General features: G+C 69.8%; 54 protein-coding genes and 2 riboswitches (2 of these 56 only partly in view). Of the genes, 35 read left to right on the top strand and 19 right to left on the bottom strand.

The window, feature by feature from the left end; genetic code table 11:
* Window positions 1-330: the 3' portion of a DUF3180 domain-containing protein gene (locus Pph01_RS20755; protein WP_204074778.1), read on the top strand. It extends 120 nt beyond the left edge of the window; only the last 330 of its 450 coding nucleotides appear in the window; its start codon lies beyond the left edge, outside the window; the stop codon is at window positions 328-330.
* Between the two features lie 7 nt (window positions 331-337).
* Here Pph01_RS20755 and Pph01_RS20750 read toward each other — a convergent pair whose 3' ends face one another.
* Complete coding sequence (locus tag Pph01_RS20750) at window positions 338-1,522, bottom strand: NADH-quinone oxidoreductase subunit D (RefSeq protein ID WP_204074777.1); 1,185 nt, start codon at window positions 1,520-1,522, stop codon at window positions 338-340.
* Between the two features lie 75 nt (window positions 1,523-1,597).
* Complete coding sequence (locus Pph01_RS20745; protein ID WP_373315679.1) at window positions 1,598-2,866, bottom strand: aminotransferase class V-fold PLP-dependent enzyme; 1,269 nt, start codon at window positions 2,864-2,866, stop codon at window positions 1,598-1,600.
* Between the two features lie 68 nt (window positions 2,867-2,934).
* Window positions 2,935-3,050: riboswitch (SAM riboswitch) on the bottom strand.
* 121 nt (window positions 3,051-3,171) lie between these two features.
* Between Pph01_RS20745 and Pph01_RS20740 the strand changes: the two genes are divergently transcribed.
* Window positions 3,172-4,371, top strand: a complete 1,200-nt coding sequence (locus Pph01_RS20740) for a cytochrome P450 (protein ID WP_204074775.1) — start codon at window positions 3,172-3,174, stop codon at window positions 4,369-4,371.
* Between the two features lie 60 nt (window positions 4,372-4,431).
* On the opposite strand, the gene Pph01_RS20735 is transcribed toward Pph01_RS20740, so the two are convergent.
* Complete coding sequence (locus Pph01_RS20735; RefSeq protein WP_204074774.1) at window positions 4,432-5,415, bottom strand: SAM-dependent methyltransferase; 984 nt, start codon at window positions 5,413-5,415, stop codon at window positions 4,432-4,434.
* 147 nt (window positions 5,416-5,562) lie between these two features.
* Here Pph01_RS20735 and Pph01_RS20730 point away from each other — a divergent pair, with 147 nt between their 5' ends.
* From Pph01_RS20730 to Pph01_RS20700, 7 genes are all read left to right on the top strand, one after another.
* Entirely contained in the window at window positions 5,563-6,453 is an 891-nt protein-coding gene (locus Pph01_RS20730; RefSeq protein WP_204074773.1) for a Rossmann-like and DUF2520 domain-containing protein, read from the top strand.
* Window positions 6,444-7,292: a pantoate--beta-alanine ligase gene (gene panC, locus Pph01_RS20725; RefSeq protein WP_204074772.1), complete on the top strand. Its 849-nt coding sequence runs from the start codon at window positions 6,444-6,446 to the stop codon at window positions 7,290-7,292. The genes Pph01_RS20730 and panC overlap by 10 nt, the downstream gene beginning before the upstream one ends.
* 193 nt (window positions 7,293-7,485) lie before the next feature.
* Window positions 7,486-9,984 (top strand): L-aspartate oxidase, encoded by a 2,499-nt coding sequence (locus Pph01_RS20720; protein WP_204074771.1) that lies wholly within the window; start codon window positions 7,486-7,488, stop codon window positions 9,982-9,984.
* Window positions 9,985-9,991: 7 nt separating this feature from the next.
* Window positions 9,992-10,774 carry a type III pantothenate kinase gene (locus Pph01_RS20715; RefSeq protein ID WP_204074770.1) on the top strand — a complete coding sequence of 261 codons (783 nt, stop codon included), beginning with the start codon at window positions 9,992-9,994 and terminating at the stop codon, window positions 10,772-10,774.
* A 59-nt stretch (window positions 10,775-10,833) separates the two neighbouring features.
* Window positions 10,834-12,510, top strand: a complete 1,677-nt coding sequence (lysS, locus tag Pph01_RS20710) for a lysine--tRNA ligase (protein ID WP_239116877.1) — start codon at window positions 10,834-10,836, stop codon at window positions 12,508-12,510.
* Between the two features lie 21 nt (window positions 12,511-12,531).
* On the top strand, window positions 12,532-14,010 hold the full coding sequence (gene lysX, locus Pph01_RS20705) for a bifunctional lysylphosphatidylglycerol synthetase/lysine--tRNA ligase LysX (RefSeq protein WP_275412854.1): 1,479 nt from the start codon (window positions 12,532-12,534) through the stop codon (window positions 14,008-14,010).
* Window positions 14,011-14,353: 343 nt separating this feature from the next.
* The gene (locus Pph01_RS20700; RefSeq protein ID WP_204074769.1) at window positions 14,354-14,614 is read left to right on the top strand and encodes a helix-turn-helix domain-containing protein; all 261 of its coding nucleotides are present in this window, start codon (window positions 14,354-14,356) and stop codon (window positions 14,612-14,614) included.
* A gap of 187 nt (window positions 14,615-14,801) precedes the next feature.
* On the opposite strand, the gene Pph01_RS20695 is transcribed toward Pph01_RS20700, so the two are convergent.
* On the bottom strand, window positions 14,802-15,734 hold the full coding sequence (locus Pph01_RS20695) for a C40 family peptidase (protein ID WP_204074768.1): 933 nt from the start codon (window positions 15,732-15,734) through the stop codon (window positions 14,802-14,804).
* A 189-nt stretch (window positions 15,735-15,923) separates the two neighbouring features.
* A riboswitch (cyclic di-AMP (ydaO/yuaA leader) is annotated at window positions 15,924-16,086 on the bottom strand.
* 382 nt (window positions 16,087-16,468) lie between these two features.
* Between Pph01_RS20695 and Pph01_RS20690 the strand changes: the two genes are divergently transcribed.
* The 6 genes from Pph01_RS20690 (at window position 16,469) to Pph01_RS20665 (ending at window position 24,169) form a co-directional block, all read left to right on the top strand.
* Window positions 16,469-17,017: an amino-acid N-acetyltransferase gene (locus Pph01_RS20690; RefSeq protein ID WP_204074767.1), complete on the top strand. Its 549-nt coding sequence runs from the start codon at window positions 16,469-16,471 to the stop codon at window positions 17,015-17,017.
* A gap of 121 nt (window positions 17,018-17,138) precedes the next feature.
* Window positions 17,139-18,362, top strand: a complete 1,224-nt coding sequence (locus tag Pph01_RS20685; protein ID WP_204074766.1) for an RDD family protein — start codon at window positions 17,139-17,141, stop codon at window positions 18,360-18,362.
* A gap of 163 nt (window positions 18,363-18,525) precedes the next feature.
* The gene (locus Pph01_RS20680) at window positions 18,526-19,146 is read left to right on the top strand and encodes an RDD family protein (RefSeq protein ID WP_275412853.1); all 621 of its coding nucleotides are present in this window, start codon (window positions 18,526-18,528) and stop codon (window positions 19,144-19,146) included.
* Between the two features lie 555 nt (window positions 19,147-19,701).
* A complete protein-coding gene (locus tag Pph01_RS20675) occupies window positions 19,702-20,046 on the top strand; it encodes a histone-like nucleoid-structuring protein Lsr2 (RefSeq protein ID WP_204074764.1) in 345 nt (114 codons plus the stop codon).
* 268 nt (window positions 20,047-20,314) lie between these two features.
* Window positions 20,315-22,816, top strand: coding sequence for an ATP-dependent Clp protease ATP-binding subunit (locus Pph01_RS20670; RefSeq protein WP_204074763.1), 2,502 nt, complete (start codon window positions 20,315-20,317; stop codon window positions 22,814-22,816).
* 417 nt (window positions 22,817-23,233) lie between these two features.
* The gene (locus Pph01_RS20665) at window positions 23,234-24,169 is read left to right on the top strand and encodes a TIM barrel protein (protein ID WP_204074762.1); all 936 of its coding nucleotides are present in this window, start codon (window positions 23,234-23,236) and stop codon (window positions 24,167-24,169) included.
* A gap of 146 nt (window positions 24,170-24,315) precedes the next feature.
* On the opposite strand, the gene Pph01_RS20660 is transcribed toward Pph01_RS20665, so the two are convergent.
* The gene (locus tag Pph01_RS20660) at window positions 24,316-25,182 is read right to left on the bottom strand and encodes an iron-sulfur binding domain-containing protein (RefSeq protein ID WP_275412852.1); all 867 of its coding nucleotides are present in this window, start codon (window positions 25,180-25,182) and stop codon (window positions 24,316-24,318) included.
* 126 nt (window positions 25,183-25,308) lie between these two features.
* Here Pph01_RS20660 and Pph01_RS20655 point away from each other — a divergent pair, with 126 nt between their 5' ends.
* Window positions 25,309-26,025: an RAD23 family protein gene (locus Pph01_RS20655; protein ID WP_204074761.1), complete on the top strand. Its 717-nt coding sequence runs from the start codon at window positions 25,309-25,311 to the stop codon at window positions 26,023-26,025.
* Between the two features lie 138 nt (window positions 26,026-26,163).
* On the opposite strand, the gene disA is transcribed toward Pph01_RS20655, so the two are convergent.
* From disA to Pph01_RS20630, 5 genes are all read right to left on the bottom strand, one after another.
* The gene (disA, locus tag Pph01_RS20650; RefSeq protein WP_204074760.1) at window positions 26,164-27,303 is read right to left on the bottom strand and encodes a DNA integrity scanning diadenylate cyclase DisA; all 1,140 of its coding nucleotides are present in this window, start codon (window positions 27,301-27,303) and stop codon (window positions 26,164-26,166) included.
* A gap of 33 nt (window positions 27,304-27,336) precedes the next feature.
* On the bottom strand, window positions 27,337-28,764 hold the full coding sequence (gene radA / locus Pph01_RS20645) for a DNA repair protein RadA (RefSeq protein ID WP_204074759.1): 1,428 nt from the start codon (window positions 28,762-28,764) through the stop codon (window positions 27,337-27,339).
* 35 nt (window positions 28,765-28,799) lie between these two features.
* Window positions 28,800-29,114 (bottom strand): thioredoxin, encoded by a 315-nt coding sequence (gene trxA, locus Pph01_RS20640; RefSeq protein ID WP_204074758.1) that lies wholly within the window; start codon window positions 29,112-29,114, stop codon window positions 28,800-28,802.
* Complete coding sequence (locus Pph01_RS20635) at window positions 29,111-29,488, bottom strand: MerR family transcriptional regulator (RefSeq protein WP_204074757.1); 378 nt, start codon at window positions 29,486-29,488, stop codon at window positions 29,111-29,113. Before Pph01_RS20635 ends, trxA begins: the two co-directional genes overlap by 4 nt.
* Before the next feature lie 73 nt (window positions 29,489-29,561).
* Window positions 29,562-30,260, bottom strand: a complete 699-nt coding sequence (locus Pph01_RS20630; RefSeq protein ID WP_239116876.1) for a class I SAM-dependent methyltransferase — start codon at window positions 30,258-30,260, stop codon at window positions 29,562-29,564.
* A 162-nt stretch (window positions 30,261-30,422) separates the two neighbouring features.
* Here Pph01_RS20630 and Pph01_RS20625 point away from each other — a divergent pair, with 162 nt between their 5' ends.
* From Pph01_RS20625 to Pph01_RS20595, 7 genes are all read left to right on the top strand, one after another.
* A complete protein-coding gene (locus Pph01_RS20625) occupies window positions 30,423-31,238 on the top strand; it encodes a sugar phosphate isomerase/epimerase family protein (RefSeq protein ID WP_204074756.1) in 816 nt (271 codons plus the stop codon).
* On the top strand, window positions 31,235-32,017 hold the full coding sequence (locus Pph01_RS20620; protein ID WP_204074755.1) for a class I SAM-dependent methyltransferase: 783 nt from the start codon (window positions 31,235-31,237) through the stop codon (window positions 32,015-32,017). Before Pph01_RS20625 ends, Pph01_RS20620 begins: the two co-directional genes overlap by 4 nt.
* The gene (locus Pph01_RS20615; protein ID WP_204074754.1) at window positions 32,014-32,646 is read left to right on the top strand and encodes a TetR/AcrR family transcriptional regulator; all 633 of its coding nucleotides are present in this window, start codon (window positions 32,014-32,016) and stop codon (window positions 32,644-32,646) included. Before Pph01_RS20620 ends, Pph01_RS20615 begins: the two co-directional genes overlap by 4 nt.
* Before the next feature lie 181 nt (window positions 32,647-32,827).
* Window positions 32,828-34,930: a (Fe-S)-binding protein gene (locus Pph01_RS20610; protein ID WP_239116875.1), complete on the top strand. Its 2,103-nt coding sequence runs from the start codon at window positions 32,828-32,830 to the stop codon at window positions 34,928-34,930.
* Between the two features lie 158 nt (window positions 34,931-35,088).
* Window positions 35,089-35,883 carry a hypothetical protein gene (locus Pph01_RS20605; protein ID WP_204074753.1) on the top strand — a complete coding sequence of 265 codons (795 nt, stop codon included), beginning with the start codon at window positions 35,089-35,091 and terminating at the stop codon, window positions 35,881-35,883.
* Window positions 35,880-36,956 carry a glycosyltransferase gene (locus Pph01_RS20600; RefSeq protein WP_204074752.1) on the top strand — a complete coding sequence of 359 codons (1,077 nt, stop codon included), beginning with the start codon at window positions 35,880-35,882 and terminating at the stop codon, window positions 36,954-36,956. The genes Pph01_RS20605 and Pph01_RS20600 overlap by 4 nt, the downstream gene beginning before the upstream one ends.
* Before the next feature lie 45 nt (window positions 36,957-37,001).
* Window positions 37,002-37,283: a metal-sensitive transcriptional regulator gene (locus Pph01_RS20595; protein WP_204074751.1), complete on the top strand. Its 282-nt coding sequence runs from the start codon at window positions 37,002-37,004 to the stop codon at window positions 37,281-37,283.
* Window positions 37,284-37,376: 93 nt separating this feature from the next.
* Here the strand turns inward: Pph01_RS20595 and Pph01_RS20590 are convergent, their stop codons facing one another.
* Window positions 37,377-37,538 (bottom strand): hypothetical protein, encoded by a 162-nt coding sequence (locus tag Pph01_RS20590; protein ID WP_169806330.1) that lies wholly within the window; start codon window positions 37,536-37,538, stop codon window positions 37,377-37,379.
* 271 nt (window positions 37,539-37,809) lie between these two features.
* Complete coding sequence (locus Pph01_RS20585) at window positions 37,810-39,201, bottom strand: hypothetical protein (RefSeq protein WP_204074750.1); 1,392 nt, start codon at window positions 39,199-39,201, stop codon at window positions 37,810-37,812.
* 183 nt (window positions 39,202-39,384) lie between these two features.
* Here Pph01_RS20585 and Pph01_RS20580 point away from each other — a divergent pair, with 183 nt between their 5' ends.
* On the top strand, window positions 39,385-40,623 hold the full coding sequence (locus Pph01_RS20580) for a mannosyltransferase family protein (RefSeq protein WP_204074749.1): 1,239 nt from the start codon (window positions 39,385-39,387) through the stop codon (window positions 40,621-40,623).
* 99 nt (window positions 40,624-40,722) lie between these two features.
* Entirely contained in the window at window positions 40,723-41,694 is a 972-nt protein-coding gene (locus tag Pph01_RS20575; protein WP_204074748.1) for an endonuclease/exonuclease/phosphatase family protein, read from the top strand.
* Here the strand turns inward: Pph01_RS20575 and Pph01_RS20570 are convergent.
* A complete protein-coding gene (locus Pph01_RS20570) occupies window positions 41,639-42,169 on the bottom strand; it encodes a gamma carbonic anhydrase family protein (RefSeq protein WP_239116874.1) in 531 nt (176 codons plus the stop codon). The two genes, Pph01_RS20575 and Pph01_RS20570, sit on opposite strands and share 56 nt — an antisense overlap.
* 160 nt (window positions 42,170-42,329) lie before the next feature.
* On the opposite strand from Pph01_RS20570, the gene Pph01_RS20565 reads away from it, so the two are divergent.
* Window positions 42,330-43,574 carry a coiled-coil domain-containing protein gene (locus tag Pph01_RS20565; RefSeq protein WP_204074746.1) on the top strand — a complete coding sequence of 415 codons (1,245 nt, stop codon included), beginning with the start codon at window positions 42,330-42,332 and terminating at the stop codon, window positions 43,572-43,574.
* Between the two features lie 105 nt (window positions 43,575-43,679).
* On the opposite strand, the gene Pph01_RS20560 is transcribed toward Pph01_RS20565, so the two are convergent.
* Together Pph01_RS20560 and Pph01_RS20555 are read right to left on the bottom strand one after the other, a co-directional pair.
* On the bottom strand, window positions 43,680-43,898 hold the full coding sequence (locus tag Pph01_RS20560; protein ID WP_204074745.1) for a hypothetical protein: 219 nt from the start codon (window positions 43,896-43,898) through the stop codon (window positions 43,680-43,682).
* A gap of 114 nt (window positions 43,899-44,012) precedes the next feature.
* Entirely contained in the window at window positions 44,013-44,765 is a 753-nt protein-coding gene (locus Pph01_RS20555) for a GntR family transcriptional regulator (RefSeq protein ID WP_204074744.1), read from the bottom strand.
* A gap of 389 nt (window positions 44,766-45,154) precedes the next feature.
* Here Pph01_RS20555 and kynU point away from each other — a divergent pair, with 389 nt between their 5' ends.
* Window positions 45,155-46,390 (top strand): kynureninase, encoded by a 1,236-nt coding sequence (gene kynU, locus Pph01_RS20550; RefSeq protein WP_204074743.1) that lies wholly within the window; start codon window positions 45,155-45,157, stop codon window positions 46,388-46,390.
* A 35-nt stretch (window positions 46,391-46,425) separates the two neighbouring features.
* On the opposite strand, the gene Pph01_RS20545 is transcribed toward kynU, so the two are convergent.
* Complete coding sequence (locus Pph01_RS20545) at window positions 46,426-46,830, bottom strand: ClpX C4-type zinc finger protein (protein ID WP_204074742.1); 405 nt, start codon at window positions 46,828-46,830, stop codon at window positions 46,426-46,428.
* A 97-nt stretch (window positions 46,831-46,927) separates the two neighbouring features.
* Here Pph01_RS20545 and Pph01_RS20540 point away from each other — a divergent pair, with 97 nt between their 5' ends.
* Together Pph01_RS20540 and Pph01_RS20535 are read left to right on the top strand one after the other, a co-directional pair.
* Window positions 46,928-47,359, top strand: a complete 432-nt coding sequence (locus tag Pph01_RS20540) for a TIGR03668 family PPOX class F420-dependent oxidoreductase (protein ID WP_204074863.1) — start codon at window positions 46,928-46,930, stop codon at window positions 47,357-47,359.
* A gap of 249 nt (window positions 47,360-47,608) precedes the next feature.
* Complete coding sequence (locus Pph01_RS20535) at window positions 47,609-48,871, top strand: HAMP domain-containing sensor histidine kinase (RefSeq protein WP_204074741.1); 1,263 nt, start codon at window positions 47,609-47,611, stop codon at window positions 48,869-48,871.
* Here the strand turns inward: Pph01_RS20535 and Pph01_RS20530 are convergent, their stop codons facing one another.
* Complete coding sequence (locus Pph01_RS20530) at window positions 48,872-49,558, bottom strand: response regulator transcription factor (RefSeq protein ID WP_204074740.1); 687 nt, start codon at window positions 49,556-49,558, stop codon at window positions 48,872-48,874.
* A 26-nt stretch (window positions 49,559-49,584) separates the two neighbouring features.
* Window positions 49,585-50,370 carry an isocitrate lyase/PEP mutase family protein gene (locus tag Pph01_RS20525; protein ID WP_239116873.1) on the bottom strand — a complete coding sequence of 262 codons (786 nt, stop codon included), beginning with the start codon at window positions 50,368-50,370 and terminating at the stop codon, window positions 49,585-49,587.
* 255 nt (window positions 50,371-50,625) lie between these two features.
* On the opposite strand from Pph01_RS20525, the gene Pph01_RS20520 reads away from it, so the two are divergent.
* The 3 genes from Pph01_RS20520 to Pph01_RS20510 all read left to right on the top strand — a co-directional run bounded on the left by Pph01_RS20520 (window position 50,626) and on the right by Pph01_RS20510 (window position 53,843).
* Window positions 50,626-51,267, top strand: coding sequence for a mycothiol-dependent nitroreductase Rv2466c family protein (locus Pph01_RS20520; RefSeq protein WP_204074739.1), 642 nt, complete (start codon window positions 50,626-50,628; stop codon window positions 51,265-51,267).
* Between the two features lie 84 nt (window positions 51,268-51,351).
* Window positions 51,352-52,770 (top strand): nitrosuccinate lyase, encoded by a 1,419-nt coding sequence (locus Pph01_RS20515; RefSeq protein WP_204074738.1) that lies wholly within the window; start codon window positions 51,352-51,354, stop codon window positions 52,768-52,770.
* 8 nt (window positions 52,771-52,778) lie between these two features.
* Window positions 52,779-53,843 (top strand): NAD(P)H-dependent flavin oxidoreductase, encoded by a 1,065-nt coding sequence (locus Pph01_RS20510; protein ID WP_239116872.1) that lies wholly within the window; start codon window positions 52,779-52,781, stop codon window positions 53,841-53,843.
* A 105-nt stretch (window positions 53,844-53,948) separates the two neighbouring features.
* Here the strand turns inward: Pph01_RS20510 and Pph01_RS20505 are convergent, their stop codons facing one another.
* Window positions 53,949-54,479, bottom strand: a complete 531-nt coding sequence (locus Pph01_RS20505; RefSeq protein ID WP_204074737.1) for a GNAT family N-acetyltransferase — start codon at window positions 54,477-54,479, stop codon at window positions 53,949-53,951.
* A 133-nt stretch (window positions 54,480-54,612) separates the two neighbouring features.
* On the opposite strand from Pph01_RS20505, the gene Pph01_RS20500 reads away from it, so the two are divergent.
* The 3 genes from Pph01_RS20500 to fdh form a co-directional block, all read left to right on the top strand.
* Complete coding sequence (locus Pph01_RS20500; RefSeq protein WP_204074736.1) at window positions 54,613-55,011, top strand: MarR family winged helix-turn-helix transcriptional regulator; 399 nt, start codon at window positions 54,613-54,615, stop codon at window positions 55,009-55,011.
* Window positions 55,011-55,427, top strand: coding sequence for a hypothetical protein (locus Pph01_RS20495; RefSeq protein WP_204074735.1), 417 nt, complete (start codon window positions 55,011-55,013; stop codon window positions 55,425-55,427). The genes Pph01_RS20500 and Pph01_RS20495 overlap by 1 nt, the downstream gene beginning before the upstream one ends.
* Window positions 55,428-55,528: 101 nt before the next feature.
* Window positions 55,529-55,601 carry the 5' end (the start) of a formate dehydrogenase gene (fdh, locus tag Pph01_RS20490; protein ID WP_204074734.1) on the top strand. It continues 3,101 nt past the right edge of the window, so only the first 73 of its 3,174 coding nucleotides appear in the window; the start codon lies at window positions 55,529-55,531; its stop codon lies beyond the right edge, outside the window.

Below are 55,601 nucleotides of genomic sequence, written 5' to 3'. Positions count from 1 at the left end.
ACGCTGCTGCTCCTCGCGATCGGCGAGGCGTACACGGGCTGGCTGACGCGCGCCAGGATCCTCCGCAAGCCGGACACCAAGCCGGTCGAACCGCTGGCGGTCGCTCGGCTGGCGGCGCTCGCGAAGGCGACGGCCTACGCGGGAGCGGTCTTCGGCGGGATCTTCGCCGGGTTCGTCCTGCGCGTGCTGAACCTGCTCGATCTGCCGAAGCCGCGTCAGGACGTGATCGTGGCCGGCGGCTCGTTCCTCGCCTGCGTGGCCCTGATCTGCGCCGCGCTCTTCCTCGAGTACTGCTGCCGGGTCCCCGGCAAGCCCGAGGACGAGGAGTGACGGCGGCCTACTTGTCGATGTCGCCGACGACGAAGAACATCGAGCCCAGGATCGCCACCATGTCGGCGACCAGGTTGCCGGGCAGCAGCTCGCGCAGGACCTGAATGTTGTTGAAGGACGCGCTGCGGAGCTTGAGCCGCCAGGGCGTCTTCTCTCCCCGGGACACGAGGTAGTAGCCGTTGAGGCCGAGGGGACTCTCCGTCCAGGCGTAGGTATGACCCTCAGGGGCCTTCAGGATCTTGGGCAGCCGCTGGTTGATCGGCCCCGGGGGCAGGTGCCGCAGCCTCTCGACGCACGCGTCGGCGAGGTCCAGGGAGACCTTGACCTGCTCGAGGAGCACCTGGAAGCGGGCGTTGCAGTCGCCGGCAGAGCGGGTCACGACCTTGACCGGCAGCTCGCCGTACGCCAGATAGGGCTCGTCGCGCCGCAGGTCGAAGTCGACTCCGGACGCTCGGGCGATCGGGCCGCTCACGCCGTACTGCATGATCGTTTCTCGGTCGAGCACGCCGACGCCCCTGGTCCTGGCCAGGAAGATCTCGTTGCCGGCGATCAGCTTCTCGATGTCGGGCAGGCGGCGGCGGACGTCGGCGACGGCCCCGGACGCCCGGTCGAGCCAGCCGTACGGAAGGTCCTCCTTGAGGCCGCCCACGCGGTTGAACATGTAGTGCATGCGGCCGCCGGAGATCTCCTCCATGACGTGCTGCAGGGTCTCCCGCTCACGGAAGGCGTAGAAGAGCGGAGTGATCGCGCCCAGCTCCAGGGGATAGGAGCCGAGGAACATGAGGTGGTTGAGCACCCGGTTGAGCTCGGCGAGCAGCGTGCGCGCCCAGACCGCCCGCTGCGGCACCTCCATGCCGAGCATGCGCTCCACCGCGATCACGACGCCGAGCTCGTTCGCGAACGCCGACAGCCAGTCGTGCCGGTTGGCCAGCACGATGATCTGCCGGTAGTCGCGCACCTCGAAGAGCTTCTCCGCGCCCCGGTGCATGTAGCCGATGATGGGCTCGGCCGTCACGATCCGTTCGCCGTCCAGCGTGAGCCGCAGCCGTAGCACGCCGTGGGTGGACGGGTGCTGCGGGCCGATGTTGAGGACCATGTCCTCGGTGGCCAGCTCCCTCCCCTGGACGGCTCCCGCTCCCGCGCCGATCCCGACGACGCGTTCCCGGAGGCTGCTCTCGGGCTCTTCCGTCATACGGCCCATGCTCCCACGCCTGTACGGCCTCGCGAAGAGCGTGAACCCCTGCGAAGCCGTACGGACGTGAACAAGTCAGGCCTTGACCAGGCTCCGCAGCGCTTCGACCAGGCGATCGACGTGCTCCTCGGTCGAGCCGATGCCGATCGACGCGCGCACCGCGCTCGCCGTGTCGTCGTCGCAACCGCCGTCCGCGGTGCCGAGAAGGTGCCGGACGAACGGGTGGGCGCAGAACTTGCCGTCCCGGACCCCGATGCCGTGCTCCGACGACAGGAACTCGGCCACGTCCCGCGCGGAGTGGCCCTCGACCACGAAGGACACGATGCCCACCCGCGGATGGTCCGGACTCCACAGCGAGAGCTCCCGGACGCCCGCGATCCCGGCGATCCCCTCGCGCAGGCGGGCCACGAGGCGCTCCTCCTCACGCACGAGATCCGCCCATCCGGTGGCGCTCAGGGCGTCGCAGGCGGCGGCGAGGGCGATCGCGCCGAGAACGTTGGGGGTGCCCGCCTCGTGCCTGGCCTCGGGGTCGTCGCTCCACTCCACGACGTCCGTGACCGACTTCACCGCGCCGCCGCCCCGCAGGTACGGCAGGGCCTGCCCGAGCCAGTCCGCCCGGCCGATCAGGGCGCCCGCGCCGAAGGGGGCGTAGAGCTTGTGCCCGGAGAAGGCGACGTAGTCGAGGTCGAGCGCCGTCAGGTTGAGCCGCCGGTGGGGGACGAGCTGCGCGGCGTCCACCGCGATCCTGGCGCCGTGGCGGTGGGCGATGTGGGCCAGACCCGCGATCGGCCACAGTTCGCCGGTCACGTTCGAGGCCGCCGTGACGACGAGCAGCGCGGGGCCGTCGATCTGGGACAGCGCCTCGTCGGCCGCCCGGATCGCCTCGCCGGGGAAGGCGGGCGGCGCCAGCCGTACGACCTGGGGCCAGGGGAGAAGCGAGGCGTGGTGCTCGGAGTCGAAGACCACGACTGTGGCGCCCTCCGGCAGGGCGCGGGCGAGCAGGTTCATCGCGTCCGTCGTGTTGCGGGTGAAGACGAGCGCGTCGTCGGGGCGGGCACCGGCGAAGGCCTTCACGGTGTGCCTGGCCTGCTCGTACCGGGCGGTGGTGAGCTGGGAGGCGTAGCCGGCGCCGCGGTGGACGCTGGAGTAGGCCGGGAGCGCGGCGGCGACCGCGGCGTTCACGGCCTCCAGACAGGGCGCGCTCGCGGCGTAGTCGAGGTTCGCGTACGACACGAGCCGACCGCCCTTGACGGGCACCTGGAGGTCGGAGCCGAGCACGACGGGGATGTGGGCGTCCCGGGAGAGCGTGGCGGCGGGGGAATCGACGGAAGCGGAACGGCTCAGAACGGACAAGGTCGACAACGCCGGACTCCTTGAGGTCATGGGACCCCGACCATGGCGTCGTACGACGGAGCCCGCGCTTGCCCGGCACACCTCGTGCCGGACCTGGTCTTCACCCGGGGCACCCCGCCGCGGACGCGAGGGTTGCCGGCCAGCGAGCCGGGGCTTGACGCTGGCGCTCATGACCTGACGTGGACTATAACCGACCGCCCCCGGCTCTCCGCAAATCCCCAGGTGAAACAGGGTGAAGGTGGCAAATCGTGCGGCGACCGGGTGCGTCGCGCGACGGGGATCCGTATGGTGGCTTTGTGAAGTTTGATCCTTGGAATCCCCAGTTCGTGGCTCATCCGTACGACGCCTATCGCGATCTGCGGGACAACGAGCCGGTCAGCTTCTTCGAGCCGACGGGGCAGTGGCTGATCGCCCGGCACGCCGACGTCAACGCGCTGCTGCGCGACCGGCGCCTGGGCCGGTCGTACCTGCACGTCGGCTCGCACGAGGCCTTCGGGCGAGAGCCGGAGCCCGCCTTCCAGGAGCCGTTCTGGCGGGTGACCCGTACCGGGATGCTCGACGTGGAGCCCCCCGTCCACACCCGGCTGCGCCGCCTGGTGTCCAAGGCGTTCACCCCGCGGATGGTCGAGGCCCTTCGCCCCCGTGTGCGCCGCATCGCCACCGAACTGGTCGAGGGTTTCGTGGAGCGCGGCGGCGGAGACCTCATCGCGGAGGTGGCCGAGCCCCTACCCGTCACCGTGATCGCCGAGATGCTCGGCGTGCCCGAGGCCGACCGGCACCTGCTGCGGCCCTGGTCGGCCGACATCTGCAAGATGTACGAGCTGAACCCGCCGATGGAGTCTCAGCTGGCGGCGGTGCGGGCCTCGGTGGAGTTCGGCGACTACCTGCGCGAGCTGGCCAGGAAGCGACGGCAGGAGCCCGGCGACGACCTCATCTCGGCGCTCGCCCAGGTCGTCGACGAGGGGGACAGGCTCACGGAGGACGAGCTGGTCGGGACCTGCGTGCTCCTGCTCAACGCCGGCCACGAGGCGACGGTCAACGTCACCGGCAACGGATGGTGGTCGCTGTTCCGCAACCCCGCCGAGCTGGACCGGCTGCGGGCCGACCCCGGACTGCTGCCCACCGCGGTCGAGGAGCTCATGCGCTACGACACCCCGCTGCAACTGTTCGAGCGGTGGGTGCTCGAGGACATCGAGGTCGGCGGCGTGGAGATCCCGAAGGGAGTCGAGGTCGCGCTGCTGTTCGGCTCGTCCAACCGGGATCCCGCCGTGTTCGACGACCCGGACCGGCTGGACGTCGGGCGGGCCGAGAACCCGCACATCTCCTTCGGCGCGGGCATCCACTTCTGCCTGGGCGCGCCGCTGGCCCGCGTGGAGCTCATCGAGTCGTTCGGCGCGCTCCTGAGGGCCGCCCCCGGCCTGGCGCTCGTGGAGGAGCCGGTCTGGAAGCCCGGCTACGTGATCCGGGGCCTGGAGGCGCTGAAGGTCACCGTCTAGTTCGCTGACCGGCTCAGCCGGTTCCGTGGACTGGTCCGGCGGCCTGGGTCGTGGACCGGCTTAGCTGACTGGTTCGGCCTGATTCGTGGACTGGCTCAGCCAGCCGAACCCGCCGAGTCCGGCGGGGTCGATGAGCTCGGCCTCCTCGGACGCCCGGCTCAGCGCCCTGAGATAGCCGGTCGGGTCGTGCCCGGCCAGCTCCAGCGACGGCCGCTCGCCGCGTATCCCCAGCTCGCGCAGGGCGTCCCGCTGCGTGGTCAGCGTCGTGGACGCGGCCCCCGCCGCCTCACCCGCTGCGGCGCACGCGTCCAGGGCCACGTGCGCGGTGATGTCACAGGTCCCGTCAGGTACGGCCGGCACGATCGAACCGCCCCGGTAGCCCGTCAGCGTGCCGAGGGGCGGCCGCCGGTCCCTCTGGTGCGCGTAGTCGACGGCGACCGCCATGCCGCGCGAGAGCCGTACGAGCACCGAGGCCCAGGCCTCGTCGCGCGGCCGGCCGATCTCGGCGCGGCAGCCCGGTGAGCACATCGGCCACCAGCGCTTCAGCCAGGCGAGGTCGGCGGCGTCAGGCGTGGGCCCGAGACGTTCGTCACCCGTCGCGGGATCCACCAGCACCAGCCGCGGACCCGAGGGCGTCTGCTCGACGACGTCGAGAGGGATGTTGTCCAGCCATTCGTTGGCGACGACCAGGCCCTCCACCGCGGCGGGCGGAGTGGCGGCCCAGGCGATCCTCTCGTCGAGGCCCGTGGGGCGGGAGGACAGGTCGACGGCGGTCACGCGCAGCCGTACGGCCAGGTCCGGCGGGGCGGCGGCCAGGATCCGGGCGGCGAGCAGGCCGTCACCACTGCCGACGTCGACGAAGTCGATCACCGGTGGCCGTCCGAGCGCCGCGTCGACCCGGCAGGCCAGTTCCAGCAGGGCCCGGGCGAAGGACGGCGACGCGTGCACCGATGTCCGGAAGTGCTGGTCAGGCCGCTCACGCCGGTAGAAGCCGTCGTCGCCGTAGAGCGCCTCCTGAATGGCGTCGCGCCACGTGACCCACACGACACACCACGTTATCGGTCCCCGGCCTATGACGAAATGCGTACTCGCCGCCCGACATAGTCACATCACAAAAGGGACAAAATTCGACCGTTGGGTCCAGGCCAGGCAGGCGGGCGGTCGCCGCTACCCTGGGCGAGGGGAGGCGTCATGGACACTAGTGACCGCCCGGGGCGGCTCGCCGTAGGAGTGCTCGGCGCGGGACGGGTCGGCTCCGTTCTGGGGGCCGCGCTCGCGCTCGCGGGCCACCGCGTGGTGGCCGCCAGCGGGGTATCCGACGCGTCACATCGGCGTGCCATGGAGCGGCTGTCCGTGGAGCTGACCAGGCCGGACGATGTGATCACCCGATCCGATCTGGTGCTGCTCACCGTGCCGGACGACGTGCTTCCCGGACTGGTCGCCGGTCTGGCGGCCACCGGAGCCGACCTGCGGGGCAAGCTCCTCGTGCACGCCAGCGGCGCCTACGGCCTGGACGTCCTCGGCCCGGCGACCGATCTCGGCGCGCTTCCCCTGGCCCTGCATCCCGTGATGACGTTCACGGGCAGGGACGACGACCTCGTCAGGCTCAACGGGTGCTCGTTCGGCGTCACGGCGCCCGCCATGTTGCGGCCCGTGGCCGAGGCGCTGGTGATTGAGATGGGCGGCGAGCCGGTGTGGATCGCCGACCAGGACCGCGCCCTCTATCACGCGGCGATCGCCGGGGCGGCCAACCACATGGTCACCCTGATCGCGGAGTCGCAGGAACTGCTCGGCCGGATCGGGGTCGAGCATCCCGGGCGGTTGCTCGGCCCGCTGCTCGGTGCCGCGCTCGACAACGTGCTGCGGCTCGGCATCGCCGGGCTGACCGGTCCCGTGGTGCGCGGCGACGCGGGTACCGTGCGCAAGCATGTGGACGCGCTCATTCTGGCCGCCCCCGAGGCGGCCGACGCCTACGTGGCCCTCGCCAGGCTCACGGCGGACCGAGCGCTGGCCGCCGGGCTGCTGAAGCCCGAGGCCGCCGAACGCCTGTTGGACGCGCTGGGAGGGAACATATGGACGTGATCGTCGCAGGCGATCGCGCGGATCTGGTCAAGGCGAAGGACACGCTCGGTGCGGGCACGCTGGCGCTCGTGCCGACCATGGGGGCGCTCCACGAGGGTCATCGGTCGCTGATCCGGCTCGCTCGGGAGCATGCCAAGCACATCGCGGTCAGTGTCTTCGTCAATCCCCTCCAGTTCGGGCCAAGCGAGGATTTTTCCCGTTATCCACGGACATTTGAGGCTGATCTGGAGGTGTGCGCGGAGGAGGGCGTCGGTGTGGTCTTCGCACCCTCCGCCGACGAGATGTACCTCCCGGACCGCCAGGTCGGCGTCTCCTCCGGGGCGATGGGCACGATCGTCGAGGGCGCGTCCCGGCCGGGCCATTTCGACGGCGTCCTGACCGTGGTCCTGAAGTTGCTGAACCTGGTTCAGCCCGACGTCGCGGTCTTCGGCCAGAAAGACGCCCAGCAACTCGCGATGATCCGCCGCATGGTGGCCGACCTGGACGTCCCCGTCTCGATCGTCGGGGCACCCACCGTGCGGGAGCCCGACGGCCTGGCCCTGTCGAGCCGCAACCGGTATCTGTCGACGCGGGAGCGGACGACCGCGCTGTCCCTTTCCCAGGCCCTCGCGGCCGGGGCCGCGGAGACCGTGCCGTCCCGGGTTCTGGCGGCCGCGAAAGCCGTACTGAAGGGCGCCACGCGCCTGGACCCGCCCCTGCTGCTGGACTACGTGGAACTGGTCGATCCCCTGACGTTCCAGCCCGTGGACGACGCCCACCAGGGTGAGGCACTCCTCGTCGTCGCCGCCAAAGTAGGCAACACCCGCCTGATCGACAACACCCCCATCCTCCCCATGTGACCCCTCCCTCTGGGTTTCAGGGACGTGATCCCCTCCCTCTGGGCGTGATCATGCGTAAGTTCGCGGAGTCCCCCGCCCACCTGCCGGGCACTTCGCGAGCCTGTGCATGATCACCTCAAGTGAGGGGGTGGGGTGGGGAGGAAACGGGGAAAGGGGGGCGTTATCGTCATAGTGACGAAAGGGGAACCCCCTCATGGTGGCGATACCGAGAAAGCTCACTGCACCCGCTCCCGGATGGAGTGTGGACGCCGACGTCGTCGTGGTCGGGTCGGGCATCGCCGGCCTGACGGCGGCCCTGACCTACACCGAGCTCGCCCCTGAGGCGCGGGTCCTCGTCGTCACCAAGGACGTGCTGTCCGCCGGGTCCACGCGCTGGGCGCAGGGCGGGATCGCGGCGGTGCTCGACCCGGAGGACACCCCCGACGAGCACCTCAACGACACCCTCATCGCGGGTGTCGGCCTGTGCGACGAGGAGGCCGTGCGGATCCTGGTCACCGAGGGCCCCGACGCGCTGAAGCGGCTCATCGCTCACGGAGCCCGCTTCGACCGGGACCACGACGGCGAGCTCCAGCTGACCCGTGAGGGCGGCCATCGCCGCAATCGGATCGTCCATGCGGGCGGTGACGCCACGGGAGCGGAGGTGCAGCGCGCCCTCACCCAGGCCGTCCTCGCCGAGCCGCGCATCGAGGTCATCGAGCACGCTCTCGTCCTCGACCTGATCCAGGACGGAAGCGGCCGCGCCCGCGGGGTGACCCTGCACGTCATGGGTGAAGGCGCCCGGGACGGCGTGGGGGCCGCGAACGCCCGGGCCGTCGTGCTGGCCAGCGGCGGCATGGGCCAGATCTACGCCGCCACGACCAACCCGGTCGTCTCAACGGGCGACGGGGTGGCGCTGGCCCTGCGCGCGGGCGCGGTCGTCCGGGACATCGAATTCGTCCAGTTCCACCCCACGGTCCTCTGGCTCGGCGAAGGCTCGACCGGCCAGCAGCCCCTGGTGTCCGAGGCGGTACGCGGAGAGGGCGCGGTCCTGGTCGACGCGGACGGCGACAGGTTCATGCGGGACGTCCACGAGCTGGCCGACCTCGCGCCCCGCGACGTCGTGGCCAAAGCGATCACCCGGAAGATGAACGAGACCGGCGCCGACCACGTCTACCTGGACGCGCGGGACTTCGGTGAGGAGAAGTGGCGCACGAGGTTCCCGACGATCCTCGCGGTCTGCCGCGAGCACGGCATCGACCCGGTCACGCAGCCGATTCCGGTCGCCCCGGCGGCCCATTACGCCAGCGGCGGCGTCCGCACCGACCTGTACGGCAGGACCAGCGTTCCCGGCCTCTACGCGTGCGGTGAGGTGGCCTGCACGGGCGTGCACGGCGCCAACCGGCTCGCCTCCAACTCCCTGCTCGAGGGTCTCGTCTTCGCCGAACGCATCGCCTCCGACCTGGTCTCTCACACCGAGGCCCCCGAGGCGCCGGGCGTACTGGACAGGCCGGAGGGCCTGGTCGACCCCCGCGTGCGCACCAGGATCCAGAGCCACATGAGCCGGGGCGCCGGCGTGCTCCGCAGTGACGAGAGCCTCACCGAGGTCGCCCGCGCGCTCGAGAACGCCCGCTGGACCCCGATCGCCGTCGAGCCCTGCACCGAGTCGTGGGAGGCCACGAACCTGCTCACGGTGGCGTCCGCCCTCGTCGCGGCGGCCGCGGAGCGGGAGGAGACCCGCGGCGCCCACTGGCGTGAGGATCACCCGGAACGCGACGACGACCGCTGGCGGCTGCACATCGACATCTCCCTTGGAACGGAAGGACTGCACATGCGACACCAGGCCCACGACATCGACGCCGAGCTGGCCGGCCTGGGCATCGAGCCCGCCCGGCTCGCCCACCTGGTGTCCACGGCGCTCGACGAGGATCTCGCCGGCGGGCTGGACGTGACGTCGGCCGCCACCATCCCCGCGGACCAGACCGCGGTGGCCGACCTGGTCGCCCGCAAGGAGGGCGTGGTCGCCGGGCTCGCGGTCGCCGAGGCGGTCTTCCGCCAGGCGGGCTCGGAGATCGTCGTCGAACGCCGGGTCAAGGACGGCGACCGCGTCGGCCCCGGGGACGTCCTCATGACCGTCCACGGCCGCACCAGGGATCTGCTCACCCTGGAGCGGACCGCCCTGAACTTCGTCACCCATCTGTCGGGCGTCGCCACCGTCACCAGCCGGTGGGTGGACGCGGTCGCCGGGACCAAGGCCCGCGTACGGGACACCCGCAAGACGCTGCCGGGCCTGCGGGCACTGGAGAAGTACGCGGTGCACTGCGGCGGCGGCGTCAACCACCGGATGGGCCTCCACGACGCCGCCCTGATCAAGGACAACCACGTGGTCGCCGCGGGAGGAGTCGCCGAGGCGTTCCGCGCCGTACGGCAGGCCTTCCCCGGCATCCCGATCGAGGTCGAGGTGGACCGGATCGACCAGATCGAGCCGGTCCTGGCGGAGGGCGCCGAGGAGATCCTGCTCGACAACTTCACGGTGGAGCAGCTCGCCGAGGCCGTACGGCTGGTCGGAGGGCGGGCGCGCCTCGAGTCCAGCGGCGGCCTGACCCTCGACACCGCCCGCGCCGTGGCCGAGACCGGAGTCGACTATCTGGCGGTCGGAGCCCTCACTCACTCGGTCTCCGCGCTGGACATTGGTCTGGATCTTCGTGGTGCATAATCGGGGAATGCTGCTCACCATCGACGTCAGCAACACCCACACGGTGCTTGGCCTGTTCGAGGGTGAAGAGGTCATCGAGCACTGGCGGATCGCCACCGACTCCCGCCGCACCGCCGACGAGATCGCCGTCGTGCTGCAGGGACTGCTCGGCCAGTCCCCGATCCTCAAGGACGCGGACATCAGCGGCATCGCCATCTGCTCGACCGTCCCCTCGGTCCTGAACGAGATGCGCGAGATGTCCCGCCGCTACTACGGCGACGTGACGGCGGTTGTGGTCGAGCCGGGCGTCCGCACGGGCGTGCCCGTCCGGATGGACAACCCCAAGGAGGTCGGCAGCGACCGCATCGTCAACGCCCTCGCCGCCGCCACCCTGTACGGCGGGCCGTGCGTGATCGTCGACTTCGGCACGGCGACGTCGTTCGACGCGGTCTCCGCCCGGGGGGAGTACATCGGGGCGGTCACGGCCCCCGGTCTGGAGATCTCGGTGGACGCCCTGGCCACGGCCGGGGCGCAGTTGCACAAGGTGGAGCTGATCCGCCCGCGCTCGGTGATCGCGAAGAACACCGTTGAGGCCCTTCAGTCGGGCATCGTGTACGGCTTCGCGGGCCTGGTCGACGGCATCGTCGAGCGCATGACGGCGGAGCTGTCCGACGATCCCGACGACGTCACGGTGGTGGCCACCGGCTCGGGCGCTCCCCTCGTCGTCAGCGAGGCCCGGACCATCGACGTGCACGAGCCCTGGCTGACGTTGATCGGCCTGCGCCTGGTCTACACGCGGAACACCGCCTGAAGCACTCTCCGGCGTGCGGGACCATAGAAGGCAGGAACCCCTGAGAGAGGACTGCCGTGATGGACGCCGACTGGGTGGCGCGTTTCGCCGATGAGGTCATCGCCGAGGCCGAACGGCGCGCGCCGGGCAAACCCATCGTCTGCGCGTCCGGCCTCAGCCCCTCAGGCCCTATCCACCTGGGCAACCTGCGCGAGGTCATGACCCCGCACCTGGTCGCCGACGAGATCAGGCGGCGCGGGCACGAGTGCGTCCACATCCTGTCGTGGGACGACTTCGACCGGTTCCGCAAGGTCCCGGCGGGCGTCGACCCTTCGTGGTACGAGCACATCGGCAAGCCGCTGACCTCGGTGCCCGCCCCTCCCGGCAGCCCGTACGCCAACTGGGCCGAGCACTTCAAGGCCCCGATGGCCGCCGCCCTCGCCGAGATGGGCGTGGAGTTCCGCGGCATCAGCCAGACCGAGATGTACACCTCCGGGGCCTACCGGGAGCAGGTCCTGCTCGCCATGCGCGAGCGTAGGAAGATCGACGCCATCCTCGGCCAGTACCGGACCAAGGCGAAGGCCAAGGCCAAGGACGACGACGAGGCGGCCGCTCTCGAGGGTTCGGGGGCGGCGGGGGAGGACGACGGCTCCGGCGCCGGCGGTTACTACCCCTACAAGCCCTACTGCTCGGTCTGCGACCGCGATCTGACCACGGTCACGTCCTACGACGACGAGACGACCGCCCTCGCGTACACCTGCGCGTGCGGCCACTCCGAGACCGTGATGCTCACCGAGCACACCCGGGGCAAGCTGGTGTGGAAGGTCGACTGGCCGATGCGCTGGGCCTATGAGGGCGTGGTGTTCGAGCCCTCCGGAGTCGACCACACCTCGCCCGGGTCCTCCTTCGTCGTTGGCGGCCAGATCGTCAGGGAGGTCTTCGGCGCCGACCAGCCGATCGGCCCGATGTACGCGTTCGTCGGCATCAGCGGCATGGCCAAGATGAGCAGTTCCAAGGGCGGCGTGCCGACCCCGGCCGACGCCCTTTCGATCATGGAACCCGCTCTGCTGCGCTGGCTGTACGCGAGGCGCAGGCCCAACCAGTCGTTCAAGGTCTCCTTCGACCAGGAGATCCAGCGGATGTACGACGAGTGGGACACGTTGTCGCGGAAGATCGCGGACGGCACCGCGCTCCCGGCCGACCAGGCCGCCTACCGCCGCGCGGCGACCACCGCGTCGGTGACCCTCCCCGAGACCCCCCGGCGGTTGCCGTACCGGACGCTCGCCTCGGTGGCGGACATCACGGGGGGCGAGGAGGAGCAGACGCTGCGGATCCTCCGCGAGTTCGACCACGAGATCGCCGGGCTGGACGAGTTGCGGCCGCGGCTCGACCGGGCCCAGCACTGGGTGACGACCTATGTCCCCGCCGAGGACCGCACCCAGGTCCGTGAGGAGCCCGACACCGCGCTGCTCGCCTCCCTGGGCGCCACCGAGCGCGAGTCGCTCAAGCTGCTGTCCGACGGTCTCGACGAGCACTGGTCGCTCGACGGCCTGACCACGCTCGTGTACGGCGTGCCGAAGATCCAGGCCGGGCTCGACATCGGCGACAAGGCGGCGACACCCGAGCTGAAGGCCGCGCAGCGGGCGTTCTTCTCCCTGCTCTACCGGCTGCTGGTGGGACGCGAGACCGGGCCCCGGCTGCCCACGCTGCTGCTCACCGTGGGCCGTGATCGTGTACGTGGGTTGATCGACTCGTAGGCACCCGTACGCTGTGTGCCTGTGCATGAGCTTCCCGAGCAGATGCGTGTGCGCCGCGAGAAGTTGGACCGGCTGCGCGCCGACGGCATCGATCCCTACCCGGTGACCTTCCCCCGGACCGCGACCCTCGCCGAGGTCCGGGAGAAACACGCGGGCCTGGAGCAGGGAGTCGCGACGGGCGACCGGGTCGGCGTCACCGGGCGCGTCATGTTGTCGCGCGTCGGCGGGAAACTCTGCTTCGCCACGATCCGGGACGGCTCGGGCGAGCTTCAGGTCATGTTGTCACTCGACCGGGTGGGCGAGGAGTCGCTCGCCGCGTGGAAGCGCGACGTCGATCTCGGCGACCACGTCGGCATCGAGGGCGAGGTGGTCACCTCCCGGCGGGGTGAGCTCTCCGTGATGGCGGACGGCTGGCGGATCACGTCCAAGTGCCTGAGGCCGCTGCCGGACAAGCACGCGGGCCTCAGCGACCCGGAGGCCCGCGTACGGCACCGCTACCTTGACCTGATCGTCAACGACGAGGCCAGGCGGATGGCCCGCCTGCGCAGCGCCACGGTCAGGGCGGTGCGGGACTTCTGGCACGAGGAGGGCTATCTCGAGGTCGAGACCCCGATGTTGCAGCCGATCCACGGCGGCGCGGCGGCCCGGCCCTTCACGACCCACATCAACGCCTACGACATGGAGCTCTACCTTCGCATCGCGATCGAGCTCTACCTCAAGCGGCTGGTCGTCGGTGGCATCGAGAAGGTCTTCGAGATCAACCGCAACTTCCGCAACGAGGGCGCGGACTCCACGCACAACCCCGAGTTCACCATGCTCGAGGCGTACGGGACCTATCTCGACTACAACGACATGGCCGACCTGACCCAGCGCATGTACCAGCAGGCCGTGGTGGCGGCGCTCGGCACGTCCGTCGTGGTGCACGAGGGCCGGGAGATCGATCTCGGCGTGCGGGAATGGCCCCGCGTCACGCTGTACGGCTCGGTCTCCGAGGCGATCGGCGAGGACGTCACGCCTGAGGTTCCGCTCCACCAAGTCCGGAAATACGCGGAAAAGGCGGGAGTGGACTGGGAGCCCGCGTGGGGGCAGGGCAAGGTCGTTCAGGAGATCTTCGAGGCGCTGGTCGAGCACACCCTGATCCAGCCGACGTTCGTCATGGACTATCCGCTGGAGACCTCGCCTCTCACCCGTCAGCATCGGGACAATCCGCTGCTGACCGAGAAGTGGGACCTCATCGGCTTCGGCACCGAACTCGGCACCGCTTATTCGGAGCTGGTCGACCCGATCGAGCAGCGTCGCCGGCTGGAGGAGCAGTCCCTCCTGGCCGCCGGGGGCGACCCGGAGGCCATGCAACTCGACGAGGACTTCCTTGAGGCCCTGGAGTACGCCATGCCGCCCACCGGCGGCCTGGGCGTGGGGATCGACCGGATGATCATGGCTTTCACCGGCAAGAACATCCGCGAGACGATCCTCTTCCCGCTTGTCAGACCGACCGGCTGAGCCCTCGACGGAATTCGACGGGCCGGAGCGGCACGACGAATCTTCGGAAACCGAGCGGTGAATTCCGGAAGCCGAGCGGATGAATGGAAACCGGGCGATCGGGGCTGACCCGATCGCCCGGATCCGATTTGCGGGCCGACGAAATCACTGCACTGTGTGAAGTGTCCGTAAAGCCGGAAAGCAACCGGAATTTCATACTCCTGGGAACATTGATACTGCCGTGACGATATGTCTGGCCGGGCGCCGTTCTGCACAAGGCCGTACCTTGACGACCTTGTCTGACGGCGTTTACCTTCCCTGAGGGTGGGCCGACCCAATCATCGTCGTGGGGGAGGGCGGGACGATGGGGCTTCCTGACGTCGTCACGAGAGGCGAGGGCCTCGCAGTGGATCTCGCTACGGATGTCGAGCGCGCCGGTCTCACCGATGAGGACCTGGTGCTCCTCGCGGAACTGGCCAAGGGGGTCACCGCGGATCGCGTGGGCCGCAGCCTGGATGTGAGCGGGCGCACGGTGCGGCGGCGGTTGCGCAACATCTGCGATCAGATCGGAGTGGCGACCGCGATCGAGGCGGTCGCCTGGGCCGCGCGGCGCAGGCTCATCTAGGCCCCGTTCAGCGCGACTCCACCTTCTCGCAGGCGCGTGTGGTGCGGCTCATCTGAACGGGGTCTCGTCGCGGGATCGCGCGGCTCGTCTCGGGGACCGGTCTTGAAAGGCCGTCTCATCTCAGCACGACGCCGCGGGCCCCGGGCTTGGGACCTGCGGCGTCATGATGAGGACCGCCTCGTGGGGCTCAGTCCGCGATCCGTACGACTCCTGCGATGGGCCGGCCCGCGATCGGCGCGACGCGCACCACGTCGCCCGTGTGGGGCGCGTGGATCATGAAGCCGCCGCCGAGGAACATGCCGACGTGGTGCAGGTCCGAGTAGAAGAAGATGAGGTCGCCGGGGCGCATGTCCTTGGTGGAGACATGCGTGCCCGAGGTCCACTGGCTGCCGGTGTAGTGGGGCAGGCTGATCCCGACCGTGTGGTAGGCCGCCATCATCAGGCCGGAGCAGTCGAAGGAGCTCGGTCCCGCCGCTCCCCAGACGTACGGCTTCTGCTGCTGCGTCAGCGCCCACCGCGCCGCCTGGGCGGCCTTGCCGTCCCCGACGACGGGGAACGACACGCGCCTCGCGGCACCGCCGCTGACGCTCGCGGCGACCGTGCTGTAGAGCTTGCTCTCGGACTTCGCGACCAGCTTGGTGATCTTCTTGCGCTGGGACTCGAGGCTGGAGAGCAGCTTCTTCACCTCGGCCGCGCGCGCGGAGGCGCCGTCCTTCGCCCGCTCGGCCGCCTTCATCGCGTTGGCGACCTCGGTGACCTCCTGGCCCTGCTGCATCTCCAGGGCGTAGGTGGTGGAGGCCTGGTCGAGGTAGGTCTCGGGATCGATGCCGCCCATCAGAGCGAACGGCGCGGATCCGAAGCCGCCGTTCATGTACGAGTTCTGCGCGAGGTACGCGGCCTTCTGGCGGCGCTCGGCGAGTTCGTCCTCGCTCTTGGCGAGGGTCTTCTTGGCGACATCGGCCGAGCGCTGGGCGGCGGAGAGGCGGACGCGCTCGCCGTTGTACTGCTCGGTGAGGGCCTCGATGTCGCTGTAGAGCTTCTCGACCTCGGCGGCGAGTTGCTTGGTGGTGGGCTTGGGCTCAGCGGTGGCGGCCATCATGGGGGCGCCGACCGTGATCATGGTTATCGCTACGCCAACTAAGGCGAATCTCCGGATGGAGCCGGACAGAGCTCCGCCGGCCACAGGCTGCCGGTCTTGAGCATGTCTTCCGGCTGCCCGTCCTCGACGCACGCGCAACAAGACTCCTCTCCAGTGTCGTGCCGTACGGACGGGGTCGCCGTGTGGTGCGCAGATGGCCACACGGTTCCGTTCGGCACTCCTTGCCGCCTACCGGGTTAGCTGACGGGTTCGGGCCGGAGTAGCCCTACCTTTCGGATTCACCCCTTGTTGATCTAGAACGTCCAGATCCGCACAGTTGGGTCCCCGGCTCCGCTTCGCATGTGAGTGCTCGGAAGACTCGGCGGCCCGGTCGCCCGTGTGGGGCCACGGTGACCGGTTATTGTCGCTGGACACTAGTGCATCCGTGGTTCTAGCTCAACCAGAACTCCAGATTCCGTTGAGGTTTCGCAACCAAACGATCACAGCAAGGTCACGGACTTTCGGGGCCCGCACCCCCATCTAGCTGCGGTTTAGCACTTTTGGAGCGTTTTGTCGGCGGCTCGGCGCAGGTCCGACCCTGGACATAACCTGAAAGTATGGGGACAGAGTGACCAGTGGGACCGAGCGAGCCGGTCGGTGCGCCTTCCCTGGCACGAATCCGGTGTCCCCTTTTGGGGCTGACCGTTAATGACGTGCGTGCCCTCGGTGGTGCCGTGAAACAGGTTCGCAGGTGGCGCCGACTACGCTGACGGACCATGGAGCAGGTCGCGGAGCACACGTCTGCCGAACCCGGGCCCCCGGCGATCGTCGTGCGCAGGGCCACGACGGCGGATGTGCGCGTCATCCGCCGCCTCGTCGACGAATACTCCGGCGTGGGTCCGCGGCTCCTGGAGAAGAGCACGGTCACCCTCTATGAGGACGTGCAGGAGTTCTGGGTCGGCGAGGTGGGGGGAACCGTCGTCGGGTGCGGTGCCCTCCATGTTCTCTGGGAGGACCTGGCCGAGATCCGCACCGTCGCCGTCGATCCTGCGGCTCGGGGCAGGGGCGTCGGCCACCGGATCGTCGGAGCTCTCATCGAGACCGCGCGCGATCTCGGAGTGGGCCGGGTCTTCTGCCTGACCTTCGAAGTCGACTTCTTCGGCCGCCACGGTTTCGTTCCCATCCAGGGCACACCGGTGGCCCCCGAGGTATATGCGGAGTTGCTGGCGTCCTACGACGAGGGCGTCGCGGAATTCCTGGATCTCGAGCATGTGAAGCCCAACACGCTGGGCAATACCCGGATGTTGCTCCATCTGGACCGGTGATCGCGACTGCGCGGCTGACATCACGTGAAGGTGACTGTTGATATACCTCTCGATACGTTAGGCGATATCAGCATGCGAGCCTGACGATGTGCCGCACGCGCACTCGAAACGAGGTGACACGGTGAGCACTGGACAGCCGCCGTACCCGCAGGGAAATCCGGAAGGTTCGTCTTCCGGCCGCGGACGCGACCGCCAGGACACCGAGCAGTCCCAGCAGGGCTACGACCCGGACGTCACGATCGTCGGTCCGCCGGGTCAGCCGCAGGGCTACGGATACGGCCAACAGGACCCTGGCCGGCAGGGCTACGGACAGCAGCAGTACGGCCAGCAGGGCTACGGGCAACAGGGCTACGGCCAGCAGGCGCAGCAGGGTGGCAACCCCCAGCAGCCCGGCAACCCCCAGCAGCCCGGCAACCCCCAGCAGCCCGGCAACCCGTACGGCCAGCAGCCGGCGCAGTCCCCCGATCAGGGAGGCTACGGGCAGCAACCCGCCAACCCCTATGGTCAGCAGCCGGCCCAGCCGTACGGCCAGGGTCAGCAGGGTTACGGCCAGCAGGGCTACGGGCAACAGGGTTACGGTCAGCAGGGCTATCCCCAGCAGGGTTACGGCCAGCCTGACTACGGCCAGCCCGACTACGGCCAGACGCAGCAGTACGGCCAGGGTCAGCCGGGTTACGGCCAGCAGCAGCCCTATGGCCAGGGCTACGGGCAGCCTGGATACGGTCAGCAGCCCTACGGGCAGCCCGGGTACGGTCAGCCGGCGTATGGACAGCCTGGGTACGGTCAGCCGGGATACGGCCAGCCGTACGGCGCTCAGGGTGCGGTCCCGCCGGGAGCGCCCGCGCCGCTCGCCGAGTGGTGGCAGCGACTGGTCGCAAGGATCGTCGACGGCGTCATCGTCGGCGTCCCGTTCTTCATCATCACGGCGATCATCACCGCCATCGTGGTCACGCGAGCCGGTTACGACCCCGACTCGGGGGCGGTGACCCTCGAAAGCGGCGTGTTCCTCGCCGGCCTGCTCATCGCTTTGGTCAGCGGCGCCGTGATGATCGCGTACGAATTCCTCATGTTGCGCCAGCGGGGGCAGACCGTCGGAAAGATCGTCATGGGGATCAAGGTCGTCCCCGTCGGCGGAACGCTCGGCCCGGAGGGCCTTCAGCAGGATGTGGCGGCCAAGCGGGCCGGTGTGCTCTACGGGCCGCAACTGATCCGATGGATTCCCTTGGTGGGCTGGCTCGCCGGCATCTTCGCCTTGGTGAATGTCCTCTGGCTCCTTTGGGATAAGCCGCTGAGCCAGGCGTTGCACGACAAGGTCGCCAACACGATCGTGGTCAAGGTCAAGTAGTGCTACATAACGGGGTCGATGGAACGGACCATCGGCCCCGTTTTCGTATCTTCGATACAAGTGGCGCGCAGTGTGGAGGTACGCACTAAAAGCCGTAACGGGCGGGGTATCCCGTGCGATGCTTGACCGACGCATGTCCCCACGCCGTCACGAGAGGTGACCAATGACTGCGGAACCACCCCCCGGCCAGAATCCATATGAGTCCGCCCCGACGCCGCCCCCCGGTGGATATCCGCCACCTCCCGGCTACGGCCCTTATGGAGCGGCTCCCCAAGGCGCGCCCCTTCCTCCGGGCGCCCCGGCCCCGCTCGCCGAATGGTGGGAGCGATTGGTCGCGCGAATCATCGACGGGCTCATCTTCGGCGTCGTGTACTGGATTATCCTCGGCATCCTCAACTCGATCTTCCAGCCGAGCCTGGCCGACCTGCTGACGAACCCCACGGGCAACCTGTTTTTGCCGGGATTCCTCGCCGCGGTGATCGCTTGGGGCGCATATGCGGCCTACGACTACGTGCTGCACTCCAAGGACGGTCAGACCTTCGGCAAGAAGGCCATGAAGATCCAGCTCGTCGGAGTGGGGGGCGCGAAGCCGGATTCCTCCGCCCTGATGAAGCGCTCGGGCATCTTCCCCGGCATCCTGGTGCTCTACGGGATTCCGGTCATCGGGTTCCTCGCAGGGCTCTTCGTCCTCGTGCTCGGCATCATGCTCATCGTGGACAAGCCCCTTCAGCAGGGACTTCACGACAAGGTCGCCGGGACTCTCGTGGTGAAGGCGCCGCGCTGACACAGCGGTGAAATCAGCGTGACATGGCCCCGACACAGTGCGATCTATGCCACTGAACTCAGGGCGAAAGGTGGGGCGGCCGCTTCGGCGGACCGTCCCACTTGGCATTCCTGGGTATGATTTCTCCGCATCCGGTAAGGCGGCTGGAGAGACACGGATTACCTTCCGGTCGGCAGGCGCCCCCCGGAAGGAGGAGCAGGTCCCGGCGGCGCTATCGTCGAGATGACGCCCTCCAGAGCAGAACGCCACGGTGGCCGGACGTCATCCCGAAATTCACGCGGGTGCCGCGAAAGACACCCCCGGCGCAAGCGAGTCAGAATGACAGATGTATTGTCCGCCTTGATACCTTCCGTGGTCGCCGCGGGAGCGGTCGTGTACGGCATCGTAAAGTTGGTACGTTCCGATGCCGCCGGCTTGCGCTCGACACCGGAGTCGCGGGAGAACTCAGCAAGCTCACAGGTTCCTGAGAATCCACAAACTTGAATTGTCAGCCACGGGAAACCGGGTATATGTTTGGCTGACGAATCAAACTATGCTCCGCGAAAGGATTGCCGGATGGCCAAGCACACACAGGTGATTCTCATCGATGATCTCGATGGCGGCGAGGCCAATGAGACGGTGGCGTTCGCGATTGACGGTACCTCTTATGAGATTGACCTGAGCGATGGCAACGCCAAGCGGCTTCGCGATGCTCTGTCACCTTTCGTCGGCGGTGCGCGGCGAGCCGAATCCGGTTCGGTCCGAGGCCGTCGTCGTGGTCCGAGTGGTAGCGCACAGCGTGCGATGAGCCGGGAGAAGAGCGCGGAGATCCGCGCTTGGGCCAAGTCGCACGGTCACCCTGTGAGCGAGCGCGGACGTATTGCCGCGTCGATCGTCGAAGCCTACGACGCAGCTCACTAACTGCGCCCTTGATCGCGCGGTTATGCCAGTCGTCGGATGTTCTGACGATCGGGATAACCGCGCGATTCTGTTTGTAGTCTGCTAAAACCTCGTTCGCTTGCGGCGTATCCGGAACATCTGGCGCCCATCACGGGGTTGGATAGAGGGTGAACGCCTCGCTCTCGGGGAACCCTTCTGCTATGGGAGCGGTCGCTGGGTCGGGGCTACCATGCGGAACGACGGGCCGGATCTCCCTGGTCCGCCTGACCGCTCTGTGAGGAGCGACGAGATGTTCGAAAGGTTCACCGACCGTGCGCGGCGGGTTGTCGTCCTGGCTCAGGAAGAGGCCCGGATGCTCAACCACAACTACATCGGTACTGAGCACATTCTTCTTGGCTTGATCCATGAGGGTGAGGGCGTTGCGGCCAAGGCTCTGGAGAGCCTGGGCATCAGCCTTGAGGGTGTGCGCCAGCAGGTCGAGGAGATCATCGGCCAGGGCCAGTCTGCGCCGTCGGGGCACATTCCCTTCACCCCGCGCGCGAAGAAGGTCCTTGAGCTGTCGCTCCGCGAGGCCCTGCAGCTCGGCCACAACTACATTGGCACCGAGCACATCCTGCTCGGTCTCATCCGCGAGGGTGAAGGTGTGGCGGCCCAGGTGCTGGTGAAGCTGGGGGCCGATCTCAACAGAGTGCGGCAGCAGGTCATCCAGTTGCTCCATGGCTACCAGAAGGAGCCCGCTGCGGCCGGTGGGCCGCAGGAGGCCGCTCCTTCGACCTCGCTTGTGCTGGACCAGTTTGGCCGCAACCTGACGCAGGCCGCCCGGGAGGGCAAGCTCGACCCGGTCATCGGCCGGGAGAAGGAGATCGAGCGGGTCATGCAGGTCCTCTCCCGGAGGACCAAGAACAACCCGGTTCTGGTGGGAGAGCCCGGCGTCGGCAAGACCGCCGTCGTGGAGGGCCTGTCGCAGAAGATCGTCAAGGGCGAGGTGCCCGAGACGCTCAAGGACAAGCAGCTCTACACCCTCGACCTGGGTGCCCTGGTGGCCGGCTCCCGCTACCGCGGTGACTTCGAGGAGCGCCTCAAGAAGGTGCTGAAGGAGATCCGCACCCGCGGCGACATCATCCTGTTCATCGACGAGCTGCACACGCTGGTCGGAGCGGGCGCCGCCGAAGGCGCGATCGACGCGGCGAGCATCCTCAAGCCGATGCTGGCCCGCGGCGAGCTCCAGACCATCGGTGCGACGACGCTGGACGAGTATCGCAAGCACCTGGAGAAGGACGCCGCGCTCGAGCGGCGCTTCCAGCCGATCCAGGTGGCCGAGCCGAGCCTCAGCCACACGATCGAGATCCTCAAGGGCCTGCGCGACCGCTACGAGGCGCACCACCGGGTCTCCATCACCGACGGCGCCCTCGTGGCCGCCGCCCAGCTGGCCGACCGGTACATCAGCGACCGGTTCCTGCCGGACAAGGCGATCGACCTCATCGACGAGGCCGGGTCCCGGATGCGCATCCGCCGGATGACCGCTCCGCCGGACCTGCGCGAGTACGACGAGAAGATCGCCAACGTGCGGCGTGAGAAGGAGTCCGCGATAGACGCGCAGGACTTCGAGAAGGCCGCCGCCCTGCGTGACCAGGAGAAGCAGCTCCAGCTCAAGCGCGAGCGCCGTGAGAAGGAGTGGAAGGCCGGCGACATGGACGTCGTCGCCGAGGTCACCGAGGAGCTCATCGCCGAGGTGCTCGCGACGGCCACCGGCATCCCGGTCTTCAAGCTGACCGAGGAGGAGTCGCAGCGGCTGCTCCGCATGGAGGACGAGCTCCACAAGCGGATCATCGGCCAGGACGACGCGATCAAGGGCCTGTCCCGGTCCATCCGCCGGACGCGTGCCGGCCTGAAGGACCCGAGAAGGCCTGGAGGGTCGTTCATCTTCGCCGGTCCCTCCGGCGTCGGCAAGACCGAGCTGTCCAAGGCGCTCGCCGAGTTCCTCTTCGGGGACGAGGACGCGCTGATCATGCTGGACATGTCGGAGTTCATGGAGAAGCACACGGTCTCGCGGCTGTTCGGCTCCCCGCCCGGCTACGTCGGGTACGAGGAGGGTGGTCAGCTGACCGAGAAGGTGCGGCGCAAGCCGTTCTCGGTGGTCCTCTTCGACGAGATCGAGAAGGCCCACCCGGACATCTTCAACTCGCTGCTCCAGATCCTCGAGGACGGTCGCCTGACCGACGCACAGGGTCGCGTGGTCGACTTCAAGAACACCGTCATCATCATGACGACCAACCTCGGCACCCGGGACATCTCCAAGGGCATCGGGGTGGGCTTCGCGAAGACGAACGACGCGGAGAGCAACTACGACCGGATGAAGTCGAAGGTCCAGGAGGAGCTCAAGCAGCACTTCCGGCCCGAGTTCCTCAACCGCGTCGACGACATCGTGGTCTTCCACCAGCTCACGCCGAAGGAGATCATCCAGATCGTGGACCTGATGCTCGCCCAGGTGGACGAGCGCCTGAAGGACCGCGACATGTCGCTGGCGCTGACCCCGGCCGCGAAGCAGCTGCTCGCCGACCGCGGATACGACCCGGTCATGGGTGCCCGTCCGCTCCGCCGGACGATCCAGCGCGAGCTGGAGGACTCCCTGTCCGAGAAGATCCTGTACGGCGACCTGCGTCCGGGTCAGATCGTCAAGATCGACATCGAGGGAGAGGGCGAGGCGGCGAAGTTCACCTTCGTCGGCGAGTCCAAGACTCCCGCGGTTCCGGACTCGGCGGCTTCGATCGTCGAGCCGATCCAGAACTGAGCTAGACCGCACGACCGAAAAAGGGGTGCCCCCACCGGGGGCGCCCCTTTTCGCATGTGCCGGGCGTTCGGTGGCCGAGCTCCGCGCCCTCGCGCCGGACGCGTGCACGACTTCACCTCGGCTCCGGGTTTTGCGTGAGATCGGGGTATCCCACCACCGAACGTAGTACTACACTCTGTAGAGTCTGGCCTGGTTCGGTGCGGATCATGACGTTGGCGAACGTGGCGAGACCGCTCTCGAGATCATCCCGATGGAGTAGTCGTATCCGCCGAGGGATGGACGCGGGAACCCGGGCATCCGCGGGAGGCTCGGTCGAGGCCGGGAAGATCCCGGTGCCAGTAGGACCTCGGCCCCATGCGATCGGGACAGATCGTGTGGATCATGGTCGGAGAGTGCACAACGTCTGGGAGGCATCTGATGCGCCTGTTGCACGACGACGGGACGCTCGTTCACCTGGCCTACAACGCTGGGGTACATCCGGCCGAGGACCTGGAGAACCTGATCGCCCACCTCACCCGCTACGCGGTGCCGGTGCGGCGGAAGCTGGGCGTCGATCGGCTCGGAATCGGTCTGTGGCTGGCGCCCGCCGTCGCCGACCATCTCATCGCCGATCGCATCGAGCTAGTACGGCTGCGCCGTTCGCTGGAGGAGCGTGGCCTGGAGGTGGTCAGCCTCAACGGGGCCGGCGGTCACAACCAGGAGGTTCCGGGGCCGGACTGGGCCAAGCCCGAGCGGTACCGCTACACGATGGCGCTGGCGAAGATCCTCGCGTTCCTGCTCCCCGAGGACGTGCGGTTCGGCAGCATCTCGACGATCCCGATCGGCTGGCGTCGCGACTGGCCCGCCGACCTCCACTCGATCGCCTCGCGCCGCCTCGAACGGCTCTCGCGTGAGCTGCGCGGTCTCTACAGCGTGACCGGCAAGACCATCCGCGTCGGATTCGAGCCCTGGCCGGGCTGCGTCCTCGAAACGACGGAGCAGGCGCTGGCGCGGGTCGGCGGGATCGACTCCGAGCACCTCGGCGTCTGCCTGGACGCCTGCCACCTGTCCTGTGGCACGGAGGAGCGGGGCGCCGCCCTGCGGGGGCTCGCTCTCGCGGGTGCTCCGGTGGTGAAGCTGGGACACGTCCACAACCACAGCCAGGAGATTCCGAGCACGCAGCCGGTGCTGCAGGACACGCTCAACGCGATCCTGTCCGGCGCGGTCAACGGCACGGCCCATGTCGAGGTCGAGGCGCACGAGTGGACGGCCCCCAAGTCGAAGGGCCCGGCGGCCCTGGTGGCCAGGCTCGCCGACGAGCTCGACTGGACCCGCCGCAACCTGACCGATCTCGGCCTCAAGCTCGCCGCCTGACTCCGTCGCTGCATGATCACGCACCTGGTTTTCGCAGGTGAGGCGGGGTTCCACCGAACCTGCCCATGATCACGATCAGGGTTTTCGCAGGTCGGGCGGGATCTCGCCGAACCTGCGCATGATCACGCCCGGGGGTGGGGGTGTGGTCAGGTGGGGAGGCGGTAGGTGCCGTCGTCGAGGACTTCGGCCAGACCGTCGTCGAGCAGGCCGTCGAGCGCCCTCTCCCGCTGGGCGTGGTCGTCCCAGACCACGTCGAGCGCCTCCTTCGGCACGGGGCCGTACGCCTCGCGCAGGACGGCCAGCAGGCGCCCTCTGCACTGGCGGTCGGTGCCCGCGTAGGTCTGCCCCACCCGCGCCGGACCCGCATGGGCCGGTCGGCCCGCCAGCCTCCAGGCGCACCGGGAGGCCACGGGGCAGTCGTCGCACCGGGGAGCACGAGCCGTGCAGACCAGGGCGCCCAGCTCCATGACGGCGACCGCCCAGCGCGGGGCGCCGACGGGCGGCACCAGCGACTCGGCCAGCCTCCGCTCCGCCGCCGTGGGGGCCTTCGGCGGGTACTCCTCACCCTGTACGGCTCTGGCGAGAACCCGGCGGACGTTGGTGTCCAGGACGGCGTGGCTGCCCCCGTAGGCGAAGCTGGCGACGGCGGCCGCCGTGTAGTCGCCGATGCCGGGCAGGGCGCGCAGCTCGTCATAGGCGGACGGCACCCGGCCGCCGTGCTCCACGGTGATGGCCTTGGCGCACGCGTGCAGGTTGAGGGCCCGGCGGGGATAGCCGAGGCGCCCCCAATGGCGTACGGCCTCGCCTGGCGGCTCCTGGGCGAGCGACTCGGGGGTGGGCCAGCGGTCCATCCAGTCGGCCCAGATCGGCAACACTCGGACGACGGGGGTCTGCTGGAGCATGATCTCGCTGACGAGGATCCCCCAGGGGGTCGCGTCGGGTCGCCGCCAGGGCAGGTCGCGGTTGTGCTCGGCGTACCAGTCGAGGATCGGTTCACGCAATGAGGCGGCCACCGTCCGACCTTATCGCCGGTCATTCCGGAGCAGGTCCGGACGGAAGCCACGCGCGCGGCGCCTCCGTCGGGGGCCGGCGCGGCGAGCCGTTTCCCCTGGCGGCCCATGACTCACCATACTGTGCGTATGGATCCGGACACGTTCCGTGGTGATGTCGGTGTAGAGGGCGGGGACGTCTACTGGCGGCGCCGGGTGTCGGTGCTCACCGGCATGCTCGTCGTCGTCGCAGTCGTGGCCTGGGCGTGTTCGAGCGCGTCCAGCAAGCCGGAGAGTCCGACCGGGGTCAAGGCCTCGCCGGGGGCCGGGGAATCGATGGTCGTGTCGTTGCCCTCGCCGCTCGCTTCGAAGTCTCCCGGCCCATCGAGCGCGGCCCTGCTGCCGGGCAGCCGGCTGCCCTCCGCGTCGGCCACGCCGTCCTCGCGCGCGTCGGCCGGCTCGCGGACCAGGGGGGCGGGTGACCCGTGCGACGCCAAGGACCTCGTAGTCGCCCTGCAGGCCGGTCAGGACTACTACAACAGAGGCGTGACGCCGAACTTCCTGCTGACGATCGTGAGCACCGCCCGCGTCGCGTGCACGGTCGACGTGGGGCCGCGGGCGCTGGAGATGCGCGTCACCTCGGGCTCGGACCGGGTCTGGTCGACGGCCGACTGCGTCAGCGGACCGGGCGTCGACACGCAGACGCTGCAGCGAGGCGTCCCCTACGTCCGCACGATCCAGTGGGACCGCCGGCTCTCGGGGAGCGACTGCTCGAGCAGGCGATCGTCCGCCGCGGCGGGCACCTATGTCGCGTCGGCTTACGCGGGTCCCCTCAGGAGCCCGAAGGTCGTCTTCCACCTGCGCTGAGCGGCGCGACCTCAGGCCTCCGCGATACCTCCGCGGTTCATCCGCGGCGCCTCGGCGGGGATGTGAAGGCTCGACGCCGGGCCTCCGGCGATGTCCCTGCGGCGCCTCGCCGGGGACGTGAAGGCTCGGCCGTGGCCGCTAGAGGTAACGTTCCAGGATCGACGACTCGGCCAGGCGGGAGAGCCCTTCGCGGACGCTGCGGGCCCGCGTCTCCCCGACTCCTCCGACCGCCTGGAGGTCGGTCGTGCTCGCCGCCAGGAGCTTCTGCAGGCCGCCGAAGTGGCTGACCAGCCGGTCCACGATCGTGTCGGAGAGCCGGGGCACCTTGGCCAGCAGCCGGAAGCCGTGCGGGCTGACCGCGGTCTCCAGGCCGTCGGTGCCGGAGTGGCCCAGCACGTGGGCGACTCTGGACAGATCGAGCAGGTCGGTCGAGGACAGGTCGTCGAGCTCCCGCATCGCCTCGGTGAAGGTTCGCGGCCCGCCCTCGAGCGCGGACGGCAGGTAGTCGCGGACGATCAGTTCACGGTCGGCGTCGACGCCGGCGACCAGCTCGTCGAGCTGAAGGGTGAGCAGCCGGCCGTCCGTGCCGAGCTCGACCACATAGCCCTCGATCTCCCCGGCGATCCTGCGCACCATCTCGAGGCGCTGCAACACCACCGTCACGTCGCGCACGGTGACCAGGTCCTCGATCTCCAGAGCCGAGAGCGTGCCGGCCACCTCGTCGAGCCGCAGCTTGTAGCGCTCGAGCGTGGCGAGCGCCTGGTTGGCCTTGGATAAGATCGCCGCCGACTCCTCCAGGACGTACCGCGTGCCGTCCAGGTAGAGCGCGATGATCCGCATCGACTTGCTGATCGCGATCACGGGCAGCGAGGTCTGCCTGGCCACCCGCTGCGCGGTCCGGTGCCGGGTGCCCGACTCCTCCGTCGGGATGGCGGGATCGGGCACGAGGTGGACGGCGGCGCGGACGATGCGCAGGTCGTCGCTGTCGAGCACGATCGCGCCGTCCATCTTCGCCAGCTCGCGCAGCCGGGTGGCGGCGAACTCGACGTCGAGCTCGAATCCGCCGGTGCAGATCTCCTTGACGACGTCGCTGTAGCCGAGGACGATCAGGCCCCCGGTGTGGCCGCGGAGGATGCGCTCCAGTCCGTCACGCAGGGCGGTGCCCGGAGCGACCGCGGCGAGCACGGTTCTCCTCCGGTCGTCCAGTCCCTTGTCGTGTTGCACGTGACCCCCGTGCTCGGCGGCTCCCTGGCCCCTGCGACGCCCCTGCGGGCTCATGACACCGTCCAGTTTACCGGCGTAACGGCTTCTTCACCGGACGTGTGCGAGTGCATCCCAGACGTTCTCGACTTCGGTGACGTCGAAGCCCGGCGCGAAGTTCGTTGTGCGGGACGCGGGCTCGCGCACCGCGACCAATCCGCCCCGGGACTTCGGCGGCTCCAGCCGGGGGGTGTCGTTCGCGAGCGAGCCCGCGGGCACCAGCGCCCGGGTGAACCCCAGCCGGGACGCCTCGGCCAGCCTCCGCCGCACGTCCCTGACCGCGCGCAGCTCGCCGGCCAGGCCGACCTCGCCGAGCACGACCATGCCGGCGGGCAGGGCCTTGTCCCCGGCCGCGCTGACCACCGACAACATCAGCGCCAGGTCGACGGCGGGGTCGGTCAGCCGGATCCCGCCGACCGTGGCGGTGAACACGTCACACTTGCCGATCTTGGCGTTGAGCCGTCGTTCCATGACGGCGAGCACCATCGCGACCCGGTAGGAGTCGAGCCCGGAGGACGTGCGCCGGGGCTGCGGCGCCTCCGTCGGCCCGACCAGGGCCTGCAGCTCGGCGGGGATCGGCCGGGTGCCCTCGATGGTGACCGTGACGCAGGTGCCGGGCACCGGTTCCGGGTGGCGCGAGACGAACAGCCCGCTCGGGTCGGAGATCCCGGTGATCCCGCGCTCGTGCAGGTCGAAGCAGCCGACCTCCTCGATCGGGCCGAACCGGTTCTTGGCCGCGCGGACCATGCGCAGCCGCGAGTTGCGGTCGCCTTCGAACTGCAGGACCACGTCGACCAGGTGCTCCAGCACGCGCGGGCCCGCGATCGTGCCGTCCTTGGTCACGTGGCCGACGAGCACGGTCGAGATGCCGCGCTCCTTGGCCAGCCGGACCAGGTTTCCGGCGACCTCCCGGACCTGGGTGACCCCGCCGGGCACGCCCGTGGCGTCGGCCGAGCCGATCGTCTGGACCGAGTCGACGATCAGCAGCCGGGGCTGGACCTTCTCGACATGGGCCACGAGGGCGGCCAGGTCGGTCTCCGCCGCGAGGTAGAGCCCGTCCTCGATCGCGCCGATCCGGTCGGCCCGCATCCGGACCTGGGAGGCCGACTCCTCACCCGTCACATAGAGCACGGTCTCGTGCTGTGCCGTACGGGCGGCGGCCTCGAGCAGCAGGGTCGACTTGCCGATGCCGGGCTCGCCCGCCAGCAGGACGACCGCGCCCGGCACCAGCCCGCCGCCGAGGACGCGGTCGAGCTCGGCGACCCCTGTGGGCCTGGCGTGCGCCGTCTCGGCCTTGACCTGGCCGATGGGGACCGCGGGAGCCGTCACCGCCCCCGGCTTGACCACGTGGACGCCCTGCCGGGCACCCGCCTCCTCGACCGTGCCCCACGCCTGGCACTCCCCGCACCGGCCGACCCACTTGGCGGTGGTCCACCCGCACTCGCCGCACCGGTACGCCGGCCTCGCTGCCTTGCTCACGTGCCGGAGGCTACCGGTCGCCGCCGACAATCGCGTCAGATGTGGCGCTCGAGGTCGGCGAGGAGCAGGCGCTTGGGCTTGGCCCCCCTGATCTGCTGCACCACCTCGCCGTCGCGGTAGAGGTTGAGCGTGGGCAGGCCGAGGATGCCGTACCTCGCGGCGATCTCGGGATGCTCGTCGAAATTGATCGAGGCGACGGTCACCCGGTCGCCGTACTCCTCGGCGATCTCCTCCAGCACGGGCGCGACCATCTTGCAGGACGGGCACCACTCGGCCCAGAAGTCCACGAGAACGGGCTTGCCGCTGCGCAGCACCTGCTCCTCGAAGTTCTCCGCCGTCAACGTGATCATGGTTCTCCTCGCGTGAACAGGCAGCCCGGGCACGCCTGGGCGAGCTGGGCCGCCACCTCGGATCGGCGGGCCAGCAGAGAGCGGATCTCGGCGTCGATGTCGGCCAGCTTGCGCCGGTAGACGACGACGGACTCCGGGCAGGAGCCCCCCGACTCGTGCCCGGACCGCAGGCACTCGACGAAGGGACGGGCGTCCTCCAGGGTGAAGCCCACGGCGATCAGTGAACGGATCTCCGCGACGAGCCGCACGTCGGCCTCGTCGTACTCGCGGTAGCCGTTCGTGGACCGCCGGGCCCTGATCAGCCCGTGCTGCTCGTAGTAGCGCAGCGCCCGGGGACTCGCCCCTGACCGCTGGGCCAGTTCTCCGATCCGCATCGGCCCTCCTCGGCACGACCGTAAGCGTTGACGCCGGTGTCAGGGTCAAGCGCCGGGAGGCGGCGGATATGCCTCAGAAACGCCGCCATCTGAGAACGTTGGGGTAGAAGATCTCCAGCCCGGGGGTCTCCTGGGCGGCTCTGGCCGCCACCGAGGGCGTGAACTCGATGGCCAGCACGGCCTCGAGGTCGGCTCGGGACGAGAACTCCATCGTCAGGTCGAGTTCCCTGCGCTGCCACCCCTGGCGGGACCAGAACTCCTCGACGGTCTCGGGGGAGTACGAGGGGACCGTCTGCCGGAACCACCGGCCGAAGTCGCCGCGAGAGCCGTCCAGGTCGACCACGAAGGCCACGCCGCCCCGGCAGACCACCCGGGTCAGCTCGCGCAGGCCGGGCTCGCAGCCGGGGCCGAAGAAATAGGCCCATCGCGCGACCGCCACGTCGACCGACGAGGGAGGCAGGGGCAACTCCTGGGCGGTGGCCGTGCGGACGGCGACGTTCGGCAGGGACGCGCATCGGGCGGCGGCACGCGCCGCGAGGCCCGCGTGCGGCTCGATCCCCACGACACGCGCGGCCGTGGCGGCGTATGAGGGGAGATGGAAGCCCGTTCCGCAGCCGATGTCGAGGACGGCGGCGCCGTCCCACGACCGGATCTCGCGGATGGCGGCGTCGACGAGCCCGCCGGGATCCACGGCCCGGTTCTCCACCTCGTAGATCTGCGGGGAATTCCAGATGTTCGGGCTGGGTACGGCCCCGTTCACGATCCGCGCCATGGGTTCACGATAGTTCGTGATCTTGCGTGCCATCATTGTGGCGAAGCGGCAGACGGTGCCGGTCCGGCTTAGGCTGGATCCGTGAACGGGCGCCGGCAGCGTACAGACGACGGAACTGCCACAGCGACGTGCCCGTCGAGCCGCCAGGGGAGGCGGGCGTAGATGAGTGTGATCCGCGTGCCCAGCGCGAAGGTGGCGCTGTCGACGGCCTCGGTGTACCCGGAGCGTACGCCGGACGCCTTCGAGCTTGCGGCGCGCCTCGGGTACGACGGCGTCGAGATCATGGTGGGGCAGGACCCGGTAAGTCAGGATGTCGAGGTGCTCCAGCGGCTGAGCGACCACTACTCGATGCCCGTCCTCGCGGTGCATGCCCCGTGCCTGCTGGTCACCCAGCGTGTGTGGGGCCGTGACCCGTGGGTCAAACTGCAGCGGGCGCGTGACGCGGCCGAACGGCTCGGCGCGCAGACCGTGGTCGTCCATCCGCCGTTCCGGTGGCAGCGCGACTACGCCAGAGACTTCGAGGTCGGGCTCGCCCGGATGCGGGAGGAGACCGACGTCGTGTTCGCGGTGGAGAACATGTTCCCCCTGCGGGCGCGCGGCAACGAGGTCGTGCCGTACGCACCGGACTGGAACCCGGTCGACTACGACTTCCCCCATGTGACGCTGGACCTGTCCCACACCGCCGTGTCCGGCTCCGACGCGATGGAGATGGCGGGCAAGCTCGGCGACCGGCTCGCCCACCTGCATCTCGCCGACGGGGTCGGCACCACGAACAAGGACGAGCACCTGGTGCCCGGCCGGGGCGTGCAGCCCTGCGCGCAACTCCTCGAACGGCTTGCCGGGAACGGATACCGCGGGCTGATCGTGCTGGAGATCAACACCCGCAAGGCCATCAGCCGCAGCGAGCGGATCGACGATCTGAGCGAGGCGCTCGCCTTCGCCAGGCTGAACTTCGCCGCGTCCACGACGGCCACATGACCAGGGCGCGGGAAGACAGCCATCAGGTCTTCGACCGGGTGGCCGAGGCCTACGACGCGGCGAGGCCCGAATATCCGGAAGCGCTCTATGTCGCGCTGGAGGAGTTGTCCGGCGTCCGGCTCGAGGGCTCCCGGATCGTCGACGTCGGCGCGGGCACCGGCATCTCCAGCCGCGGACTCATGGACCGCGGAGCGCGGGTCGTCGCGCTTGATCGCGGGAACCGCATGCTCGCGCGTCTACGCGCCCGTACGGCGTGCGAGGCGCTGCTGGCCGACGGGAACACGCTGCCCTTCCGCGACGGCGTGAGCGATCTCGTCACGTACGCGCAGGCCTGGCACTGGCTGGATCCGGTCCTGTCGATCGCCGAGGCCGTACGGGTGGTCACGCCCGAGGGGGCGGTGGCCGGCTGGTGGAACTCCGTGGACGCGGGCAAGGCCGACTGGCTGGCGGCCTGTCAGGTTCGGCTGGCGGAGTCGTGTGAGGGGTACACCGGCCCTGCGCTTCCCGGATGGAGCATGCCTCCCATCGCGGAGGCGATGGCGGACGTGGGCCTGCGGGTCGAGGAGACATGGGTCCACTGGACCCGTGGGGTGCTCCTCGACGACTTCCTGACCGACCTGCGTTCGCACTCCTATGTCGCCACGCTCGACCAGGAGGCGATGGAGGACCTCATGATCCGCGAGCGCGCCGAGCTCACCAAGGTCTTCGGCGAAGGCAGGATGACCGTCCCGATGCGGGTCTACCTGGCGGTCGGCCGCAAGGCGGGCGATCGGTCGTGACGAGGGGCCCGGCAGGCGGGCGCGCGGCCTCGTCGGAGGACCGCGCACCGGAGAAGAGGCGCAGACCCGGACGCCGGCCCGGAGCCGCGGACACCCGTGGGGAGATCCTCACCGCGGCGCGCAAGGTCTTCGCGGAGAAGGGCTTCGACAAGGCCACGATCCGCGGCATCGCCCGGGAGGCGAGCGTCGATCCCGCGCTGGTGCACCACTACTTCGACACGAAGGACGGCATCTTCGTCGAGGCCATGCAGTTGCCCATGGACCCGGCGACGGTGATCCCCACGATCCTGTCCGGGCCGCGCGAGGAGGTCGGCGAGCGGCTGGTGCGCTTCATCCTCACGCTGACCGCCGACGCCCAGGCGCGCGAGCCCGTCGTGGCGCTGCTGCGCGCGGCCATGGCGAACGAGCAGGCCGTGGCCATGCTCCGCGAGTTCCTCACCCAGGCGGTGCTGGGGCGGGTGGCGGAGGGGCTCGGCATCCCGCCGATCCGGCTGCAGGTGGCCTTCTCGCAGATGTTCGGCGTGATCATGATGAGGTACATCCTCAAGCTGGAGCCGCTCGCGTCGGCGGACCTCGAGGAACTGGTGGAGATCCTCTCGCCCACCATCCAGCGATATCTCGGCGGCTGAGGCCTCGCGCGAATCCGGTCCAGAGCCTTGTTCTAGTATCGGAGCGTACTGGTCGTCACACGGTGAAAGGGCATAAGTTACCGGCGGGTACCATTCGTAGTGGTCCGGGCGGACTTGCCTGACCACCGTGGACGGGCGGCGGTCATACGCTTGGCAGCCAATGCTGGATATGGGAGGGCCCGTGCTCTGGGTAGCGATCATCGGGCTGGTCATGACCGCGGTCGCGGTCACCGTGGCCGGTCGTCGCGTGCTGTTCCTCTACAGGCTCGCCACCAGCGGCCAGCCCGCCCCTGAGCGCATCGCGTACGCCAGGGAGAACGTGGGCGCGGAGATCAGGGCCCAACTCGTCGAGGTCTTCGGGCAGAAGAAGCTGCTCAAGTGGACGCCCTCGGGCACCGCGCACTTCTTCGTCATGTGGGCGTTCTTCATTCTCGCCACCGTCTATCTCGAGGCGTACGGCGCGCTGATCCAGGGTGCCGTCACCGGTAAGCCCGATTTCCACATCCCGCTCGTCGGGACGTGGGCGGTCCTGGGCTTCCTGCAGGACTTCATCGCCGTCGCCGCGCTCATCGGCCTGATCGCGTTCGCCGCCATCCGCATCGCCAGGTCGCCGAAGAAGCTGGGCCGCGAGTCCCGGTTCTCCGGTTCGCACCTCGGCGGCGCGTGGCTCGTCCTCTTCATGATCTTCAACGTGATCTGGACGATGTTCCTGTTCCGCGGGGCGGCGGTCAACACGGGCAACTTCCCGTACAAGTCCGGCGCCTTCGCCTCGGACCTGGTCGCCAAGATCCTCCCGACGAGCGAGGCGCTGGAGAACGTCGGCCTGCTGCTGCACATCGGCGTGATGCTGGTGTTCCTCGTGATCGTCGTGAACTCCAAGCACCTGCACATCTTCACCGCCCCGATGAATGTGCTGTTCTCGCGCCGTCCCGACGGGCTGGGCGCCGCGCAGGAGATGCGCAGCAACGGCAAGGTCCTCGACTTCGAGGAGGCCGACCCCGACGTCGACGTGTTCGGCCGCGGCAAGATCGAGGACACGACGTGGAAGGGCTTCCTCGACTTCTACACGTGCACGGAATGCGGCCGCTGCCAGTCGCAGTGCCCGGCGTGGAACACCGACAAGCCGCTGTCGCCCAAGATGCTGATCCTCGACCAGCGCGACCACGCCTTCAAGGTCGCTCCCTATCTCATGATGAGCGAGGAGCAGCGCGCCCACCAGGGCGAAGACGTCCTGGCCTTGCTCGAGAAGCCCTTGGTGGGCGAGGACGGCGTCATCCACCCCGACGTGCTCTGGTCGTGCACCAACTGCGGCGCCTGCGTCGAGCAGTGCCCGGTCGACATCGAGCACATCGACCACATCCTCGACATGCGCCGCTACCAGGTGATGATCGAGTCCTCGTTCCCCTCCGAGGCCGGCGTGATGCTGAAGAACCTCGAGAACAAGGGCAACCCGTGGGGCATGTCCGAGATGAAGCGGGCGGAGTGGATCGAGGAGCTCGACTTCGAGGTCCCGCTCATCGACGAGAAGATGCCCGAGGACGTCGAGTACCTCTTCTGGGTGGGCTGCGCCGGCGCCCTTGAGGACCGGGCGAAGAAGACCACCAAGGCCGTGGCGGAGCTGCTCCACATCGCCGGGGTGAAGTTCGGCGTGCTCGGCCCGATGGAGGCGTGCACAGGCGACCCGGCCCGCCGTCTGGGCATGGAGTTCCTGTTCAACATGCTCGCGCAGCAGAACATCGAGACGCTGAACGAGGCCGGGGTCAAGAAGATCGTGGCCACGTGTCCCCACTGCTTCAACACGTTGGCCAACGAGTATCCGCAGCTCGGCGGGCACTACGAGGTCGTGCACCACACGCAGTTGCTGTCGCACCTGGTGGAGGAGGGCAGGCTCACCCCGATCACCCCGATCGAGGAGAAGATCACCTACCACGACCCGTGCTTCCTCGGCCGTCACAACAAGGTGTACAGCCAGCCGCGCGACATCATGGCGAAGGTGCCCGGCGTGCAGACGCAGGAGATGCACCGGTGCAAGGACCGCGGGTTCTGCTGCGGCGCCGGCGGCGCGCGCATGTGGATGGAGGAGCGGATCGGCAAGCGCATCAACACCGAGCGCGTCGAGGAGGCGCTGACCACCGATCCCGACACCGTCTCCACGGCCTGCCCGTTCTGCCTCGTCATGCTCGGCGACGCGATCAATGAGAAGAAGAACTCGGGCCTGGCCAAGGAGTCCGTCGAAGTGGTCGACGTGGCCCAGTTGCTGATCAAATCCGTGAAAGGCGTATAGCAGCGACTTTTCATGATCGGCGAACTATTTGTGGAATCTTTCAGTAAAGAAGGAAGAAGCGCTACTTCGCTAGGAAGGGCATGAAACCCTTTCTCCACATAACGGGAAAATCACGGTAACCTCAACGTTGGCTCGATCGACGGGGAGGGAGCTGCAGGGTGGGCGTGGTCGTCACCGGCGCTGAGGTCACACTGGCCGACGTCCTCTCTCTTCGCATTGCGATCGACGAGCCGCTCGCCGAGGGCACCCAGCTCGTGCTGCGACATCGCGGCACCGGCGTGGAACGGGAGGTGCCGCTCGGCACACCGGGTGGCACGTCCGGCGACGCCAGCGTCGCCGTCTCGCTCGCCCCCCTGTCGCTCACCACGGGCCGCTGGGACGCCTATCTCCAGGCCGACGCGACGCGCACGCGGATCCAGAGCGTCGACCCCGGCTTCTCGCTCGACCGTCTCGACGCGTACGCGCTGGACCGCCGGACGATGGCCTACCGGGCGTACCGGACCAGGAACGGGTTCCTCGCCATCAAGATCGAGGAGGCGGAGCCGGTCGCCGACGTCCGTGCGGTCTGGTTCCGCGAGGGCAGGTTCGAGGTCACCGGGCTGCTCGCCTACACCGGGCTCGACGACGACGACCGGCACCACGAGGCCAGGCTCGCGTTGCGGCACGACGACCCGGCCGCGACCGTGACGGTCGCCGCCACCGTGCAGGGGGTCCGTTTCCACGCGGCCCTCTCGCTGTGCGACGTGCTGGACGCGATCCCCGAGTCGGAGGGCGTCTGGGAGCCCTCGCTCGAAGTGGACGGCGTCGACGGAGTGCTTCCTCTCGGCGCCAGACTCGACGACATCGAGGGGAAACGGCGCCGCGTCCACTACCCGCAGGCGCTCGTGGACGGCGTGCCGATCGTGCCGAGCTTCACCTCCGACGACGAGTTACGGCTCGAGGTGGGCGCGTGAGGATCACCTTCCTGGTTCCCTCCGCGTACAGCATGCGTGGTGACGTCCGGGCGATCCTCAACCTTGCGACCGAGCTGGCCCGCAACCACGAGGTCGAGGTCGTGAGCGTCAAGCGGACCAGGGAGAAGCCGTTCTTCCCTGTCAGCCCGCGCATCGCCATGCGCTGGCTCGTGGACGCGCGGCCCGGTGTGCCCCATCTGCTGCCGCGCGGCCAGATGCGGACCGAGGTCGCGCTGTGGCGCCTGCTCCGCAACCTGCGGGCCGACGTCCTGGTCACGGCGCGGCCGGGGCTGAGCGTGCAGTCGGCCAGGTACGCGCCACGAGAGATCGTCCGCATCGCCCGGGAGTGGAACCGGCCCGCGGTGCCGGGACCGATCCGGCGGTTCTACCCCCGCCTCGACGCCGTCGTGGCCAGCGGCCCGGGCGGCCGGGACGAATGGGTCCGGCTGCTCGACGACGAGCTCTCCGTCCACGCGATACCCGATCCACTGCCGGCGGGGCCGTGGCCGCGCTCACGCATGGACAACCGGATCGTCTGCGCCGGCGGCCGTCTCGTGCAGCAGAAGGCGTACGACAGGCTCATCCGCGCATTCGCGATCGTCGCGGACAAACGGCCGGACTGGAGGTTGCGCCTGTACGGGAGCGGGCCGGAGGACAAACGCCTCCGCACGCTCGTCGCCGACCTCGATCTGCACAACCACGTCTACTTCATGGGCGCCACGTCGGACCTGGCCGGAGAGTTCGCCAAGGCGTCGATCGTCGCGGCGCCGTCCCGGCAGGAGCCCCTGGGCATGACCGTGGTGGAGGCGCTGAGCTGCGGGGTCCCCATCGTCGCGTTCGACTCGCCGCGCGGACCGGCGCAGTTCCTGCGGCCGGGCGAGGACAGCGTCCTGGTCGCGGAGGGCGAGGGGGAGATCGAGTCGTACGCGGCGGCGCTGCTGGCGCTCGTGGACGACGAGCGACGCCGCGCCGCGCTCGCGGCGGGAGCGCTTGAATCGGCGTCAGCGCGCGCGGCCAAAGTGATCGCCGCCCGCTGGCAGGAGCTCATGTACGGCCTGCGCTCCCGGGCCTAGCTCGCGGGAAGGCGTCTCGATACCCGTAGCGGGTACCGTTGAGGCATGCACGGCTACAGCGGCGACAAGCAGGCATACCTCGCGCGCCTTCGCCGGATCGAGGGGCAGATCCGCGGGTTGCAGCGGATGGTCGACGAGGACGCGTACTGCATCGACGTCCTCACCCAGGTGTCCGCGGCCACGCGTGCGCTTCAGGCGGTCGCGCTCGGATTGCTGGAGGACCACATCGGGCACTGCGTCGCCGACGCCGTCAGCGCGGGCGGCCCGGAGGCGGAGGCCAAGGTCAAGGAAGCCTCTGCGGCCATCGCCCGACTTGTACGGTCTTGAGGGTTATGCACCTATTGGGTGTTTTGAACTAGGTCCGGACAAAAACCAGCCCGGACCCCTGAGGAGTCCGGACCGGTTCTGCTGAGAATCCCTTCAGCGGCTCGCCGAAGTCCGCAATCCGAGCGCGTTGTCGAGCTCCTCCAAGGTCAGTCGGTCATCGGTGAAGTTGACGGCCTCCAGCACCTCGGCGTACAGCGCGATCTCGTCCAACGCGACACGATCGTGGACCCGAGAGTCCAGGTCATCGTGCCCCACCGCGTCGTCCTTCCTTCCGCAGCCCACACCCACCACGAGGTTACGTCGGGGCTCCTTTCCGCGACATGGCCCATCGGGACCATTCCGCGACCCGATCGTGTCCCCCTCTGACCATTTCCCAGATAGCGAGATCACGATTCGGTGAAAAAGGCGGTGAGGATGGGAAGAGATTGCTAAAGGAGTAGTAAGGATGACATATCCGAATTTGACGTTTGACGTGACGCATTGCGACCACGGAGGCCGGTGGGATCGCCCCGATATGCCGGTGATCTTATTGCCAGGCCCCGTCGGGCAGCCGTCCGTGATCATGTGGTGAGCCGACGCTATCAGGTCCGCCGGCGGGAAATGGATCATCACGCTGGTGGATCAGAAACGGGACCACGGCCGAAGAGGCCGCGAAGCCGTTCGCGGGCGGCGCCGTCCCGGTGAGCCGGCACCACGCCAGCCCCGTGGCGTACGCGGCCCCGAGGAGGGCGGAGGCGGCCCGGCGGTCGGGCGGCACGAGCGCCGGGGGGAGCGCGCCGCGGGAAGGCCAGAAGCCGCGGAGCGGATGGGACGGATCCGAGAGCGCCACGTAGAGCTGGTGGCGTGACTCCTCGTCCAGCCACGCATAGAGCAGGTTCACGGCGTCCGCTGCCGCGGGCGACCCCGAAAAACGACCGTCGAGGTCCGCGGCGAGCAGGGCGGCGGCCGCCGCCCGCGGGTCCACCCCCCGGACGGCGGTGAACGACAACGACTCGACCAGGTCGTACAGGCTGTGCCGGAAGTGCTCGCCAGGCGACGTCTCGGTGAGCGTGGCGCCGATCAGGTGGGGCGGGCACCGGGACAACCACGCCTGCCGTACGGCGCCGGCCGCGAGGGCGTGGTGGTCCAGCCACGGCTGGGCCAGGATCGGCCCGGCCATCGCGAGCAGGGCCTCGGCCCGCGGCCGGAACCGGGTGTCGGCGCGGAGAACGGCGGCGGTGTCCGTCATCAGCCGCACGAGGCGGAGCCCGGCCTGTGCGGCTCCCGCGCCCATCCGATCGGAGTACAGCGCGATGAGCGCGTCGAGCGAAGTGGGCGGCAGCCAGCGCACCCAGTCGTCTCCGGGGAGCGGCCGGGCCAGGAACTCCCCGAACATCGACAGCAGCACCTCGTTGCCGTCGAAGGCGGGCGCGTAGGCGCACCACATGACCGTGCACCAGACGGCCGCGACCGGACTGGTCACGTCGCGGGCGAACGTCTCGTGGAAGCCGCCCGGCGGCAGGGGGAATTCGTCGCGGCGAAGGCCCCGGTGGGCCTGCAGCAGCGCCCGGACCCCCTCGGTGATCCCCTCGGGCACGTCCGGCCCGACGAAGCCCTGGGTGGATCCCCGCTCGTACGCGAAGTCGGGCCCGGCGGGAAGCGGGAGCGGCGTGATCGCCGGCGGCGGCGGGACGAGCCGGGCGGCCGACCGGACGCCGGCGTGCGACGGCGGCGCCGACAGGTGCCAGCGGCCGTCCGCCGGGCCGAACCGGTGCCACCGCGCGTGGGCGCCGAACAGCCAGCGGGACCCGTCAGGGGTCTCGAGTATCCGCTGGGCCATCACCTGGGCGCGCGTGACGGGGGGCAGTGTGATCCACCGAGGGTCGCCGACGAGAGCGCGGACATCCCGCTCCATCGCCGTGAACCCGTCCCATCGCACGCGGCAATGCTAGTTCCGGTCACCGACACCGGAGGCGGAAGCGCGATCCCGCGGACGGACGTGGAAGTTTCCGCGTCCGGAAAGGCGATGAGCTGCGTGAACGCTGATGAATGCCGCGTAAGCTCACAAACACGTGCCGCTGACCCTTGGCATGGACACTCCGGACGTATTCGATAGGTGGTCGTGACAGAGATCCACCAGCCCGTGGCCGCCGCGGACCCCGTGCAGGCGGAGGCGACGCCGGGTGCCCCGGCCTCTGCCGCTCCGGCTCCGGCGAGCCGGCCCGCGACCGGCGGCGCCTCCGACACGAGTCCGGATCGCCCGTGGTGGCTGGGCTCGCCGAGCGACCGCACGGCACTGCTGATCTGGCTCTTCTGGCACGTGGCCACGTACATTTACATGGTCCTCGCGGCTCCGAGACGGACCGACGCCCCGCTGCTCGACCGGCTCACGCCCTGGGACTCCGACAACTTCATCGCCATCGCGCAGTACGGCTACGACGGGTCGCCGGGGATGACGGACGCGCCCAAGCTTGCCGCGTTCTTCCCCGGGCTTCCGCTGCTCCTGCGCTACCTGCACGTGTTCGTCTCCGACTGGAGCCTCGCCATCGTGCTGGTGTCGCTCGTCGCGAGCGCGGTGGTGGCGGTCGCGCTGTCCCGGCTGAGCGAGTCGTTCAAAGAGGGCACGGGAACGTGGACGGTCCTGGCCTTCTTCCTCAGCCCGTTCGCCGTCTTCATGCTGGCGGGCTATTCGGAGGCGCCGTTCCTGGCGCTGGCGATCCCCGCGTGGCTGCTCGCGAGGCGGGGCCGCTGGGAGGCGGCGGCGGTGTGCGCGGCCTTCGCCTCCTCGATCCGCGTCTCGGGCCTGTTCCTCCTCGCGGGACTGGTCGTGCAGTTCCTCGTCGCGGACAACGGCCTGCGGGGGAAGGGATGGCGCACGGCGCCGTGGCTGGCGTTGCCGGCCGTGCCCGTGCTGGCCTACATGGGCTACCTCTGGACGCGTACGGGCGACCTGCTGGCGTGGAAGCACGCCGAGGCCGACTACTGGGGGCGCTTCGCCGAGTGGCCCTGGCAGGTCTTCGTCAACACCTGGAACCGGTCGCTCGAGGAGAGCGTCCTGCGCACGTCCTACCGTGAGGAGATCCTCGCGGCCCTGGTGCTGGCGGCGCTCGTCGTCTGGCAGGCCGTCGGGCGGCGGTGGGGGAACCTCGCCTATCTCGCGCCCCAGGCGGTCGCGCTGCTCGCGATGTCGTCGTTCTACATGTCGGTCGGCCGGGCGTCGTTGTTGTGGTGGCCGCTGTACCTGTCGATCGGCATCACCGGTGCGCGCAGGCGGTGGGTCTTCATGGCGTACCTGGCCGTCGCCGCGCCCGTTATGGCAATCAATGTAGGAAATTTCACCACAGGCGCATGGGTTGGATGATCCAGATTCGGCTACTGTCACCGCCTATGGGGGGATTTGTCGCAAATGACCTCCTGAACGGATGCCCGCGAGGGCTCCCGGAATCGGGGGGTGTGGTGCGTGCGGAAGGCGGGATGGCGTCGGCGCGGCGCGGTGCCGGCGGCGGCGATGGTCGTACTGGCGGGGGGATTCACCGGCGCGTCGGCCGCGGACCGGCCGGGTCCGTACCGCGTCAACGTGCTCACCTACAACGTCTGCGCGGCGAACAACCGGGACGACACCTGCACGGAGAGCCTGAAGCCCGACCGCAGGCGCGCGTGGGCGGGGGAGGTCGCCGCACTCGTCCACCGGCGTGACATCGACGTCGCCTCGTTCACGGAGATGTGCTTCGCGCAGGTCGACCTGCTCCAGCGCGAGCTGCCCGGCTACCGGATCGTGTGGTTCGGGATCGACCGGGCGCACGCGCGGGACGGCAAGGGCGACAAGTGCCGCCGGTTCTGGGGCGACCTCACGCCTCGGACGACGCCCCCGGACAAGAAGACGTTCGGCCTGGCCCTGGCGCTCAAGGGGCCGGTCACCGGGCGGCCGCTCCGGCGGATGCTCGCCGTGGACGCGGCGCCCGGCGCCGGCTCGAGAGTCCATCCCCGCGGCCTGCTGTGCGCCCGGAGCATGGTGGGACCGCGCCGGTCGGTGAGCTGTGTGACGCACATCTCGGAGACCGAGTCTCCCGGGCAGGTGGAGGCCCTCGTCGCCGAGTACGCGGGAGGCAGCCCGGTGATCCTCGGCGGCGACTTCAACCGCAAACCGGAGGACCCCCAGCTCACCGCCGTGTACGGCCGGGGCCTCGGCACCGGGAGGTACACGGAGGTGGGGGCCGGGCCGTACCGGGCGCAGCGCCGGGCCGGCGCCCCGACGACCAGGGGCGGCCGCAAGATCGACTACGTCTTCGCGACCGAGGCGGACTTCATGGCCGCGGGAGCCGAGGTGATCAGGACCGATCCCGAGCTCTCCGACCACCTCGTCCTGACCGGGACCTTCATCGGGAAAGCTCGGTCGCAGCGGCGTGCCGGCGCGCCTTCGCCTGGTAGTTAGCCGGCGTGCGTGCGAAGGACGCGTGGTCGTCGTCGGTGAGCTCGCGGATGATCCGGCCCGGCACGCCGGCCACCAGCACCCCGGCGGGGATCTTCGCGCCCGGGGTGACGACGGCGCCGGCCGCGACCAGCGAGCCCTCTCCGACGACGGCGCGGCCCAGCACGGTCGCGCCGATCCCGACCAGGGCCCCCGCGCCGATGTGCGCGCCGTGCACCATCGCCCGGTGCCCGAGGCTCACGCGGTCCTCGAGGATCGCGGGCTCACCGGGGTCGGAGTGCAGGCAGCACAGGTCCTGGATGTTGCACTCCGCGCCGACCTCGATCCGCTCGTCGTCACCGCGCAGGACCGAGCCGTACCAGACGCTGGTGGCCCGGCCGAGCCGTACCCGCCCGACCACCACCGCCCCCGGAGCCACCCACGCGTCGGGGTGGATCGTCGGCACGGCGTCGTCGTCCAGCGCTGCGATGTACGGCATGCGGGTCATGATTCCACGCGCCCCGCGGCCGCCTGAGGGCCGGTGTCCTGCAATTTTCCAGCGGGCGCTTGAGGCGTTCGGGTTGCGATGTCCGCCCGATGGCAGGAAAGTCGTGTCCTGACGTGCGTACCGTCTCTATCTTCGACCCCCAGGGCTTGTCATGACCAACCAGACCGAGAACTTCCCCGACCTCATGAGCGACGACTCCTTCGAAGTCGTCATGCGTGGATACAGTCGCCGGCAGGTCCACGACTACATGATCCGGACGCGCAACCAGATCCGGGACCTGGAAGAACGGCTCGCCCGCACCATCGACCAGGCCGAGCAGAGCCGCATAGAACTCGCCGACGCGCGCCGCAAGATGACCGAGGCGCCGCAGAACCCCGACGAGCTGGGCGAACGCCTGAGCCAGATCCTCAAGCTGGCCCACGAGGAGGCGGCGGCCAACAAGGAGGCGTCGGAGTCCGAGGCCGCCCGCATGCGCGACAACGCGGCGGCCGAGTCCGAGCGGCTCGTCATGATGGCACGCGAGCAGGCCGAGTCGATCAGGGCCGCCGCCCAGGAGGAGGCCGAGCGCCGGGTCGCCGACGCGACCGCCGCCGCCGAGCGTCTGCTGTCGCAGGCGGGTTCCGACGCAGAGGAGACCCTGGGGACGGCTCGTGCGGAGGCGGAGGACACCCTGCGTTCGGCCCGCGCGGAGTCGGACCGGCAGCTGACCGCCGCGCGGCTGGAGTCGGAGCGGCAGGTGGCCGACGCCAACGCGGAGGCGACCGCGGCCCTCGCCGCGGCCGAGCAGCGGGTCACCGCGCTCGACGAGCACACCGGCCGCCGGGTCGTCTACCTGACCGACACGCACACGGAGGTCATGCGCCGCCTCAACGAGATCGGTTCCGTCCTCGGCGACCTGCTGCACCGCGAGGCCGCGGCGGGTCCGCTGATCGACGAGGCGGCGGTCGTGCCCCCCGCCCCGCAGTTCCGCCAGGCGCAGCAGGCCGAGCAGCCGGTCGCCGACGTCCTCGCCCAGCCGGAGCCCCAGGAGGACGTTCTGGCCGACGGCGGCCCGGCGGACCAGGGCGGCGACCAGGACGTCCAGGAAGACGACGTGAACCGGTCCGGTGGCCGGGTCGAGGTCGAAAGCCTGGACGTCGCGACCGCCGACGAGGCCGGATACGCGGCAGGCCACGCGCCCGCCCACGAGAGCGTCGACATGTTCCGCCCGGTCCGGGCGGTGGACCACTCCGTGGGCGACGCCCAGGAGGACATCCGCGTGATCGTGGACGACGTCCGCCACGCCGACCCCCTCGCCCCGGCCCCGATGGTCATGGAGGTCGCGGAGTACACCGAGGTCGACTTCGGCCGGCTCCGGCAGTCGCACGACGACCAGGGGCCGTTCCACAACAAGTGAGAGCTTGACCCGTGAGGGCGTCGTTGTGACTGGCACCAGTGGCGACGCCCCCACGGGAGAACGAGCGGAAGCCTCCGCCCCCGATAGGGTCGGAGGCTTCCGCGCTCACGGATCGGCGATCGTGGCACGTTCCTCTTGCTCACGCAGCTGACCGCGCAGCCCTTCGGGGTCGTCCGCGTCGATGGTCATCGCGCAGCCGGCCTCCCGCTGCTCCATGGTCAGCGGGTGATGCCGGGTAGCCCACCACCGGCCCGCGTCACTCCGCCAGATCGTCCATTCCGGAAACTCCCGGGCAATCTCGGCGAGGTGTCGGTCAAAGGACATCCGTCCACCCTTCCCTCGCCGTGTCCGGTTGTTCTTGACGTCTCTTTCTCAAGGTGCGGGACATCTCTAGAGAAATCAATGATCGGGATGGACAGGTCAACCTAGCCCCTTGACCTACGCATCGAAGTCGTACTGGAGTACATACGATGCGGCGTCGAGAGTCATCTCATTGAGTTCGATCGGAATACCTCCGGCCGCGTAGGCGACCCGGCTGATGATGATGACCGGAGTGCCCGCGGGCAGGCCGAGCAGGCTCGCCTCCCCCGGCTGCGGCATGCGTGCGCGCACCTCCTCGGTGAAGTGCGCGGGCGAGTAACCCAGGTCGCCGAGCCTCGCGTAGACCCCACCGGGTCCGGTGTCGGGCAGGGTCACCGCCGTGCCCTCGACGAGGTCGGCCGGAAAGTAGGAGACGGCCAACTGGACGGGGCGGCCGTCCACCGAGTAGCGGCGGCGGCGCACCCATGCCTGGTCGCAGTCGAGCACCCGGGCCACGTGCTCGCTCGCGGGGGTCCGCTCGATGCTGACCTCGTCGACGGTGTAGGAGCGCCCTCGGGTGTCGGAGTCCCAGATCGCCCGGCCCTGGCCCCACTGTTCCCTTGAGAGCCTCCGGGACCCGTGCCGCCTGATCGGGCGGAACAGACGCACGTAGACGCCCGATCCTCTTCTCGGTACGGCCAGGCCCTCGTTGATGAGCACGGCGAGCGCCTGTCTCGCCGTCGCTCGCGCGATGCCGTACTCAGCCATGATCGCGTTTTCGCCCGGTAGTCGATCCCCATCACTCAATTCGCCCGACAGGATCTGGTCGCGCAGCCGGTTGGCGATGCGGCGATAGATCGGGGGCTCGTGATGCACCGGGGACTCCGTCACGTTTGATCACCCTCTGTCACCAACGGGGGATTGGCGTCTACAGAGAACTTGCCCCGTCTTGTCCACGATCGCACAGAGTCTCTGGTTGGTCCCGTGCTTATTTTGAGCGGATCGTGCCCGTGTGGCGATCTCCGTGACTTATTGCAGTCCGTAACCATGGAACGATCCCGGTCCGTATTTCACCGGCATGCCAACACTGAGTCATTAACGCTGCGAATACGGTCCTTCCGAGGCCGGGTGCGCCGTTCCTGGACGGGGGTGACCGCCGGACTCCCCGGGGCGTACGGAAGTAACCCGGAGGTAAGGGTGCGAGGTCGCCTCCACCGGGTCTCATTTGTGACGATATGAAGATATTTGGGGACATAATGCGGTGAGCGAAGGAGCGACAGGTGGTCATCAGCCGTTCGGAGTGCGAGACCCTCGACGAGCAGGATCCCCTCAGAGACTTCAGGGACGAGTTCACGCTTCCGCCGGGGGTCGTCTACCTTCTGGGCAACTCGCTCGGGGCGCTTCCCCGGCGTACGGCCGCACGCGTCGCGCACGCGGTGGAGAGCGAGTGGGGCCTCCACCTGGGGGCGAGTTGGAACACGGCGGGCTGGTGGGATCTGCCGCAGACGACGGGTGACCGGATCGCCCCGCTCATCGGCGCCGGCCCCGGCGAGGTGCTCGCTGGCGACTCCACGTCGGTGAACATCTTCAAGGCCGTCACCGCCGCGCTGCCTCTGCGTCCCGGTCGCAGGGTGATCATTTCCGACCTGGACAACTTCCCCACGGATCGTTATGTGGTCGAGGGCGCGGCCGCCGCACTCGGCGACTACGAGATCCGCGACATCGGCACCGCGGACGGCGCACTGCGCCTGGAGGAGGCTCTCGGCGACGACGTGGCGATGGTCCTTCTCTCCCAGGTCGACTACCGCACCGGAGCGTCGCACGACGTCGCCGCGGTGACCGCGCAGGTCCAGGCCGCCGGGGCGCTCATGGTCTGGGACCTGTGCCACAGTGCCGGGGCCGTCCCGGTCGACGTTAGCGCGGCGGACTTCGCGATCGGCTGCTCATACAAGTACCTCAACGGAGGTCCGGGCGCGCCGGCGTACATCTACGTGGCCTCGCGTCACCACGACGACGTCCGCAACGTCATATCCGGCTGGCACGGCCACGCGGCGCCGTTCGACTTCGAGCCGCACTACCGGCCCGCCGACGGGGTCCGCAGGTTCGCCTCGGGCAGCCCGCCCGTGTTGTCCTACACGGCGCTCAACGCCTCGCTCGACATCTGGGAGCGGGTGGACCTGCGCGCGCTCCGCGCCAAGAGCGTGGCGTTGACGTCGTTGTTCATCGACCTGGTCGACGAACTGTGCCCGGGGCTCACCCTGGCGAGCCCGCGCGACGCCGACCGGCGCGGCAGCCAGGTGAGCTACCGCCACTCCGACGGCTACCCGGTGGTCCGGGCGCTCGTGGACCGGGGGGTGATCGGGGACTACCGCGAACCCGACATCATCCGGTTCGGCTTCGCCCCGCTGTACCTCCGCCACGTCGACGCGTACGACGCCGCGACGACGTTCGCCGAGGTGCTGAGCAAGGAGTTGTGGCGGGACGAGCAGTACCAGCGGCGGCTGACCGTCACCTGACCGGCCCGCCGCCCGGGTGAGCGGCGGCCGGGTCGTCAGCGGCGTTTGGCGAGGTCGGCCACGATCTCGCCGGCCAGAGCGACGCACTTGTCGCAGATGCGGCCGGCCTCGCCGTGGACCATGTGGACCCGGGGGCCGGGACGCTGCCTGCAGAAGGAGCACGCCGCGTCGCGCTTCTTGCGGCGGTTCTCCAGCGTCTTGCCGGCGAAGGGCGGGGTGAAGCGTTTGCGTGCCGCCTGCCGGGAGAAGCCGAATCGTTCGCCGATCGCGGTCCAGGACGCTCCCGCGTCCCGGGCGTCGCGCACCGCGAGGTCGAGGAGGGCGTCGGCGTCGTCGCTGAGCTCGGTGCTGAGCGAGATCGCTGCCGAAAGGGTCTCCAGCGGGTCTTCCGGATGGGTAGAGCGTGAGCGGGCTCGCGCCAGTAAATCGGGGGGCTCCATTCCGACAACCTTAGGTTGCCCATGGAAGATCATCAAGTGGGGCCGGTCCGGCGGCGAAGCGGCCCGTACGGCACGGCCGTAGCCTGGCGGCGTGAGGATGCCGGCGGACCGCGCGCGTGAGCTCTTCGCCGCCGCCCGGGTGGCCAGGCTCGCGACGGTCGGCGCGGAAGAGGCGGCCGCGGCGGTGCCGAGACTCGTGCCGGTGACCTTCGCCGTGGTCGGTGACCTGGTGGTGACCGCCGTGGACCACAAGCCCAAGGAGACCGCCGATCTGCGCCGTCTCCGCGACATCGCGGGCAATCCCCGGGTCTGCCTCCTGGCCGATCACTACGAGGACGACTGGGAGCGGTTGTGGTGGGCCAGGGCCGACGGGCTGGCCCGCGTCGTCGAACGCGGCCCGGATCGGGACCGCGCCGTGGAGTGGCTGGTGGCGAAGTACGCCCAGTACGGCGACCGTCCACCGGCGGGGCCCGCCGTCCTGGTCGAGGTGGCACGCTGGTCCGGCTGGGCGTACTCGGACCGCCTCTGACGGGTCCGACGACGTCGTCAGCCGAGCCCGCCGGCAGGGCGACGGCGACCACCGGATCGGCCTCCGCCACGGGAGCCGGCCCGAAGCGGATCAGCGCGGAAATCGATTCTCGTCCCCGGCGCGCACGCGTGCCCGGAACTCTGGGACGCTGAGCTGGTGATATGGGGAAATAGGCGACACATCACAACAGACCCGGGGAAGCCGGCCGGTCGGCGGGAGCCGTACGGCAGGCCGCTGCGCCTCAGAGTGATGGGAGCCATCGTCGGAGTGGCCACGCTCTCCGTCGCCCTGTTCGCCATCCCTCTGGCGGTCTCCATGGGGCGGCTCTACCACGACGACATGACGGCGTCGCTGGACCGCAACGCCACCTGGATCGCGGCCGTCGTCCACGAGGACGTCGTGCGGAACGGCGTGGTCCACCTCCCGCTTCCCCGGGGTGTGCCGTCGACGCTGACCGTCGGCTTCTTCGGCGCCGGCGGGGCCAAGCTGTCCGGCGAGGGGCCGGCCACGTCGCGGATCGCGGACGACGCCCGCGACGGCCACGTCCATGAGGGGGTCGAGCAGGACTTCCTCGCGGTGGCCGCGCCCTTCCCCTCCGACAGGAAGCTCGCCGGGTCCGTCCGGGTGGCCGTTCCGTACGAGGTCGTGCGCGACCGCATGTACCGCGCCTGGCTCCTCATGGCGGGGCTCGCCGTGGCCGTGATCGGCCTGGCGGCGGTCGTCGCGTTGCGGCAGTCGGCGCGGTTGTCCGCGCCGCTGGAGCACCTGACGAGCTCGGCGCAGGCTCTGGGCTCGGGCGACTTCTCCATCCGGGCGCCGCGGTCCGACGTGCGCGAGGCCGACGCCGCCGGGCTCGCGCTCGAGGCGACCGCACGGAGGCTCGGCGACGTGCTCGGCCGGGAACGGGCATTCAGCGTCGACGTGTCCCATCAGCTCCGCACGCAGCTCACCGGCATGCTGCTGGGCCTGGAGTCGGCGCTGCACCGTCCCGACGCGGACCTCGCCGGTGCCATCCGCACGGCGGTCGAGCGCGGCGAGCGGCTGCAGACCACCATCGAGGACCTCGTGCGGCTGACCCGCGGAGGGCACACCAGCGGGCTGGAGCCATTCGACGTGCGCGCCCTGGTCAAGGAGATCAGCGCGGACCGCCGCGCGGCGCTGGCCGAGATCGGCCGCGGCCTCACGGTCGCCGTCCCCGACGAACTGCCCGGAGTCGCCGCCTCGCCCGCCGCCGTCCGGCAGATCCTCCACGTGCTGCTCGACAACGCGGCGATCCACGGCAAGGGCCAGATCGCCGTCGAGGTGTCCGATCTCGGAGACGGGGTGGCCGTCGAGGTGTCCGACCAGGGCCCGGGGATCCCGGAGGGTGCCGACGTGTTCGCGCGCCGGGCAGGCGACGGTCACGGGATCGGCCTCGCGCTGGCCCGGTCGCTCGCGGAGGCCGAAGGCGGCCGTCTCATCCTCAGACGGGCCGCCTCGCCCGTGTTCAGCCTGCTGCTGCCGGCCAGATGATCAGAGGTCGGTCTCGTACCGGTAGCCGCGTCCCCTGAGGGTGGTGATCCGGCGGGGATCCTCGCCCTCCTCGGTCAGCTTGCGGCGCAGGGCGAAGACGTGGACGTCGAGCGTCTTGGTGGGGCCGAACCAGTTGGCGTCCCACACCTCCTCCATGAGCTGCTCCCGGGTCACGACCTCGCCCGCCCGGCGTACGAGCACCGAGAGCAGGTCGAACTCCTTGGGACGCAGCATGACCTCCGTCCCGGCGACGTACGCCCGGCGGGCCGCCAGGTCCAGGCGGACCCGGCCCACCGACATGCTGCTGCGCGGGTCGGCCGGGACCGTCTGCCTGCGCAGATGCGCCCGCAACCGGGCCAGCAACTCGGTCAGCCGGAACGGCTTGGTGAGGTAGTCGTCCGCCCCCGCTTCGAGCGCGACCACGACCTCGAACTCCTGGGTGCGCGCCGTCAGCACCACGATCACGGCGTACGGCATGGCACTGCGGAGCCGGCGGCACAGGGAGACGCCGTCCACGTCGGGCAGGCCCAGGTCGAGCAGCACGAGGTCGGGTGTCGCGCGCAGCGCCAGATCCAGCGCGGTCTCGCCGTCGGCGGCCAGGGCCGTCTCGTACCCGTAGTCGGACAGAGCATCGGTCAGTTCGGAACCGATCGCCGGATCGTCCTCCACGACCAGCACGTTGGTCATGCCGTCGATGGTAGGGGAGACGACTGTCAGGTCTCCTTCGGCGGGTAGGGACTGCGGCCCGCCTTGATCTCCGCCACCATCCGGGCGGTGAAGTCCTGCGCCGCGGCGTGGAGCCCGTGCCCGAAGCTCACCCGGGCCACCCCGAGCTCCGCGAGCCGGGCGATGCTCGGCACGCCGGGCCGGAACAGCACGTTGACCGGGCCGCCCAGCTCCTCCACGAGTGTCCGGATGATGCCGGGATCGGTGACGAAGATCGGGTACACGCAGTCGGCTCCGGCGGCCAGGTAGCGGCGGCCACGCTCGACGGCGTCGGCGAGCCGTTCCTCGGGCGTCCCCGATCCGTGGAGGAAGCTGTCCACCCGCGCGTTGACGACCAGGTCGGAGTCGGAAGCGGTCGCGGCGCCGCGGACCGCGGCGAGGAAGTCGGCCTGCTCGCCGGCGTCGACCATCGCCCCCGTGACGGGATCGGAGTCCTCGAGGTTGCAGCCGACCGCCTCCGTGGCGCACAGCCGCTCGACCAGCTCGGCGGGGGACAGCCCGTATCCACGCTCGACGTCGGCGGTCACCGGGACGCCGACGGCCGAGGCGATGCGGGCGATCGCGGCCATCATCTCGGCGGGCGGCGTGCCCTCGCCGTCCGCGTAGCCGAGCACCGGGGCGATCGCCGCGCTGCCGGTGGCGACCACGGGAAACCCGGCCGACTCGACGATGCGCGCCGACGCCGCGTCCCAGATGTTCGGGAGGACGAGCGGGTCGCCCGGAACGTGCAACGCGCGCAGCGTCGCCGCCTTCTCGGCTCTTGTCATGCTCATCGTGCCAGTGCCCTCCGTCTGCCCCGTATGCCCAGCCTGCCGGCAAAGACCACCATACGGAGGGCGGCGGACACCGGGGCAGGCGGGCGTTCGGCCGCCGGAGAGACTCGGGGTGTTCACGGGAATTAAGGGATGATCAGCGGTGGTTGCAGAATCTTGAGGCGGTGTCCGTGCCATGCCGGCCCCCGGCGATCCTGATGACGCGCCGAGGCGGATCCGGGCCCGACTCGGCGAGACTTCCAGTAAGGAGACGTGATGACGGCGACCGACCAAGCAGAAGCGGAGCCGGCGGCCCGGCCCAAGGTCGATTTCTATTTCGACCCGATCTGCCCCTTCGCGTGGATCAGTTCCCGGTGGATCCTCGAGGTCGAGAAGCAGCGGGACATCGACCTTCGGTTCCGGGTGATGAGCCTGTCGGTTCTCAACGAGAACAAGGACGATCTTCCCCAGTGGTACCGCGACCTGCTCGACAAGGGCTGGGGGCCGGTGCGGGTGTGCATCGCCGCCGCGGAGCGGCACGGCGAGGAGGTGCTGCGGGACCTCTACACCGCCTTGGGCACCCGGATCCACAACCAGGGCAACAAGGACTTCGAACTCGTCGCCAAGGAGGCGCTGGCCGAGGTCGGCCTGCCCGTTGAACTGGCTGACGCGGCCGGCAGTTCGGACTACGACGAGGCGCTGCGCCGCAGCCACCACGAGGGCATGGACCCGGTCGGCGAGGACGTCGGCACGCCCACCATCCACGTCGACGGTGTGGCGTTCTTCGGGCCGGTGCTGAACCGCATCCCCCGCGGTGAGGACGCCCTGAACGTCTTCGACGGCGCGTACGCGCTCGCCAAGTATCCGTACTTCTTCGAGCTGAAGCGCACCCGCACGGGCGAGCTCGACTTCAGCTGACGCACTCAGGCGCCGCGGGGATGCGAAGATCCTCGCGGCGCCCGATCAGCTAAAGCCCGGGGTCTCCAGCCTCAAGGAGTTTCGATGACCGGCAACTCGGAAGACGACGGTCCCGGCCCGGACACCGGCCTGCTATCCCCCGTGCGGGCGGGCGGCACGGCCGAGCGGTCCACGGACGACCGGGCCTGGCTCCGGGCGTTGCTGGACGCCGAGGCCGCCCTGGTCCGTGCCCAGGCCCGGCTGGGGGCGGCCCCGGCCGCCGCGGCGGAGACCGTCACGAGGGTGGCGGCGGAGTGGGCGGTCGATCCGGCGCGCCTGGCCGTACGCTCCCGAGAGTCGGGGAACCCGGTCGTCGCGCTGGTCGAGGACCTTACGGCCGCCGTCGCCGCGGTGGACGCCGGCGCCGCCGACCACGTCCACCGAGGGTCAACGAGCCAGGACATGATGGACACCGCGGCGATGCTGGTCGCCGCCCGGACTCTCGCGCTGATCCAGGCCGACCTCGACCGGACGGCCTCCGCGCTCGCCCGGCTGGCGGGCGACCACCGCGACACGGTCATGGTGGGCCGTACGCTCACCCAGCACGCGGTTCCCAGCACGTTCGGGCTGAAGGCGGCCGGATGGCTGCACTCCGTCGTGGCCGCCGGCGAGCGCCTGCGCCGCGTGCGTGCGGATCTTCCCGCCCAGCTGGGCGGGGCGGCGGGCACGCTCTCCGCCTACCTGGAGTACGCCCGGATCGCCGGGGCGCCGGATCCGGACGCCTATCCCGAGCGTCTGATGGCGGCCTTCGCCGCGGAGGTCGGGCTGAAGGCCCCAGTGTTGCCCTGGCACACGTCGCGGATCCCGATCGCCGACCTCGCGGGGGTGCTCACCCTGACGGCGGGCGTGCTCGGGAAGATCGCGGTGGACGTCCAGGTGTTGTCCAGGACCGAGATCGCGGAGGTCGCCGAGCCGTCCGCGGCGGGTCGCGGCGGTTCGTCGGCGATGCCGCACAAGCGCAATCCCGTCCTCGCGACGCTGGTCCGCTCGGCGGCGATCCAGGTGCCGATGCTGGCGGCGACCCTGGGCCAGTGCATGCTCGCCGAGGACGAGCGGCCCGCCGGCGCCTGGCAGGCCGAGTGGCAGCCGCTGAGGGAGTGCCTGCGCCTCGTCGGCGGGGCCGCCGAGGCGACGGCCGAGCTCACCGAGGGGCTCCGGGTGTTCCCCGACCGGATGCGGGCCAACCTGGAGCTCACCGGAAGCCTGACCGTCACCGAGCGCGTCGCGGCCGTCCTGGCCCCGATCCTGGGCAAGGCGGCGGCCAAGCGGATCGTCGGCCGGGCCGCCGCGGACGCCGTGGCGACGGGGCGGCCGATCGCCGATCTGCTGGCGGAGATTCCCGCGGTTTCCGAGCGTCTGACCAGGGAGGACATCGCCGATCTTGTGGACCCCGCGGCTTACACTGGGGTCGCAGGCACGCTCGTGGACCGCGCACTGCGGGCTCATGAGCCGGGTGACGGGTGAGGAGCCCCATGGCCGGTCGCATTCGTCCTTTCGGGATGGCGCTGCCCGTCATCCAGTCGCCGATGGCCGGGGGCCCGTCCACGCCCGCCCTCGCCGCGACGGTGTCGGCGGCCGGCGGGTTGGGGTTCCTGGCAGCCGGATCCCGTACGGCCTCAGCCGTGCGAGACGAGATCGCGGAGGTCCGCGCGCGGACGGGTCAGCCCTTCGGCGTGAACGTCTTCGTGCCCGGACCCGACCCGGCCCGCGCGGGGTTCACCGAGGTCGAGGCGGATCTCGCGTCCTACCGAGAGGAACTGGCGACCGAGGCGGAGCGGTACGGCGTGGCCCTGCCGGACACGGTCGCCTGGGACGACGACCAGTGGGACGCGAAGATCGACGTTCTCGTGTCCGAGGGGGTGCCGGTCGTCAGCTTCATGTTCGGCTGCCCGTCGCCTGAGATCGTCTCCCGCCTGCACGGTGCGGGAAGCACCGTGGTCATCACCGTGAACACCCCGGCCGAGGCCGTCGCCGCCGCCGAGACCGGCGCGGACGCGCTGTCGGTGCAGGGGCCGGGCGCGGGAGGTCATCAGGCCGACTTCCTCCCGTCGGACTGGTCTCCGCCGTCAGGACTGCCTGAGCTCGTGACCGAGATCCGAGGCGTCGTCGACCTTCCGGTGGCGGCGGCGGGCGGGATCATGGACGGCCGGGACATCGCAGCCGTTCTCCAGGCGGGAGCCGTCGCCGCACAGCTCGGAACCGCGTTCCTGCGCACGCCGGAGAGCGGGGCGCATCCGGTGCACAAGGCGGCGCTGGCCGACCCCGCCTTCACGGAAACCGCCTTCACCCGCGCGTTCACCGGACGCAGGGCCCGTGGCCTGGCCAATCGCTTCATGGCCGAGCACGAGGGGTCGGCGCCGCATCTGTATCCCCAGGTCCACCGGCTGACGACGGGCCTGCGCCGGGCGGCGGCCGAACAGGGCGATCCGCACGGGATGGCGCTGTGGGCCGGTGTCGGCTTCCGCCGCGCGCGTGATCTTCCAGCCGCCCAGGTGGTGGAGTCGCTCGCCGAGGAGACCAGAGCCGCCCTGAGCTGAGGGGCGGAGGCGAGGCCGCGAGAGTCCTCACCGGGGACGGCGCCGACTGGCATCAAGCGCACGCCCACCGAACCGCAGCGTGCCGGGACGGGGTCGGCGTGATGCTCAGAGGTCGATCCAGTAGCGGCGCTTGACGCCCGCCTCGGTCGTCCGCACGTCCTCCAGGACCCCGCCGTTGCGCTCGATGCTGCGCGCCGAGCCGGTGTTGTCGGGGTCGCACGTGACCAGGACCCGGTCCAGACCGAGCTTGCGGGCCTGGGGCAGAACCTCCCCCAGCGCCCACGTGGCCAGGCCGCGCCTCCTGGCGGAAGGACGGACGCTGTATCCGATGTGCCCGCCGAGTTCGAGCAGAACGGCGTTCAAGGAGTGGCGCAGGTCGATGGCGCCCAGGTAGGTGTCACCCTCGACGATCCAGTAGTAGGTGGCGTGAACGAGCCCCGCCCCGACGGGAACCGACTCGTCCGACTGCCTCAGCAGCCGGTCGACCCATGCCGAGAAGCCCTCAGGAGTGTCGAGGTCGTCGCCGGGGGCCAGGTGCAGGCCGGCCCCGTCCTGATGGGCACCGGGATGCCATTCGTCGCGTGCGGCGAGCCATGACGTGCGCAGTCGTCGCGTGGGGGAGATGAGCTCGGCCATGCGGGCGACCTTAACACCCCCCTGATCCGGACTTTTTCGCCGGAGCGGCGCAGGCGAGGGGAAATGGAGATGCGGTCAGTGATCCGAACTCGTATAGTCCGATTTCGTGATATCCGAAAGCGGTGAATCGTCGATGGTGCTGGCTCTGCAGAGAGCCACCCATCGCACGTTGCACGCTCTGACCGCCGCCCTCGCCGATCTCGACCTGACGGCATCCGAGATCAACGCGCTCGCGAATCTCGCCGACGGCCGGGCGCGCAACGTCCGGGCGCTCAGTGCCGACACCGGGACCCGGGCGACCACGCTGACCGGCGTCCTGGACCGGCTGGAACGGCGTGGTCTCCTCACCCGCGAGCTCGACCCGGACGACCGCCGCTCCTTCCGCCTCGCCCTGACGGACTCGGGCCGGGACGTCGCCGCCCAGGTGAGTGCCGCCTTCTCCGACCTCGAAGCCCGCGCGCTCGCCGGGCTGTCCCCTCGGCAACTGTCCGGCTACCACGCGGTCATCGCCGCACTGCAGGAGGTCTCCTGATGGACCACGGACACGATCACGATCCCGAACTGAGCGAGATCCTTTCCCTCATCGTGGCCCCCGACGGCGCCTTCGGGCACCGGCAGCACATCCACCTCGCCTTCGTCGCCGTACGCCGCCACGGCATGCCCGAGGCCGCCGAGAAGGTCTGCGGCTGGCTCCGGCAGATCACCGCGTACGAGAAGGCGCCGCAGAAGTACCACCACACCGTCTCGCGGGCCTGGGTGGAGCTCGTCGCCCATCATGTGGCCGCCGAACCCGACGGTCCGGAGTTCGACGTCTTCGTCCAGCGGAATCCGGCGTTGCTGGACAAGCGGCTGCTCACCAGGCACTACCGGTCCACCACCCTGGCGGCCGCCGAGGCGCGCCGCGGCTGGGTGGAGCCTGACGTGGCGCCGTTCCCCTGGGCGGCCTGACCCTGGGCGGCCACGCCTGTGCAGCGCATGTGCCGTCTGACCTGGGACTCCCGGATCGGTCGGCCGGTTAACGGCCATCCAAGCGGGGCAAAACACGCATCATGGCGGACGGTGGGTGGATTTCCCGCTGGCCGGTGCTCCGGCAGCTCAGGGGTGAGGACGGCAGGCGCGACG

This window comes from Planotetraspora phitsanulokensis (assembly GCF_016863295.1).
In the GTDB taxonomy this organism is placed as follows: Bacteria; Actinomycetota; Actinomycetes; order Streptosporangiales; family Streptosporangiaceae; genus Planotetraspora; species Planotetraspora phitsanulokensis.
This window is presented reverse-complemented; position numbering and strand designations above follow the sequence as displayed.

Coding starts and splice junctions, on each gene's coding strand:
- Pph01_RS20750 (WP_204074777.1), bottom strand. CDS start 1,522: ATGACGGAAGAGCCCGAGAGCAGCCTCCGGGAACGCGTCGTCGGGATC.
- Pph01_RS20730 (WP_204074773.1), top strand. CDS start 5,563: ATGGACACTAGTGACCGCCCGGGGCGGCTCGCCGTAGGAGTGCTCGGC.
- panC (WP_204074772.1), top strand. CDS start 6,444: ATGGACGTGATCGTCGCAGGCGATCGCGCGGATCTGGTCAAGGCGAAG.
- Pph01_RS20720 (WP_204074771.1), top strand. CDS start 7,486: ATGGTGGCGATACCGAGAAAGCTCACTGCACCCGCTCCCGGATGGAGT.
- Pph01_RS20715 (WP_204074770.1), top strand. CDS start 9,992: ATGCTGCTCACCATCGACGTCAGCAACACCCACACGGTGCTTGGCCTG.
- lysS (WP_239116877.1), top strand. CDS start 10,834: ATGGACGCCGACTGGGTGGCGCGTTTCGCCGATGAGGTCATCGCCGAG.
- Pph01_RS20700 (WP_204074769.1), top strand. CDS start 14,354: ATGGGGCTTCCTGACGTCGTCACGAGAGGCGAGGGCCTCGCAGTGGAT.
- Pph01_RS20695 (WP_204074768.1), bottom strand. CDS start 15,734: ATGATCACGGTCGGCGCCCCCATGATGGCCGCCACCGCTGAGCCCAAG.
- Pph01_RS20690 (WP_204074767.1), top strand. CDS start 16,469: ATGGAGCAGGTCGCGGAGCACACGTCTGCCGAACCCGGGCCCCCGGCG.
- Pph01_RS20680 (WP_275412853.1), top strand. CDS start 18,526: ATGACTGCGGAACCACCCCCCGGCCAGAATCCATATGAGTCCGCCCCG.
- Pph01_RS20675 (WP_204074764.1), top strand. CDS start 19,702: ATGGCCAAGCACACACAGGTGATTCTCATCGATGATCTCGATGGCGGC.
- Pph01_RS20670 (WP_204074763.1), top strand. CDS start 20,315: ATGTTCGAAAGGTTCACCGACCGTGCGCGGCGGGTTGTCGTCCTGGCT.
- Pph01_RS20665 (WP_204074762.1), top strand. CDS start 23,234: ATGCGCCTGTTGCACGACGACGGGACGCTCGTTCACCTGGCCTACAAC.
- Pph01_RS20655 (WP_204074761.1), top strand. CDS start 25,309: ATGGATCCGGACACGTTCCGTGGTGATGTCGGTGTAGAGGGCGGGGAC.
- disA (WP_204074760.1), bottom strand. CDS start 27,303: ATGAGCCCGCAGGGGCGTCGCAGGGGCCAGGGAGCCGCCGAGCACGGG.
- trxA (WP_204074758.1), bottom strand. CDS start 29,114: ATGATCACGTTGACGGCGGAGAACTTCGAGGAGCAGGTGCTGCGCAGC.
- Pph01_RS20635 (WP_204074757.1), bottom strand. CDS start 29,488: ATGCGGATCGGAGAACTGGCCCAGCGGTCAGGGGCGAGTCCCCGGGCG.
- Pph01_RS20630 (WP_239116876.1), bottom strand. CDS start 30,260: ATGGCGCGGATCGTGAACGGGGCCGTACCCAGCCCGAACATCTGGAAT.
- Pph01_RS20625 (WP_204074756.1), top strand. CDS start 30,423: ATGAGTGTGATCCGCGTGCCCAGCGCGAAGGTGGCGCTGTCGACGGCC.
- Pph01_RS20620 (WP_204074755.1), top strand. CDS start 31,235: ATGACCAGGGCGCGGGAAGACAGCCATCAGGTCTTCGACCGGGTGGCC.
- Pph01_RS20595 (WP_204074751.1), top strand. CDS start 37,002: ATGCACGGCTACAGCGGCGACAAGCAGGCATACCTCGCGCGCCTTCGC.
- Pph01_RS20570 (WP_239116874.1), bottom strand. CDS start 42,169: ATGCCGTACATCGCAGCGCTGGACGACGACGCCGTGCCGACGATCCAC.
- Pph01_RS20565 (WP_204074746.1), top strand. CDS start 42,330: ATGACCAACCAGACCGAGAACTTCCCCGACCTCATGAGCGACGACTCC.
- Pph01_RS20560 (WP_204074745.1), bottom strand. CDS start 43,898: ATGTCCTTTGACCGACACCTCGCCGAGATTGCCCGGGAGTTTCCGGAA.
- Pph01_RS20545 (WP_204074742.1), bottom strand. CDS start 46,830: ATGGAGCCCCCCGATTTACTGGCGCGAGCCCGCTCACGCTCTACCCAT.
- Pph01_RS20540 (WP_204074863.1), top strand. CDS start 46,928: ATGCCGGCGGACCGCGCGCGTGAGCTCTTCGCCGCCGCCCGGGTGGCC.
- Pph01_RS20535 (WP_204074741.1), top strand. CDS start 47,609: ATGGGAGCCATCGTCGGAGTGGCCACGCTCTCCGTCGCCCTGTTCGCC.
- Pph01_RS20530 (WP_204074740.1), bottom strand. CDS start 49,558: ATGACCAACGTGCTGGTCGTGGAGGACGATCCGGCGATCGGTTCCGAA.
- Pph01_RS20525 (WP_239116873.1), bottom strand. CDS start 50,370: ATGAGCATGACAAGAGCCGAGAAGGCGGCGACGCTGCGCGCGTTGCAC.
- Pph01_RS20520 (WP_204074739.1), top strand. CDS start 50,626: ATGACGGCGACCGACCAAGCAGAAGCGGAGCCGGCGGCCCGGCCCAAG.
- Pph01_RS20515 (WP_204074738.1), top strand. CDS start 51,352: ATGACCGGCAACTCGGAAGACGACGGTCCCGGCCCGGACACCGGCCTG.
- Pph01_RS20510 (WP_239116872.1), top strand. CDS start 52,779: ATGGCCGGTCGCATTCGTCCTTTCGGGATGGCGCTGCCCGTCATCCAG.
- Pph01_RS20505 (WP_204074737.1), bottom strand. CDS start 54,479: ATGGCCGAGCTCATCTCCCCCACGCGACGACTGCGCACGTCATGGCTC.
- Pph01_RS20500 (WP_204074736.1), top strand. CDS start 54,613: ATGGTGCTGGCTCTGCAGAGAGCCACCCATCGCACGTTGCACGCTCTG.
- Pph01_RS20495 (WP_204074735.1), top strand. CDS start 55,011: ATGGACCACGGACACGATCACGATCCCGAACTGAGCGAGATCCTTTCC.